This is a genomic window from Mesorhizobium sp. M0802, assembly GCF_040320115.1.
Taxonomy (GTDB): domain Bacteria; phylum Pseudomonadota; class Alphaproteobacteria; order Rhizobiales; family Rhizobiaceae; genus Mesorhizobium.
On record NZ_JAMYOY010000010.1, the window covers coordinates 168,136 to 211,760 of the forward strand.

The 43,625-nt window shown below is 63.4% G+C and carries 37 protein-coding genes and 1 pseudogene (1 of these 38 running past the window's edge); 29 read left to right on the top strand and 9 right to left on the bottom strand.

Annotated features, from left to right (window positions below):
- The 3 genes in view from fliI to NKI10_RS16365 are tightly spaced (at most 7 nt apart) and all read right to left on the bottom strand, a layout consistent with a single transcriptional unit that may run on beyond the window.
- On the bottom strand, positions 1-621 hold the 5' portion of the coding sequence (fliI, locus tag NKI10_RS16355; protein ID WP_352860939.1) for a flagellar protein export ATPase FliI. The gene continues 801 nt to the left of window position 1, outside the view; the window shows 621 of its 1,422 coding nt (coding positions 1-621); it begins with the start codon at positions 619-621; its stop codon lies off the left edge, out of view.
- A 4-nt stretch (positions 622-625) separates the two neighbouring features.
- On the bottom strand, positions 626-1,351 hold the full coding sequence (gene flgF, locus NKI10_RS16360; RefSeq protein ID WP_023671749.1) for a flagellar basal-body rod protein FlgF: 726 nt from the start codon (positions 1,349-1,351) through the stop codon (positions 626-628).
- Positions 1,352-1,358: 7 nt separating this feature from the next.
- The gene (locus NKI10_RS16365; protein WP_352860941.1) at positions 1,359-3,170 is read right to left on the bottom strand and encodes a DUF1217 domain-containing protein; all 1,812 of its coding nucleotides are present in this window, start codon (positions 3,168-3,170) and stop codon (positions 1,359-1,361) included.
- Positions 3,171-3,314: 144 nt separating this feature from the next.
- Here NKI10_RS16365 and motA point away from each other — a divergent pair, with 144 nt between their 5' ends.
- The 6 genes from motA to NKI10_RS16395 are packed head-to-tail and all read left to right on the top strand — an operon-like array spanning position 3,315 to position 8,166.
- Positions 3,315-4,190, top strand: a complete 876-nt coding sequence (gene motA, locus NKI10_RS16370) for a flagellar motor stator protein MotA (protein WP_023671751.1) — start codon at positions 3,315-3,317, stop codon at positions 4,188-4,190.
- 35 nt (positions 4,191-4,225) lie between these two features.
- Positions 4,226-5,158, top strand: a complete 933-nt coding sequence (locus NKI10_RS16375) for a FliM/FliN family flagellar motor switch protein (protein ID WP_023714015.1) — start codon at positions 4,226-4,228, stop codon at positions 5,156-5,158.
- Positions 5,159-5,191: 33 nt separating this feature from the next.
- Complete coding sequence (gene fliN, locus NKI10_RS16380; RefSeq protein ID WP_023714014.1) at positions 5,192-5,581, top strand: flagellar motor switch protein FliN; 390 nt, start codon at positions 5,192-5,194, stop codon at positions 5,579-5,581.
- 38 nt (positions 5,582-5,619) lie between these two features.
- The gene (locus tag NKI10_RS16385; protein WP_352860943.1) at positions 5,620-6,636 is read left to right on the top strand and encodes a flagellar motor switch protein FliG; all 1,017 of its coding nucleotides are present in this window, start codon (positions 5,620-5,622) and stop codon (positions 6,634-6,636) included.
- Positions 6,637-6,649: 13 nt separating this feature from the next.
- The gene (gene flhB, locus NKI10_RS16390; protein WP_023683475.1) at positions 6,650-7,732 is read left to right on the top strand and encodes a flagellar biosynthesis protein FlhB; all 1,083 of its coding nucleotides are present in this window, start codon (positions 6,650-6,652) and stop codon (positions 7,730-7,732) included.
- Entirely contained in the window at positions 7,729-8,166 is a 438-nt protein-coding gene (locus NKI10_RS16395; protein WP_352860945.1) for a BspJ family T4SS effector nucleomodulin, read from the top strand. The genes flhB and NKI10_RS16395 overlap by 4 nt, the downstream gene beginning before the upstream one ends.
- A 37-nt stretch (positions 8,167-8,203) precedes the next feature.
- Here NKI10_RS16395 and NKI10_RS16400 read toward each other — a convergent pair whose 3' ends face one another.
- Together NKI10_RS16400 and NKI10_RS16405 are read right to left on the bottom strand one after the other, a co-directional pair.
- Complete coding sequence (locus NKI10_RS16400) at positions 8,204-8,974, bottom strand: helix-turn-helix transcriptional regulator (protein WP_352860947.1); 771 nt, start codon at positions 8,972-8,974, stop codon at positions 8,204-8,206.
- A complete protein-coding gene (locus tag NKI10_RS16405) occupies positions 8,971-9,681 on the bottom strand; it encodes a helix-turn-helix transcriptional regulator (RefSeq protein WP_203278530.1) in 711 nt (236 codons plus the stop codon). Before NKI10_RS16405 ends, NKI10_RS16400 begins: the two co-directional genes overlap by 4 nt.
- A gap of 511 nt (positions 9,682-10,192) precedes the next feature.
- On the opposite strand from NKI10_RS16405, the gene NKI10_RS16410 reads away from it, so the two are divergent.
- Positions 10,193-10,321 carry a hypothetical protein gene (locus NKI10_RS16410; protein ID WP_352860949.1) on the top strand — a complete coding sequence of 43 codons (129 nt, stop codon included), beginning with the start codon at positions 10,193-10,195 and terminating at the stop codon, positions 10,319-10,321.
- A 63-nt stretch (positions 10,322-10,384) separates the two neighbouring features.
- Positions 10,385-11,578 (top strand): TMEM43 family protein, encoded by a 1,194-nt coding sequence (locus NKI10_RS16415; protein WP_352860950.1) that lies wholly within the window; start codon positions 10,385-10,387, stop codon positions 11,576-11,578.
- Between the two features lie 36 nt (positions 11,579-11,614).
- Here NKI10_RS16415 and NKI10_RS16420 read toward each other — a convergent pair whose 3' ends face one another.
- Both NKI10_RS16420 and NKI10_RS16425 read right to left on the bottom strand, forming a co-directional pair.
- On the bottom strand, positions 11,615-12,646 hold the full coding sequence (locus tag NKI10_RS16420) for a histone deacetylase family protein (RefSeq protein WP_352860951.1): 1,032 nt from the start codon (positions 12,644-12,646) through the stop codon (positions 11,615-11,617).
- Between the two features lie 23 nt (positions 12,647-12,669).
- On the bottom strand, positions 12,670-13,323 hold the full coding sequence (locus NKI10_RS16425; protein WP_352860952.1) for a TetR/AcrR family transcriptional regulator: 654 nt from the start codon (positions 13,321-13,323) through the stop codon (positions 12,670-12,672).
- Positions 13,324-13,568: 245 nt separating this feature from the next.
- Between NKI10_RS16425 and NKI10_RS16430 the strand changes: the two genes are divergently transcribed.
- The 9 genes from NKI10_RS16430 to NKI10_RS16470 all read left to right on the top strand — a co-directional run bounded on the left by NKI10_RS16430 (position 13,569) and on the right by NKI10_RS16470 (position 24,438).
- Positions 13,569-15,242 (top strand): amidohydrolase, encoded by a 1,674-nt coding sequence (locus NKI10_RS16430; RefSeq protein ID WP_352860953.1) that lies wholly within the window; start codon positions 13,569-13,571, stop codon positions 15,240-15,242.
- Positions 15,243-15,399: 157 nt separating this feature from the next.
- Entirely contained in the window at positions 15,400-16,500 is a 1,101-nt protein-coding gene (locus tag NKI10_RS16435; protein ID WP_352860954.1) for an ABC transporter ATP-binding protein, read from the top strand.
- A 2-nt stretch (positions 16,501-16,502) separates the two neighbouring features.
- Positions 16,503-17,423 carry an ABC transporter permease gene (locus NKI10_RS16440; protein ID WP_352860956.1) on the top strand — a complete coding sequence of 307 codons (921 nt, stop codon included), beginning with the start codon at positions 16,503-16,505 and terminating at the stop codon, positions 17,421-17,423.
- Complete coding sequence (locus tag NKI10_RS16445) at positions 17,416-18,216, top strand: ABC transporter permease (RefSeq protein ID WP_352860958.1); 801 nt, start codon at positions 17,416-17,418, stop codon at positions 18,214-18,216. The genes NKI10_RS16440 and NKI10_RS16445 overlap by 8 nt, the downstream gene beginning before the upstream one ends.
- Before the next feature lie 23 nt (positions 18,217-18,239).
- A complete protein-coding gene (locus NKI10_RS16450) occupies positions 18,240-19,274 on the top strand; it encodes an ABC transporter substrate-binding protein (protein WP_352860959.1) in 1,035 nt (344 codons plus the stop codon).
- 59 nt (positions 19,275-19,333) lie between these two features.
- A complete protein-coding gene (locus NKI10_RS16455) occupies positions 19,334-20,530 on the top strand; it encodes a serine hydrolase domain-containing protein (protein ID WP_352860960.1) in 1,197 nt (398 codons plus the stop codon).
- A gap of 33 nt (positions 20,531-20,563) precedes the next feature.
- Positions 20,564-21,745 (top strand): serine hydrolase domain-containing protein, encoded by a 1,182-nt coding sequence (locus tag NKI10_RS16460; RefSeq protein WP_352860961.1) that lies wholly within the window; start codon positions 20,564-20,566, stop codon positions 21,743-21,745.
- 111 nt (positions 21,746-21,856) lie between these two features.
- Positions 21,857-24,178, top strand: a complete 2,322-nt coding sequence (locus tag NKI10_RS16465) for a Tex family protein (protein WP_352860962.1) — start codon at positions 21,857-21,859, stop codon at positions 24,176-24,178.
- Between the two features lie 65 nt (positions 24,179-24,243).
- A complete protein-coding gene (locus NKI10_RS16470; protein ID WP_352860963.1) occupies positions 24,244-24,438 on the top strand; it encodes a hypothetical protein in 195 nt (64 codons plus the stop codon).
- Here the strand turns inward: NKI10_RS16470 and NKI10_RS16475 are convergent, their stop codons facing one another.
- Positions 24,439-25,350 carry a LysR family transcriptional regulator gene (locus tag NKI10_RS16475; RefSeq protein ID WP_352758624.1) on the bottom strand — a complete coding sequence of 304 codons (912 nt, stop codon included), beginning with the start codon at positions 25,348-25,350 and terminating at the stop codon, positions 24,439-24,441.
- A gap of 106 nt (positions 25,351-25,456) precedes the next feature.
- Between NKI10_RS16475 and NKI10_RS16480 the strand changes: the two genes are divergently transcribed.
- The 8 genes from NKI10_RS16480 (at position 25,457) to amaB (ending at position 38,141) form a co-directional block, all read left to right on the top strand.
- Positions 25,457-26,653 (top strand): acyl-CoA dehydrogenase, encoded by a 1,197-nt coding sequence (locus NKI10_RS16480; RefSeq protein WP_027049851.1) that lies wholly within the window; start codon positions 25,457-25,459, stop codon positions 26,651-26,653.
- Between the two features lie 248 nt (positions 26,654-26,901).
- A complete protein-coding gene (locus NKI10_RS16485) occupies positions 26,902-30,261 on the top strand; it encodes a transglutaminase family protein (protein ID WP_352860964.1) in 3,360 nt (1,119 codons plus the stop codon).
- A gap of 6 nt (positions 30,262-30,267) precedes the next feature.
- Positions 30,268-32,679, top strand: coding sequence for a circularly permuted type 2 ATP-grasp protein (locus tag NKI10_RS16490; RefSeq protein ID WP_023696879.1), 2,412 nt, complete (start codon positions 30,268-30,270; stop codon positions 32,677-32,679).
- Position 32,680: 1 nt separating this feature from the next.
- Complete coding sequence (locus NKI10_RS16495; RefSeq protein WP_023683456.1) at positions 32,681-33,565, top strand: transglutaminase family protein; 885 nt, start codon at positions 32,681-32,683, stop codon at positions 33,563-33,565.
- Between the two features lie 58 nt (positions 33,566-33,623).
- A complete protein-coding gene (locus NKI10_RS16500) occupies positions 33,624-34,724 on the top strand; it encodes a DNA topoisomerase IB (protein WP_023831514.1) in 1,101 nt (366 codons plus the stop codon).
- Between the two features lie 81 nt (positions 34,725-34,805).
- Positions 34,806-35,180, top strand: coding sequence for a YciI family protein (locus tag NKI10_RS16505; RefSeq protein ID WP_023671781.1), 375 nt, complete (start codon positions 34,806-34,808; stop codon positions 35,178-35,180).
- The gene (locus NKI10_RS16510; protein ID WP_023707663.1) at positions 35,177-36,451 is read left to right on the top strand and encodes an RNA polymerase sigma factor; all 1,275 of its coding nucleotides are present in this window, start codon (positions 35,177-35,179) and stop codon (positions 36,449-36,451) included. The genes NKI10_RS16505 and NKI10_RS16510 overlap by 4 nt, the downstream gene beginning before the upstream one ends.
- Before the next feature lie 175 nt (positions 36,452-36,626).
- A complete protein-coding gene (amaB, locus tag NKI10_RS16515) occupies positions 36,627-38,141 on the top strand; it encodes an L-piperidine-6-carboxylate dehydrogenase (RefSeq protein ID WP_352739282.1) in 1,515 nt (504 codons plus the stop codon).
- Positions 38,142-38,348: 207 nt separating this feature from the next.
- Here amaB and NKI10_RS16520 read toward each other — a convergent pair whose 3' ends face one another.
- Complete coding sequence (locus tag NKI10_RS16520) at positions 38,349-39,218, bottom strand: hypothetical protein (protein ID WP_352739280.1); 870 nt, start codon at positions 39,216-39,218, stop codon at positions 38,349-38,351.
- A gap of 298 nt (positions 39,219-39,516) precedes the next feature.
- Between NKI10_RS16520 and asnB the strand changes: the two genes are divergently transcribed.
- The 4 genes and pseudogenes from asnB to nadE all read left to right on the top strand — a co-directional run.
- Complete coding sequence (gene asnB, locus NKI10_RS16525; RefSeq protein ID WP_352860966.1) at positions 39,517-41,484, top strand: asparagine synthase (glutamine-hydrolyzing); 1,968 nt, start codon at positions 39,517-39,519, stop codon at positions 41,482-41,484.
- Entirely contained in the window at positions 41,481-41,741 is a 261-nt protein-coding gene (locus NKI10_RS16530; RefSeq protein ID WP_023696872.1) for an acyl carrier protein, read from the top strand. The genes asnB and NKI10_RS16530 overlap by 4 nt, the downstream gene beginning before the upstream one ends.
- Before the next feature lie 23 nt (positions 41,742-41,764).
- Entirely contained in the window at positions 41,765-43,312 is a 1,548-nt protein-coding gene (locus NKI10_RS16535) for a class I adenylate-forming enzyme family protein (RefSeq protein WP_023686310.1), read from the top strand.
- Positions 43,309-43,539 (top strand): annotated as a pseudogene (nadE, locus tag NKI10_RS16540) (NAD(+) synthase); the annotation flags it as partial. The gene NKI10_RS16535 and the pseudogene nadE, both read left to right, overlap by 4 nt.
- Between the last annotated feature and the right edge of the window lie 86 nt (positions 43,540-43,625).

Here is a 43,625-nt window from a genome sequence, read left to right on the forward strand (position 1 = left end):
GAAGGCGTCGGCGCCGGCCAGCATGGCGAGCAGCGTCGACTTGCCGACGCCGGAACCGGCAAAAATGCCGAGGCGCTGGCCGAGGCAGAGCGGCGTGAAGATGTCGATGACCTTGACCCCGGTCGTGAAGGCGGTGCCGACGCGCTGCCGCGCCATGGCGCCGGGCGTGGTGCCGTCGCCGCTCGCAGCCTCGCCGATCCTGATCAGCGGCGGGCCGCCATCGATGACGCGGGTCAGCGCGTCGATGGCGCGCCCGCGCCACGAGGCAAGCGGCGTTACCGTCAGCGGGCCGCGGCGAAACACGGCGTCGCCGATGCCGGCGTCGGCGCTGCGTTCGAAGGGGGCGATGACGACTTCGTCGCGGCCGATCCTGACGATCTCGCCGCGGCGCGTGCCGGCATTGCCGCGCTGTTCGACGAGGTCGCCAAGCCTGGCGACTTCAGACAGGCCGCGCACCTTGTAATGCGTTGGCGAAACCTCCGAAACACGGCCGCCGCGCCGCAGCAACGTCTCGGTGTCATCGAAGCGGCGCCAGATCCGCTCCAGCGCAGCCAGCCGGTTTTCCGGTGCTGTCTCCGGTTGCCGTTCAAGCGCGCGTATCGATGATTTGCTGCTCGACATGCTGCTACGACTTGGAGCCGAGCGTCTTGATGGCGTCGTCGGTCGAGGCATCTGTCTGGCGCATCAGCGCCGCCGTGTTCTCGAAGGCGCGCTGGACCATGATCAGGCGCGTCATCTCCAGCACCGGATTGACGTTGGATTCCTCGACATAGCCCTGCGCGACGCCGAGATCGGAACGGTCGGTGACCGGCTCCGGCGCACGCGCGGGCACGATGCCAGAATTGCCGTAGCGGACGAAATTCGGGCCGGGATCGAAATTGAACAGGCCGATGGCGCCGACGAGCTTGTCGCCCTGGCGCAGCGAGCCGTCGGCGCCCGCCTTGGGTGGGCCGTCGCGCGGGTCGAGCTGGATCGGCGCACCGCCGGCGTCGAGCACCGGATGGCCTTCGAGCGACATCAACTCGCCGTTCTCGTTCATCGAAAAACGTCCGTCGCGCGTCATCACGGTGCCGGCCGGGGTGTCGATGCCGAACCAGGCATCGCCCTGGACGGCGAAGTCGAACGGGTTGCCGGTCTGCGTCATCGCGCCATGCGCGCCGGACAAATAGGTCTTGCCGGAGGAGGCGAAGGACACCGATTTGGGGCCGCTGCCGGAGACGACATCCTCGAACTTCACGCCGGTGGCGCGAAAGCCGATGGTCGAGGCGTTGGCGACATTATCGGCGATGGTGTCGAGACGGCGCTCAAGCGCGATCTGCGAGGAAAGGGCGACGTAAAGGCTGTCCTGCATGGTGTTCTCAGAATCTCAGTTTCTGCATGGCCATCATCAGATCGGTCGAGATGCCGACGGTGGTCGGCTGCGCAAACAGCACACCGATCGATGTCTGGGCGGTCGAGGTCGGATGATTGATTTCCCAAAGGCTGGTGAAGCGGGTGAGGAATTTCTCGAGCTTGGCCGGGTCGGTGAAATCGGTGAGGTCGAGCTTTGCCTCGAAGGCCTGCGCCTGCTTGTCGATATCTGCGGCAGCGAAGGAATCGGGCAGGCCGATGGCGGTGCGTACCACGCTGGCCAGGGCCGTGTCGGCCAGCACGTCGTACCAGTTGGTGATGGTCGAGGCCTTGCGCTCGAAATAGAGCGCCAGCCGCACGCCGTCATTGGTCTTGCCGGCGTCTTCTTCCAGGGTCTGGCGCATATATTTGTCGACCACCGGCTGCTGCGACGGGCTGCGGGTCGTTGCCGCTTCGCCGTAGGCTTCGAAATTCAACGAGGTGGCGAGCCTGGCATAGGCCTTGTTGGAGAGCTTGTTGGCGACACTGGCGGGATCACGGACACCACCCTCCAGGACATCGCGCACGAGATCCTTGTTGGTGGTCGCAGGATCGAGCCCGCTGGCGAACAGAGCATAGTTATAAAGGCGGCTGTCGGCCATCAGATCGTCGACGGATTTCACCTTGGTGATGTTGGCGAGGTAGTAGCTGGTCTCGGCCTGGACAGCGTCCGCATTCGGCTTGATGAGTCCAAGGCTGGACTCGGTCGTGTACAGCTTCGGCGTCGTCTTCAGCACGGCGTCGCGCGTGGTTGCCTGGTCGCCGTACTGGGCAAAGTCGAAGGCGGTGACGAAGTTGGCGTAGCTCTTGTCGGCCAAGAGGTTGGCGGGGCTCAACGGATCGGTGACGCCGCCATTGACCATGGTGCGGATCTGCTTCGTCGTCTGGGTCGATGCATCAAGCCCATAGGCAGCCATGGCGAAGGTCAGCAGGCGCTTGTCCTTCAGCAGGTCTTCGATGGACTTCACCTTGGAGATGTTGGCTGCGTAGTAGTCGGCCTCGCCCTTGATGTATTGCGCGGTCGGCTTGACGAGCAACAGTCCGGTTCCGCCGATCACAGCCTTCGGCACCGCCTGCTGGACGGCGTCGCCCGCCGTAGCCTGGTCGCCATATTGGGCAAAGTCGAAAGCCGCGACGAAAGCCGCATAGCCCTTGTTTGTCGACGTGTTTGCGGGGCTGTTCGGGTCGGTGACGCCGCCTTCCAGCATGGCCCGCACGGTCGCAGCCGGCTCGGCGTCGGCGTCCAGGCCGAACGCGGCCATCGCATAGGTGAGCAGGCGATCGTTGCCCATCAGGTCGTCGATCGATTTTACGTTGGAAATGTTGCTCAGGTAGTACGAGGTTTCGCCCTTGTAGTAGGTGAAGCCGTTCTGCGAAGGGCCGACCGAGACCTGGAGGCCGTAATTGTTGGTCACGCCCTGCTGCGCCGAATTGTAGCTCGTGGCATTAGGGCCCAGGGCGGCGAAATTGAAGGCCGACACGAACTCGGCATAACGCTTGTCGCTCAGTTTGTTGGCGAAGCTGTCGGAATCCGACACCCCTTCCTTCAGGGCTTTGACCATGAAGGCCTTGGCGTAAGCCATGTCGCCGAGACCGAAGGCCTTCATGGCATATTTGAACAGCCGGTCGTTCTTTACGAAATCGTCTATCGATTTCACGCTGCCGATGTTGGCGAGATAGTAGTCGGTGTCGCGCTTGGCGATCGGCTCCGCCTCGATGCGGTCGATCGCCTTGGGGATGTCCCTGGCGATGAGCTGGTAGCTGGTAAAAGTGCTCAACACGACATGCCTCCGGTCGCAGCTTCAAAAGCAAGAGTATGCGGACTTGCTTGCGCGAGGCTGAATCGCCTCACCTTGCATGATTCAAGCCTCACACAAGGCACGGGGGCTATCGGTTAGGCCTGACGTGATGCGGAAGGATCTGGCGTGGGCATTCTGATCGGACTTGTGGTGACGCTCGGCTGTGTTCTCGGCGGCTTCATGGCGATGGGCGGCCATCTGCATGTGCTGATGCAGCCTTGGGAAGCGGTGGTCATCTGTGGCGCCGCACTTGGCACCTTTCTCGTCGCCAACCCGATGAAGACGGTCAAGGACACCGGCAGGGGTATCCTCGAAGCGTTCAAGCAGGCGGTACCGAAAGAACGCGACTATCTGGAGACGCTGGGCGTGCTGCACAGCCTGATGCGCGAACTGCGCTCGAAGTCGCGCAGCGAGGTCGAGGCGCACATCGACAATCCGGAGGAGTCGGCGATCTTCCAGGCGTTCCCGACCGTGCTCAAGAACCACGACCTGACGAATTTCATCTGCGACTACTGCCGCATCATCATCATCGGCAATGCCCGCTCGCATGAGATCGAGGCGCTGATGGACGAGGAAATCCAGACCATCAAGTCCGACAAGATGAAGGCCTACCACGCGCTGGTGGCGGTGGGTGACGGTCTGCCGGCGCTCGGCATCGTCGCCGCCGTGCTCGGCGTGGTCAAGGCGATGGGCGCGCTCGACCAGTCGCCCGAAATCCTCGGCGGCCTGATCGGCGCCGCCCTTGTCGGAACCTTCCTCGGCATCTTCCTGTCTTATGCGGTGGTCGGACCGGTTGCCACCAAGATCAAGACGGTGCGCGAGAAGAAGAATCGCCTCTATATCATCGTCAAGCAGACGCTGCTTGCCTATATGAACGGCGCTCTGCCGCAGGTGGCGATCGAGTTCGGCCGCAAGACCATCTCGTCCTATGAGCGGCCGACGATCGACGCCGTCGAGCAAAGCACGATGAACACAGCTTCCGCCGAGAAGAAAGCGGCTTGAGCCATGCATGACGACAGACAGGACCGCACGCCGTCATGACAAGTCCTGGCAGCCCCTCGCAAGCCCGCTCGCTGATCATTGAGCGTCTGGTCGGTGACAGCGGTGAGGCCGCTCATGTCATCGGCACCGGGCGCTCGATGGGCGAGCGCGCGCTGCCGCTGCTGCAGAAGAGCCTGGCCGGCGAACTCGGCGCACCGGTCACCGTCGACCTGCGCGCGGTCGAGATCAGCCGTGTTCCCGATGCCCGCACGAATGCCGGCGATGCCTTTGCCATGGCCATCATAGCATCGCCGACGTCTTCGGATGCGATGACGCTGGTGGCAGATGCGCCGGCCATCGCCGTGATGGTGTGCGCGCTGTTCGGCGGCGATCCGGATCAGCCGGTTTCGCCGATCGAGCGCGCTCTGTCGCAGATCGAGACCGATGTTGCGACCACGGTCTTCCAGGAAGTTGCGCAGGCGTTGAACGGATCGGGCCGGCGCTCGCTCGAGCTGCGGCTGCCGGTGCCGCGGGCGCTTTCGGGCAGCGAAGCCAAGCGCCGCGTGCTGCGCGATGGCGCGGCGGTGCGCATCGTCTTCGGCATCTCGACGCCGACCGACAGCGGAACGGTCACGGTGATGATCCCGCAGCGCATCCTGCTGGCCACACGCGGTATCGCCGATGTCCACGACAGCGAAGGCACGACCTCCGACTGGCGGGCACGTTTTTCCGAAGAAGTGATGCGCTCGACGGTGACGCTCGAAGCGACCATGCCGTTGGCACGCCTGACGCTCGGCGACCTCGCCGGCTTCGAGCCGGGCCAGATCATCGAGTTCGAGGAAACCGCGCAGTCGCAGGCCAAGCTGAGCGCGCGCGACAAGACGCTGTTTGTCTGCGAGTTCGGTAAACTCGGGCAGAACTACACCGTCCGGATCAGGCATCCTTACGATGCCGGTCAGGATTTTATCGATGGGCTCATGCCGGGCTGACGCCGGGCAAGCCCAAGCATTTGGAGACGACTGATGGCCAAGACCAAGGTGGAAGCCAATATCGACCAGCCGGACGAACAGCTCGACCGCGCCATCGAGGAATTGCGCGGTGTCCTCCAGGAGGAGGAAAAGCGCCCCGACGCCGCCTTGCGGGCTGCCACGTCCGGCGCCAATTCGAACATCATCATGAGCATCCCCGTCGATGTGCAGATCATCCTCGGCAGCACGGAAATGTCGGTGTCGGACCTGATGGCGCTGCAGAAGGGCTCGACGGTGGCGCTCAACCGGCGCATCGGCGAACCGGTCGATGTCGTGGTCAACGGCCGCAAGATCGCGCGCGGCGAAATCACCGTGCTGGAAAGCGATCCGTCGCGCTTTGGCATCAGGCTGACCGAAATTATCGCGGCGACCAAGGGCGCTTGAGCAATGAATGACATGCGGTCTCAGCAGGAGCGGATGCCATGACGACGCCGGTGACGCTCACGCGCCCGCAAAAGGCCGCCGCCATCCTGGTGGCGATGGGCAAGCCTTCGGCCAGCCGGCTGCTGAAATTCTTCAAGCAGGAAGAACTGAAGGCACTGATCGAAGGGGCGCGGCTGCTGCGCACCATTCCGCAAAGCGACCTCGAACGCATCGTTGCCGAATTCGAGGCCGAGTTCACCGAAGGTGCGGGCCTGCTCGATTCCGCCGACCGGATGGACACGATCCTCAATGAATCGCTGTCGCCCGAAGAGATGAGCGCCATCATGGGCGACAAGCGCTTCGAGGTTGCGCCGGAAGGACCACCGCCGATCTGGCCGGAGCTGGAAAAGCTCGAGCCGACGCGTCTGGGCACGTTCCTTGCCGCCGAGCATCCCCAGACCGCGGCCATGGTGCTGTCGAAGCTTGCGCCGCAAGCCGCCGCCAACATTTTGCTGACCATGGAAAAGCCGATGCGCAGCGAGATCATCAAGCGCATGGTGACGATGGCGACCATTCCGGACGCGGCCACCAGGATCATCGAGAACCAGCTGCGCGCCAGCGTGCTGGCGCAGACCGCGACCAAGGATATCTCGGCGGGACAGGCGCGCGTCGCCAGTATGCTCAACGAGATGGACAAGCCTCAGTTGGAAGAGGTCATGCAGGATCTGGAAGAGGCCGGCACGCCGGGCCTCGGCGGTGTTCGCTCCAGGTTGTTTGCCTTCGACGATCTGCCGCTTTTGACGCAGAAGGCGAGGGTACTCCTTTTCGACGGGCTGTCGACCGAACTGATCACGCTGGCGCTGCGCGGTGCGGCGCCCGCATTGACGGAATCGGTGCTGTCGGCGATCGGCGCACGGTCGCGGCGCATGATCGAGTCCGAGCTCGGCCAGGGCTCGGAAGGCATTCAGCTTGCCGACATCATGACGGCGCGCAAGAACATCGCGGTGGCGACAATCCGGCTTTCGCGCGAGGGGGCTTTCGAACTGCCCTCATCGCAGCAGAGCGAAGCGGCTTAACGCCGAGCGCTGAATGGCTGAAGCGGCGGACAAAGACTCCAAAACCGAAGACGCGACCGAAAAGAAGATCCGCGACACCGTCGAACAGGGCAAGCTGCCCCATTCGCGAGAGGCCGCACTTCTGGCGTCCTTCATCGCCATACTGGTGTTCACCGTCTTCTACGCCAAGGACGCGGTCGTTGATCTCGGCATGTTCCTGTCGATGTTCCTGGAAAAGCCCGAGGCGTGGCCGATGGACACCGAGACCGACGTCATCGCGCTCTACAAGACCGTGATGATGGAAATAGGCAACGCCGTCGTCAGCCTGCTGGTGCTGCTGGTGGTGGCCGGCATCGGCGCCTCGGTGCTGCAGAACATGCCGCAAGTCGTCGGCGAGCGGATCCGGCCGCAACTGTCGCGCATCTCGATAGCCAAAGGCTGGACCAGGATGTTCGGCATTCAGGGCTGGGTCGAGTTCCTGAAATCGCTGGGCAAGCTCGGCTTCGCCAGCATCGTGCTCTACTTCACGCTATCGCAGGACTACCGCCAGCTCCTGGCCGGCATGATCACCAACCCCGTCGCTTTCGGCCTCGTCATCAAAAGCATCACCGTCGACATATTGGTGGCGATCGTCTTCGTCATGGGGCTGATCGCGGCGGTCGACGTCGTCTGGTCGCGCTTCCACTGGAAGCAGGATCTGCGGATGACCAAGCAGGAGGTCAAGGACGAGTTCAAGCAGTCCGAGGGCGACCCGATCATCAAGTCGCGGCTGCGCTCGCTGGCGCGCGACCGGGCGCGCAAGCGGATGATGACGGCGGTGCCGCGCGCGACGCTGATCATCGCCAATCCGACGCACTTTTCCATCGCGCTCAGATATGTCCGCGACGAGGATTCAGCACCCATGGTGCTGGCCAAGGGCCAGGACCTTGTGGCGCTCAAGATTCGCGAGATTGCCAAGGAGCACAACATCCCGATCTTCGAGGACGTGGCGCTCGCCCGCTCCATGTACAAGCAAGTTTCGGTTGATAGCGTGATCCCGTCGCAATTCTACCAGGCCGTCGCCGAACTGGTGCGGATCGTCTACTCGAAAAAGGCTGAGCGGAGACAAATTTCATGAACCGCCAACCGCACGCAAAATCCCGCGAACTCATCGTCGCCAAGGCTATCGAGCAAGTGGTGGACGAGTTGCGGCTGATCGACGTCGCCGACTATATCGCCTTCATCCGGCTCGAGCATTTCGCTTGCCTGTCGGATTTGGTGGATTCGGCGGTGGAGCTTTTCTTCCTGCCGGGCACGCTCAGGCTCGGCCATGGCGGTGAAGCGCATGTCGACTGGAGCGGCAGCCCACGCATCGTGCTCGATCTCGAGCTCAGGCCGCCCGGCGTCACCGTCTATTTCCAGCTGACTCTGAGCGAGGAGAGGTCTTCGGTCGCGGTCAACTATGTGTCGTTCGAAAAGCCCGGCGAGGATCCCGAGCACAACACAGCCTTGCTGGAAACGGTGATCGAAGAAGCGCGCATCCGCAGGACCGAGCCGCTCAGCTATCGCTGATTTCTCGTCCTATCTATCTGCTGAATGCGGCCGCAGATCACTCGATCAGCCCCAGCCGCAGCGCCTTGGCCACCGCCTGGTTGCGGTTGACCGCGTTGAGCTTCTGCGTCGACTGGGTGAGATACTGGTTGGCGGTGTGGACCGACAGCTTCAACAGCCTGGCGATCTCCTCGCTGGTGTTGCCGTTGGCGGTCAGCTTCAGGCACTCCAGTTCACGCTTGGAGATCGATCGCATGCGGCTGGCATCGCTTGGGCGAATGCGGGCAACGGCGGCGAACAGCGAGAAACAGCGGGCGTGGATTTCGTAGAGCGTGTCTTCCGCCAAGGTGATCGTCGAGCCCAGGAAAACCACCAGTCCGCAATGGCCGCGATCGGCATGGACGGGAAAGGCGATGCCGTTGGTGCCCGGCGCCAATGGAGCAGTGCGCTCAGCCCAGGCGAGCTTCTGGAAGACGGCATCCGAGCCGGCGATACCGTCGTCGGCCCACCAGCGCGGCGCCGTCGAAGCGCCGCTGTGGCGCACCATCTCCTCGCCATTGGCGCCGGCGATGAACTTGGTCGCGACAGCGGTGGCGGGATAGTCGGAATCGAAGCTCGGTACCAGGCGCGCCCGCTCCGGCGAAGGGCTGACGAAGTACAGGCCGAAGGCCGAGGCGTTGATGTCGACGGCGATCCAGCGGCAGCGGCGCACCGCGTCCGGGATGGTGACGGCGTGGTGCGTCTCGGAGCCGATGGAGAAGGCGCCGAACGGATTGCGCTGCTCGTTGAAAAGGGCTTCGGCAGCCGCCTTGATATCAGCGTGTTTCAAATGATGCCGCTCCTGATCGCCGTGGCGATGGCCATCGCGCGGTTCGAGGCCGCGAATTTCTGGATGGCGTGGGTGATGTAACTGTTGACGGTGTTGGACGAGACGCCGAGGATCACCGCAACCTCATCGGTGGTCTTGCCTTCCGACACCCAGAACAGGCATTCGCGCTCGCGGTCGGACAGCGGGTCCTGCATGGCGGCGGCGGCGACCAATTGCGGAATGGTGGACAACGCATAGCAGCACTTCAGCTGCGCCTTCATCAGCGCCGGCTGGTCGATCTTGCCGGCCTCGGCCGCCGAGAACAAAGCAAACAGCCGCTGGCGCCCGACATTGAGCCGCAGCGAATAGACTTCGGCATGGCCAAGCACGTCGAGCAGGCGCGCTTCCTCGCCGGTGAGCAGTCCGCCGGCGTCGGGCGCTTCGGCGGCGACCAAGGGCTTCGGGCGGATGCCGGGTGCTACGGTCAGCGGCCCCTGGGCGAGGCCGGCGATCAGCCGCTTGCCGATGAGTTCGATGGCGTCGAAGATCCAGTTGGAGGAGACGATGCGGGCGTCGTTGCGGTCCTGGTCGTGGACGATGGCGACGAGCATGTAGCTGTCGGCGCCGATCTCGGCGGCAAGCTGCATGAAAAAGGAGGTGAGATCGCCGCGGGACGCGAGACGCGAGCCTAATGTGTCGGATTGCAGAAGCGCGGCGGAGCTGCTCATTGGATGCTTTGGTTGTATGTCATGGCCGGAATCTTTTCTTGAGCCCGGATGCTGGGTCACCAGCGGCCGAACTTGAAGACGCATCACGTTTACGAAGCACTCACACGGCGCGGGGTCGCGCAGATCACCGAATCCATTCAGGGAACGCGAAGCCGTCCGCGTCTGGTGCCGGTCATAGGCCGGAACTTGAGACTTTGGGTGGTCGCCGCGCCCCCCAGGACCGGCTGATTCGGGTCTAATCTACCCGCAGATGAATCCGACATCAAACGCGATTTGACAAAATAGATTTTTTTGGACTCGGGCGACTCAGAGGCGTACTCCGAGGCGCTTTTCCGCCTCAAGCGACCCGAAACGCCGACATGAAAAAGCCTGAGGGTGTTGCGACACTGCCGTATCGAGAGCGGATCGATTCCGATAGATTCTCGGCGATCGGCAGGGGTGGGCATCCCTTTGGTCGTAGACGGCGGATTTGGCGGCGCTTGCTTCGCGGCCATCAGCATCGGGGGCAATGATGAAGCGGGTTTTCCTGGCGTTCACGGTGGTGCTTGCGGTTTTTGCCGGTGCGGCAGCGCCCGCCAAGGCCGAGCCGATCGCCTGCGCCGGTGACAGGGATTGCGGCGCACAGATCCATGCAGACTAATCAGTTCGACGCGCGGCCGCCGGCCGCGTTGAAATCTTGGGTAACTTTGTTTCGGGGGAAACGATGAGCGATACATTTAGGGAAGTCACATCCGTCTCGTGGTTCGGGCGGATCAAGCGCGCGGTCGGCGGGGTCATCTTCGGCCTTGTCCTGATCGTGCTGATGGTGATCGGGCTGTTCTGGAACGAGGGCCGCGCCGTGCAAACGGCACGCTCGCTGGCCGAAGGGTCGGGCGCGGTCGTTTCGCTCAGTGCCGACAGCGTCGATGCAGCCAATAACGGCAAGCTGGTCCATGTCAGCGGACCGGTGACGGCCGATAGCGGCCTGTCGGATCCGGATTTCGGCATTGCGGCGCAAGGGCTGCGGCTATCGCGCAGCGTCGAAATGTACCAGTGGAAGGAAGAGTCCAAGTCGGAGACGACGAAAAAGCTCGGCGGCGGTGAAGAGACGGTGACGACCTACAGCTATTCCAGAGTGTGGGACGACAGCCAGATCGACTCGTCCGATTTCAAGAAGCCGGACGGCCATCAGAATCCGTCGATGGCGATCCACGGCCGGACCTTCCAGATTCCTGAGGGCAAGCTCGTCGCCTTCGATCTGGATAAGCCGGTGCTGGACCGCATCGAAGGCGACAAGGAGTATTCGCTGTCGGCCGATCAGTCGGCGGCGATAAAGGCCGCCTATTCCGGGACGAAACCGCTCAGCATCGTCGATGGCAAGATCTATCTCGGCAACGACAATACGACGCCCGCTTTGGGCGACTATCGCATCGGCTACGACCTGGCGCCGCTTGGCGTGGTCAGCATCGTCGCGCGCCAGGCGGGCAGCCGTTTCGAGCCATACCAGACGCAAGCGGGCGATGCGTTGCTGATGGTCGATACCGGCAACGTGCCGGCCGAAAAGATGTTCGCCGACGCGGTCAGCGCCAACACACTGATCACCTGGCTGCTGCGCGGCGCCGGCCTGCTGCTGCTGACCATCGGCTTTGCGCTGTTCCTCAGCCCGATCGGGGTGATCCTCGACGTCATACCCTTCCTCGGCAGCATGGCGCGGATGGGCGCCGGCATCATCGCCTTCGTGCTGGCGATCCTGGTAGGGGCGACGACGATCGCCATCGCATGGTTCTGGTACCGGCCAGTGCTGGCGGTCGGGATCCTTGCGGCGGGCGTGATCGCGGCGGTGATTGTCTATAGGATCGGCCGGTCGCGAAAGCCGGCCGTCCCGGTAGTCGCGCCGACCGCGGGCGCAGCCGTCTAGTTGGAACTCGGGGCGGCCAGAGCCGCCCCGTAAGCCCTACCGATCCTCGAAACCGGTGAGCACGCCGACGGCGTTGATGCCGATCTCCTCGACGGCATAACCGCCTTCCATGACAAACAGCGTCGGCAGGCCGAGCTTGGCGATGCGATGGCCGATCTTCGGATAGTCCGGGCTTTTCAGCTTGAACTGGCTGATCGGATCCTTCTCGAAGGTGTCGACGCCGAGCGAGACGATGACGATATCGGGCGCGTAGGCGGCGAGCTTGACGCAGGCATCCTCCAGTGAGGCGTTCCAGGCGTCCCAGTTGGTGCCGAAGGGCATGGGATAATTGACGTTGAAGCCTTCGCCGGCGCCGGCGCCGCGCTCATCGGCGTGGCCGAGGAAGAACGGGTATTCGACCATCGGGTCGCCATGCAGATTGAGAACCTGCACGTCGGCGCATTCATAGAAGATCTCCTGCGTGCCGTTGCCGTGGTGGTAGTCGACGTCAAGGATCGAGACGCGTTTTGCGCCCTGGTCGAGGAACCACTGCGCGGCGACTGCAGCATTGTTGATGTAGCAGTAGCCGCCCATGAAGCCAGCGCCGGCGTGATGGCCGGGTGGGCGGCAGAGTGCGAAGGCCGACCGCTCGCCGCCCTTGACCAGGGCGGCCGCCGTCAGCGCCACATCGTAGGACGATTTGATCGCGGTCCAGGTGCCTTCGACGAAGGTGGCGCCGGCATCGAAGGAATAATAGCCGAGCAGGGCATCGACGCGCTTCGGCGGCACGTCGCCGCGCAACCCTCGCGTCGGCCAGGTGAAGGGCATGGCCGTGCCAACATGGCCTTCAGCCGTCCAGCGAGGCCAGACGGTCGGCAGGAAGTCGATATAGTCTGATTTGTGGATGCGCTTGGCCGCGCTGAGATCATGTTCGACCGGTCCGATGATCGGCCCGAGCTTCTCGCTCTCGACCCGCGCCTTGATGAACTCGGCCCGCGACGGCTTTTCGAAACCCGGCACGATGGCTGATGTGACCAGTTCCATCTGGCCGGAATGGCCGGCGTGAAGCGGCGAATAGACAGTCTTCATGAATTTCCTCTCGAAGTGCGAAATCAGTCAAGGTTGAGGTAGGGGGTCACCAGAGCGAGCCACATTCTTTCCACATCGTCCTCGATGAGGTCGTAGGTCTTGCGATCCCGCTTCAACCCTACGAGCCGGCAGGCGTGCCCGACATCCATCATCAGCACGCCGAGCCGGCTGGCGATCTTGTCTTCAAGGGCCGGGTTCACATGCTGCAGCCATGCGGCGTAGAGCGCGATGATCTGCTCGTCATATTCGTCCTGGATCGGTCTGAGATCGGCATTGCCTGAGATAGCCTCGATCACCGGCATCAGGGTGGCGTTTTCGAGATATATTCTGGAGGTATCGATGAAGAGCTTGCGCACTTCCTGGCGAAACTCGTCGCGGTTGGTGGGCGGGGTCACCTTGATGCGCCTTGCGATCACCTCGGGAAACGACGACAGCCAGCGCCGGGCGAGGTCGAGAAGAATGGCTTCCTTGTTGGGGAAGTACTGGTAGACCGAACCGACCGACAGGCCAGCGCGCTGCGCAATGGCGAGCGTCGTCGGCGTCTTGGTCCCTTGCTCACGCGTCAGGGTCAGCGCCGCGTCGAGTATCCGGTCGACCACCTTGCTCGACCGTTCCTGCCGCGGCTGCTTGCGCGGTTCGAGCGCCATCCTGGTTTCGCGGCTGAGACTGCGCTTCACGGCTCGACGTCCTTGTTCCCACCCGGTCTCAACGTTGTCCACAATACATTCGAAATTCGGTACGTTGACAAACGCGAATAATTAGTCGCATTCTTTTATCCACGCTGTTTTCAGAGATCACAAGGGGAATTTCAAAACAGCGCACCGGCATCTCTTTCGTTCGATAGCGCCGCTCCAGCGGAGTGGCAGCTTGTCGGACAAGAGGATTGTCGGTCTCAGTCAGTCGTCAAAAGCGCGGAGTCGCGATGTCTGTCACGGGTGCGGGTGCTGATCTGATCGTCATCAATGGTCGCGTGCAGACCATGGACGATGACAATCCCGCCGCCGATGCCGTTGCCGTCAAGGACGGCGCCATCATCGCCATTGGCAGCCGCGCCGCCATCGAAGAGCTCAAAGGGCCAGCCACCACGGTGATCGACGCCAAGGGCGGTTCGGTGATCCCGGGCTTCATTGAAGCCCACATGCATCTGTTTTCGGGAGGGGCCGAGCTCGCGCATCTTCAACTTGGCGGTATCCACGGCTTCGAGGCGCTGCAAAGTGCTATCCGCGATTATGCGTCGACACGGCCCGAGGCGAAAATGCTGGTCGGGCAGGGCGTCGACTATACCGTGCTCGGCGACGAGCGGGTGACGCGTCACCATCTCGACGCCATCCTGCCGGGCCGCCCCTTCTGCATGGCCGCGCCTGACCACCACACGATGTGGGCCAACACCAAGGCGTTGGAATTGGCCGGCATTCTGCAGGGACGCACGCTCGGTCCGGGCAATGAGATCGTCATGGGCGAGGACGGCCTGGCCGCCGGCGAACTGCGCGAGGGCGAAGCCTTCGGCCCAGTGCTCGACCTTGCCGGCGAAAGCCGGGTGCGGCTAGGGCTGTCCACCGGCGGCGAGCCCGATCCGATGCCGTCGACCGCCGAGCGCGCCGCCGACCGCGACATCATGCGACGCGGGCTTGCCTGGTGCGCGCGCCACGGCATCACCTCGATCCAGAACATGGATGGCAATCTCTACCAGCTCGAACTGCTTTCCGAGATCGAGGCCGAGGAGGGCCTGCCCTGCCGCGTCAAGATCCCGTTCCACTACAAGAATTTCATGACGCTCGACATGCTGGAGAAGGCCTCCGTCATGGCCAAGCGCTACGACAGCGAGTGGCTGTCATCGGGCATGGTCAAGGTGTTTTACGACGGCGTGCTCGATTCCTGGACCGCCGTTATGGTCGAGCCTTATGCGGATCGTCCCGACTGGGTCGGCGAGCCGCTGTTTACGCCGCAGCAATTCATCGATCTCGCCGTGGCCATCGACAAACGCGGGCTGCAGATCGCCGTGCACTCGATCGGCGATGGCGCGGTGCGCGCGGTGCTCGACGGCTACCAGGCGGCGCAGAAGGACAATGGCAAGCGCGACAGCCGGCACAGGGTTGAGCACATCGAGGTCACCACCGCCACCGACGTGCCGCGTTTCGCCGAACTCGGCGTCATCGCGTCGATGCAGCCGTCGCATCCGCCCGGCGCCATGGATTTCCCGCTGGAGCCGACAGTGTCGCGCATCGGGCGGGACCGCTGGCCGCTGAGCTATGCCTGGCGTACCTTGAAGGAAGCCGGCGCCCATGTCGTGTTCGCCTCGGACTGGCCGGTGGCGCCGATCGACCCGATCCTGAGCATTCAGGCGGCATTGTTGCGCAAACCATGGGCAGAAGGCGATCCGGGCCAGAGTTTCTCGCTGCAGGAAGCGCTTGTCGCCTACACGGTCGAGGGCGCCTATGCCGAATTTGCCGAACATCGCAAAGGCGTGCTGAAACCCGGCTACATGGCGGATATGGTTGTCTTGTCGGCTGATATCGAGAAGACGGCGCCGGCCGATCTGCACAAAGTGCGCCCGGTGACGACGGTCTGCGGTGGCAAGGTCACCTACCAGGCCTGACAATGGCATACGGCTTGCAAAGGTTGCAGCTTGCAAGACGGACTTGACTGACTGAACTGTGATTCAATGCCGGACTTGCCAACCTACCGGCCGTGTGGTCACATCGAACAGGGGAAAAACTCCGCCGAAAAGAGCGGGGTCAACAGTGAGGCGTATCGTGCCGGACAAACCGGATCGGAATGCAATTGAAGTCGTAAACGTCAGCAAAATTTTCGGATCAGGAGAAGGGCAGGTCGCTGCCCTCGACACGGTCTCGGTATCCATCCGCGAGAACGAGTTCTTCACGCTGCTGGGACCATCCGGCTGCGGCAAGACCACGTTGCTGCGGCTGATTGCCGGCTTCGACTTTCCAACCGCGGGAGAAATCCTGCTCTACGGCCAGGACATTGCGCCGCTGCCGCCGTTCAAGCGGCCGGTCAACACCGTCTTCCAGTCCTACGCGCTGTTCCCGCACATGACCGTCGCCGACAATATCGGCTTTGGCCTGGAAATGCTGGGCAAGCCGAAGGCCGAGATCAAGGCGCGCGTCGCCGAGATGCTGAAGCTGGTGAAGATGGAGGCGCTGGCGGGTCGCCGCACCAGCCAGATCTCAGGTGGCCAGCAGCAACGCGTGGCGCTCGCCCGCGCGCTGGCGCCACAGCCCAAGGTGCTGTTGCTCGACGAACCGCTCTCGGCGCTCGACTACAAGCTGCGCAAGGAAATGCAGATCGAATTGAAGCGGCTGCAGCACGAGACCGGCATCACCTTCATCTTCGTCACCCACGACCAGGAAGAAGCGCTGACCATGTCGGACCGCATCGCGGTGATGTCGTCCGGCAAGATCCTGCAGGTCGGCTCGCCGCGCGACATCTATGACCGGCCGGCCGAACGCTTCGTCGCCGATTTCATCGGCGAGTCGAACTTCCTCAAGGCGGATGTGGTCGGCGTGACTAGTGGCCGCGCGACCGTCAAGCTTTCATCTGGCACGGAAATCCCGGCCTCGCTGCCGGAAGGTTTTAGCCCCAGCGGCAAGGTCACCATTGTCGTGCGTCCCGAGCATGCGCAGTTGGGGGCTGCCAGCCCCAGCGCTTCGCTGTCCGGCACCGTCGAGAATATCGTCTATCTCGGCACCGACACGCACTTCCATCTGCGCCTTGGCGGTGGCGAGCCGTTCATCGTGCGGCGCCAGAACAGCCGCGGCGCAGGCGACGGCATCGTGCAGGGCGGCCAAGTCGGCATCATGATCGGCAACGACGCCGCGCAAGTGCTGAAGGACTGATCATGGCGACCGCGGAAGAAGTCGCCAAGGCAGCGGAGCGGCGCGATGTGCGCGACCGCTGGCTGCTGTCAGCGCCAGCTTTGCTGGTGATTTTCCTCGCCGCGACCGGCCCCTTGCTGATCGTGCTGATCTACTCGTTCCTGACGCCCGGCTCCTATGGCGATGTGAAGTGGCAATTTTCGCCCGATGCCTGGCTGTCGGTGTTCATGGAACGCGACATTTTCGACGATACGCTTTCGCTTGCGGCGGCGCATGTCACCATTTTCTGGCGCTCGATCAAGCTTGCGGTGGTGACGACAATCGCCACTTTGGCGCTCGGGTTTCCCACCGCCTATTTCATGGCGACGCGCAGTGAGAAGACCAGGGATCTCTGGCTGTTCCTGATCACCATTCCGTTCTGGACCAACCTTCTGATCCGCACCTTCGCAGTGCTGCAGATCATCCGCAACGAAGGCATCATCAACACCATCCTGCTCAAGCTCCGGATCGTTTCGGCGCCGGTGCAGATTCTCTACACCGACACGGCGATCCTGATCGGCATGGCCTATGTCTATCTGCCGCTGATGGTGCTGCCGATCTATGCCAGCATGGAGAAGCTCGATTTCCGGCTGGTCGAGGCGGGCTACGATCTCTACGCGACACGCTTCAAGGTGCTGCGCAAGATCATCTTTCCGCTGGTCAAACCCGGCGTCATTGCCGGCTCCATCCTGGTCTTCATTCCGGCGCTCGGCGCCTATGTGACCCCGAGCGTGCTTGGCGGCGGCAAGAACATGATGCTGTCCAACCTGATCGAATTGCAGTTCGGGCAGGGCCGCAACTGGCCGCTCGGCTCTGCGCTGTCGATCACGGTCATGATCATCGTCATGGCGGCGCTGCTTGCCTATGTGCGCAATGCCGGCAAGTCGGGGGTGCGGCATGGCTAGCAACTTTTCCATCAAGCACCAGACCGGCTTCACGGCGATCGCCGCGACCTGTTTCATCGTGCTCTATCTGCCCATCATCGTGCTGGTCGCCTACGCCTTCAACGCGGCGAACTCGACGTCCGAATGGGGCGGCTTTTCGATGCGCTGGTTCCAGTCGGCGTGGCAGAATGTGCAGGTGATCGACGCAACGCTGCGCTCGTTCCAGATCGGCGCCATCGCGGCGGTGCTGTCGACCATCTTTGCCACCATGGCCGCGCTCGCCACTACGCGCACGGCACCCTATCCGGGCCTCACCTTCAAATACGCGGCGATCAACCAGCCGCTGATGGTGCCCGAGATCGTCACCGGCGTGGCGCTGCTGATCTTCTTCTCGCGTATCAAGATCTTCACCGGCTATTCCGGCATTGGCTATCTGATCGCCGCGCACACGGCGTTCTGCATCCCGTTTGCCTATCTGCCGATCCGGGCGCGGCTGGAAAACATGGACCTGACGCTGGAGCGCGCCGCAGCCGATCTCTATGCGACGCCGTGGAAGACTTTTCGGCGCATCACACTGCCGCTTTTGTGGCCCGGCATACTGGCCGGACTGATGCTTGCCTTCGTCATTTCGCTCGACGACGTCGTCATCACCGAGTTCGTCAAATCCGGTGGCCAGGACACGCTGCCCACCTACATGCTCGGCCAGATCCGCCGCGGCATCACGCCTGAGATCAACGCGATATCGACCGCCTTCCTGCTGCTTTCGGTCGCGATCGTCACGTTGTTTTTCTTCGTCAGCAGGAAAAGAGACTGAACCGACAAATGGGAGCTAAAACCATGAACTGGAAGACAACGACGGCCGCCATGGGGTTGGCGCTGCTCGCAACGACGAGCCTGGCCCGCGCCGATGGCGAGCTGAACATCTACAATTGGGGCAACTACACCAGCCCCGACGTGATCAAGAAGTTCGAAGCCAAATACAACGTCAAGGTGACCATCACCGATTACGATTCCAACGATACGGCGCTCGCCAAGGTACGCCAGGGTGGCACCGGCTTCGACATTGCCGTTCCGTCGCAAACCTACGTCCCGATCTGGATCAAGGAGGGCCTCGTCCAGGAGACCGATCCGGGCAAGATGGAGAACTTCAAGAACGTGGCACCGGAATGGGCCAATCCAGACTTCGATCCCGGCCGCAAATATTCGGTGCCGTGGGCGCTGGGCACCGTCGGCGTCGTCGTCAACACCGACGCCTACAAGGGACCAGCCGACTCGTGGGGCATCATCTTCAACACGCCGGATGAGCTCAAGGGCAAGACCAATGTCGTTCCAGAGATGAATGACGTTATCTTCGCGGCGATCAAATATGTCGGCGGCCAGCAGTGCACCGACGACAAGGCTGTGCTGAAGAAGGTGCGCGACACGCTTGTCGCGGCCAAGCCGAACTGGATCGCCATGGAATACAACACCATCGAAAAGATGGGCGCCGGCGACTTCAAGGCGACCAGCGACTGGAACGGTTCGGCGCTGCGCCAGCGGCTGGCCAATCCGGCCATCCACTACAATTATCCGAAGGAAGGCTATGGCCTGTGGAGCGATAACGTCGTCGTTCTCAAGGAAGCCAAAAATGTCGAGAACGCCAAGATGTTCCAGAACTTCATCATGGATCCGGAAAACGCGGCCGGCCTCTCGGCTTTCCACCGCTACGCCAACGCCATTACCGGCTCGGACAAGTACATGCCGGCCGATATGAAGGATGCCCCGGAAGTCGTCATTCCGGAGGCTGCGAAGGCACAGGGCGAATTCCAGAAGATGTGCGCGCCCGAGATCCAGGACATCTACACCAAGATCTGGACCGAACTGCAGAAGTAACGGCAGTCTGACAGGCCCGGCGGCATAGGCCGCCGGGCTTTTCCTTTGGAATGGCTTTCATGGACTCCTATCGCAACAGCGATCCGCGGCCACCGATCATGCAGGGCTCATCGCCGCAGATGGCGCTGCCGAAGCTCGATTGGGACCGGCCGCCCTGGAATCGCTGGGCGTTCCAGCACATCCGCGAGTTCCTGCCGACCATCGAGGTCTGGCGCGGCAACGGCCATCGCCACCGTCTCGAACGCGCCGAGACCGATCTCGACGGGCTGGCGGTGGAGGATAGTGAGGGCCGCCCGACAACGCTCGCCGGTCTGCTCGACGAGACCTATGCGGACGGCTTTCTCGTACTGAAGAGCGGCAAGGTCGCCTATGAGCGCTATTTCAACGGCATGGACGAGCGCTCGCTGCATTTGTCGCAGTCGATGGCGAAGTCGGTAACCGGCTCGGTGTTCGGTATTCTGGTCGGGCGCGGCCTGATCGATCCGGCCAAACCCGTGACCGACTATCTGCCGGAACTCAGCGAGACCGGCTGGGCCGGTGCCAGCGTGCAGCATGTGCTGGATATGACCACAGGCGTGCGCTTTTCCGAGGAATATACCGACCGTTATTCCGACATCGGCCAGGTCGATGTCGCCACCGGCTGGAAGCCGGTGCCGCCGGGCAGCGATCCGAACTTCCAATGGCCGTCGCATCTGTTCGAACTGATCCTGCGGCTGAAGGACAAGGCGCGGCCGCATGGCGCCGAATTCGAGTATCGCTCGATCGAGACCGATGTGCTTGCCTTCATCATGGAACGGGTGACCGGCAAGCGGCTGGCGCAGCTGGTGTCGGAGGAGCTGTGGCAAAAGCTCGGCGCCGATGAGAGCGCCTGCTTCACCGTCGACAGCACCGGCTATGCGCTGGCCGATGGCGGCTTCAACGCAACGCTGCGCGACTACGCCCGCTTCGGCCAGCTGATCCTCGACAAGGGCCGCGGCATCGTGCCGGCCGACTGGATCGAGGCGACGCGCAACGGCAGGCATGGGCCGGATTTCAATCCGAGCCTGCCCGAAGGCAGCTATCGCAACCAGTTCTGGATCGAGAATCCGCGCTCGCGCGCTCTGATGTGCCGGGGCGTGTTCGGGCAAATGATCCATATCGACTGGGACACCGGCATGGTCGTGGTCAAGCTCTCGACCTATCCGGATTTCAGCAATGTCGCCTATTCCGTGGCGACGCTGAAGGCGGTGCACGCCATCGCCAAGGCGCTTGGTTGACCCACAACAAATCATCCCTTTGAGGAAACGTTCATGACCGGCAAGACCGCGTTCGAGACCCGCTACGGCTTTCGCCGCAACGAGGTGCTGCTTTCCAACTGGCGCGAAAGCCCGTTCAACCGGTGGTCGTTCCAGAATCTTGGCGAACTGGTGCCGACCGCTCCCGTGGCGGCGACGCCGGGAAGCGTCGAAGCGTCGGTGCGGGACCTGAGCGGCCTGCTCGGCGAAAACGTCTCCGTCGCCGGCGCGCCGGAGACAGTGGCCGAATTCCTCACACGTTCGAGCAGCGACGCGCTGACGGTGATGAAGGGCGGCAAGATCATCGGCGACTGGTTCGCGCCCAATATGGATTTCGGCGCTCGTCACATCATCTTTTCGATCAGCAAATCGGTCACCGCCATCATCGCCGGCATATTGGAAGGTGAGGGCGTGTTCGACCCTGAGGCGCCGGTGACGGCCTACATCCCGGAAGCCGTCGGCTCGGCCTATGCCGATGCGAGTTGCCGGCATGTGCTCGACATGAGCGTCAGTCTCGATTTTGAGGAGGCCTATCTCGACCCGAAAAGCGCCTTTGCCCGCTACCGCCGCGCCACGCTGTGGAATCCGGGCGGCGGCACAGAAAGCCTGCGCGAATTCATCCTGACCTTGCAACGGCTCGCAGAACCGCATGGCGAAACCTTCCGCTACCGCTCGCCTAATTCCGACCTGCTCGGCATCCTGCTCGAGCGCGCTTCGGGCCAGCGCTTCCCCGACCTGATGCGCGAAAAACTATGGCTGCCGCTCGGCGCCGTCAGCGAGGCCTCGATCGGCGTCGACATGGAGGGCACGGCGCGCACCGCCGGCGGCATTTCGGTGACGCCGCGCGATCTGGCGCGTATCGGCGAGATGATGCGGCAAGGAGGCGTGGCCAATGGCCGCCGCATCGTGCCTGAGGCTTGGGTGCGCGACACGACGGTTACCGGTGGCAGTGCGGAAGCCTGGCAGCGCGGCACAATGGTGTCGTTGTTCCCGAAGGGCCGGTATCGCAACAAATGGTACCAGACGGGCCACGAAAATGGCGCTTATTGCGGCATCGGCATCCATGGCCAGTGGCTTTACGTCGACCCGAAGACGGAAGTTGTGATTGCAAAAATGGGGTCGCAGCCGGTGCCTGAGGACCATGCGCTCGAACGCGAGATCGTTGCCTTCTTCGAGGCGCTGAGCCGTATGGTCTGACCGGCGGAAGCACGGCGCTTTCCTGTGGACCTCTTTGCCGCTTGAGAACACTGCGGTTGGCGTGACGGATATCAGCGCCTATGGTCGCCGCTCTTTGCGACAGGGACCAGCATGGCATCGGACAACAAGCGCATCGCAGCAATCATCGCGGCCGAGATCGGCGCGCGGCCGGAACAGGCGGCGGCAGCCATCGGGCTGCTTGACGAGGGGGCGACGGTGCCGTTCGTGGCGCGTTACCGCAAGGAGGTCACCGGCGGACTCGACGACACGCAACTGCGCGACCTTGCCGAGCGGCTGGCCTATCTGCGCGAGCTCGATGCGCGGCGCGACACCATCCTCGGTTCGATCCGCGAGCAGGGAAAGCTGACCGAGGAGCTTGAAGCCAAGATCGTCGCCGCCATCACCAAGGCGCAGCTGGAAGATATCTATCTGCCCTACAAGCCCAAGCGCCGCACCAAGGCCGAGATCGCCCGTGAGCGTGGGCTTGGGCCGCTGGCTGAGACGATCCTTGGCAACCGCTCGCTGGTGCCCGCCGAGGCGGCGCTGGCTTATGTGACCGAGGAAGTGGCTGACACCAAGGCAGCGCTGGAGGGCGCGCGCGACATCCTGTCGGAGCAATTCGCCGAAAATGCCGATCTGGTCGGCAAATTGCGCAGCTACATGAAGGAGCGCGCCTTCATGCGTGCCAGTGTCGTCGACGGCAAGCAGGAGGCGGGCGCCAAATTCTCCGACTATTTCGATCATGTCGAGCGCTGGGCCAATGTGCCGAGCCATCGTGCGCTGGCCATGCTGCGCGGCCGCAACGAAGAGGTGCTGTCGCTCGACATCGAAGTCGATGCCGATGATACCTCGCCGGTGAAGCCGGTCGAGCGGATGATCGCCAACGCCTATGCCATCGGCGGCAGCCTGCCCGGCGACCGCTGGCTGATGGAGGTCGCCGGCTGGACCTGGCGGATAAAATTGTCGCTGCACCTGACGCTCGATCTGATGCGCGACCTGCGCGAGCGGGCGGAGGAAGAGGCGATCCACGTCTTTGCTCGCAACCTCAAGGATTTGCTGCTGGCGGCTCCCGCCGGCTCGCGGCCGACCATGGGGCTCGATCCCGGAATCCGCACCGGCGTCAAGGTCGCGGTGGTCGATGGCACTGGCAAGGTCCTGACAACGACCACCGTCTATCCATTCCCGCCAAGGAACGATGTGCGTGGTACGCAGGTTGAACTCGCAGCGCTTATCCGCCAGCACAAGGTCGAGCTGATCTCGATCGGCAATGGCACCGGCAGCCGCGAGACCGAGAAGCTGGTCGCCGACATGCTGTCCGATATGCCGGCCGGTTCAGCCCCGAAGCCGCTCAAGGTGATCGTCAGCGAAGCCGGCGCCTCGGTCTATTCCGCTTCGGCGACTGCGGCAGCGGAGTTTCCCGGGCTCGACGTGTCGCTGCGCGGTGCGGTGTCGATCGCGCGGCGCTTGCAGGATCCGCTGGCCGAACTGGTCAAGATCGAGCCGAAATCGATCGGCGTCGGCCAGTACCAGCACGATGTCGACCAGTACCGACTCGGCCGCTCGCTGGAGGCGGTGGTCGAGGACGCGGTCAATGCTGTCGGCGTCGACCTCAACACCGCCTCGGCGCCGCTTTTGGCCCGCGTGTCAGGCCTTGGCGCATCGCTGGCCGATGCCATCGTCGCGCATCGCGATGCGACCGGGCCGTTCGCCAGCCGCAAGGAGCTGCTCAAGGTAGCGCGGCTCGGACCGCGCGCGTTCGAACAATCCGCCGGCTTCCTGCGCATTGCCAATGGCAGCGAGCCGCTCGACGCCTCGTCGGTCCATCCGGAAGCCTATGGCGTGGCCAAGAAGATCGTCGCCGCCTGCGGCCGCGATGTGCGCTCGCTGATGGGAGACAGTGCCGCGCTCAAGGCGCTCGATCCGCGCGTCTTCGTTGACGAACGGTTCGGCCTGCCGACGGTGCGCGACATCATTGCCGAGCTGGAAAAGCCCGGCCGCGACCCGCGCCCCGGCTTCAAGACCGCAACCTTTGCCGATGGCATCGACGACATCAAGGATCTGAAGCCCGGCATGCTTCTGGAAGGCACCGTCACCAATGTCGCTGCCTTCGGCGCCTTCGTCGATATCGGCGTGCACCAGGACGGGCTGGTGCATGTCTCGCAACTGGCCGATCGTTTCATCAAGGACGCGCATGAGGTGGTGAAGGCCGGCGACGTGGTGAAGGTGCGGGTCGTCGATGTCGACATCAAGCGCAAGCGCATCGCGCTGTCCATGCGCAAGGACGGCGGCGAGGGCGGGACGCCGAAGGGGCCGCGCGACAATGGCGACGGCAAGCCGGCGCAACCTTCGCCGATGCCGCAGCGTCAGCCGGAACGACCGGCACAGCAAGGCGCGTTTGGCGCAGCACTGGCCGATGCCTTGAAGCGGAAGTAGCCTCGAATGGTTCCTTGCAATCGCTAGAGCGTTATCTACCATCCTTGTGTGGAGATACGCGCGATATGGCAAGTTTCGAGAAAGTGAGTGTCCAAGAGTTGGGGCGTCTTTGGGACGAGGGCATGGCGAGTGGCAGTTCGGTCGATGGAGACCAGGCTTTCGCCCGGATCAAAAGCAAGCTCGATGCGAAAGTTGCCGAACGACAAGTCGCAAAAACGCTGCGCTTCCAGCCGGAAACCGAGTCGATGAAGCGGAAGTAGCTACCAGGCCAGAACGGCCGGTTCCTTCTCAACCTGGCCCAGCAGCCAGTCGCGAAAGCTGACGACGGGCGGGTGGCCGCGCTTGTCGTTCGGGACGACGAGGTAGTAGGCGCTGCGGCTTTGCATCGGCTGTCCCGGCGCCGGCACGAGCTGACCGCGCTGCAATTCGCCGGCGATAAGAACTTGCGGCAGGAGCGCGACGCCAAGCCCCGCCATGCAGGCTTGGGCAACGGTGCCGAATTGCTCGAACTGCATGCCGGGTCCGATCGGTGCGCTCAAGCCCTGTTCCTCGAACCATTCGCCCCAGGCCCCGGGACGCGTCGCCATGTGCAGCAGCGGCAGGCGGCTGATGTCGGCCGCCGTGGTGATATCGCGGCTGGCAAGGAAGTCTGGCGAGACCACCGGCATTACGGTCTCGCGCATCAGAAGCGTGGAGTCGGCGTCCGGCCAGTCGGGCTGGCCATGATGGATGGCGGCGTCGAGCCGCTCGCGGGCGAAGTCGAAGCGGCCGATGCGGGTGACAAAGTTGATGGTGATGTCAGGGTTTTCTGCGACGAAATCCGGGATCAGCGGCATCAGCCAGCGCGTGCCGAAGGTCGGCAGTATGGCGAGGTTCAGCATGCCGCTATGCCGATTGCTCATCAATCCGAGCGCCGCGTCGCGCAATTGCCCGAGTGCCGCCCGCACGGCTTCGGCATAGATTTCGCCCGCCGTGGACAGCCGAACATTGCGGCTGTCGCGCTCGAACAGCCGGCGGCCGAACTGTTCCTCCAGAAGGGCTATCTGGCGGCTGACGGCCCCTTGGGTCAAATCGAGTTCCTGGGCGGCAGCGGTGAAGGAGCCAAGGCGGGCCACGGACTCGAAGGCGGCAAGGGCGCTGGTGCTGGGCAAAAGCCGGCGTTGGACGTTCATGATCCATTACTAAACCTCATTGATCGGTGATGCAATTTTGTTTGATTTTTCCGAAGCGAAGGCGGATAAGCCCGAGCACTTCAAGATTTTGGGAGAGAGCGAAGCCATGGCCGCCGACAAGAACGCGTTCGTTTGGGAAGACCCCTTCCTGATCGAGAACCAGCTTTCCGAGGATGAGCGCATGGTGCGCGATGGCGCGGCCGCCTTTGCCGCCGACAAGCTCGCGCCGCGCATCGAGGAGGCCTATCTCGAGGAAAAGACCGATGCCGGCATCTTTCGCGAGATGGGCGAGGCCGGCCTGCTCGGCATCACCATCCCTGAGGAATATGGCGGGCTCGGCGCCAATTACGTCACCTACGGGTTGGTGGCGCGCGAGGTCGAGCGGGTCGATTCCGGCTACCGCTCGATGATGTCGGTGCAATCGTCGCTGGTGATGTACCCCATCCATGCCTATGGCACGGAAGAGCAGCGCAAGAGATACCTGCCGAAGCTGGCTTCGGGCGAATGGATCGGCTGTTTTGGCCTGACCGAGCCGGATGCCGGTTCCGATCCGGGCGGCATGAAGACGCGGGCCGAGAAGACGGCGAACGGCTACAAGATTTCCGGCTCGAAAATGTGGATATCCAACGCGCCGATCGCCGACGTGTTCGTGGTCTGGGCGAAGCTGAAGGGCGACAACGGCAAGGACGAAATCCGCGGTTTCGTGCTGGAGAAGGGCATGAAGGGGCTGTCGGCGCCGAAGATCGGCGGCAAGCTCAGCCTTAGGGCCTCGATCACCGGCGAGGTGGTGATGGAAGGCGTCGAGGTTGGCGAAGACGCGCTGCTGCCCAACGCCAGGGGCCTCGGCGGCCCATTCGGCTGCCTCAACCGGGCCCGCTACGGCATTTCCTGGGGCGCGATGGGCGCCGCCGAGGATTGCTGGCACCGGGCCCGGCAGTATGGACTCGACCGCAAGCAGTTCGGCAAGCCGCTCGCCGGCACGCAGCTGTTCCAGAAAAAGCTCGCCGACATGCAGACCGAGATCGCGCTGGGCCTGCAGGGCTCGCTGCGCGTCGGGCGGCTGATGGATGAAGGCAAGATGGCCCCGGAAATGATCTCGATCGTCAAGCGCAACAATTGCGGCAAGGCGCTCGACATCGCGCGCCAGGCCCGCGACATGCATGGCGGCAACGGCATCCAGATCGGCTACCACGTCATGCGCCATGCGCAGAATTTGGAGACGGTCAACACCTATGAAGGCACGCATGACGTGCATGCGCTGATTTTGGGACGGGCGCAGACGGGGATACAGGCGTTTTTCTAAGCTGTGCCGAATTCAAGTGAGGCCGGCCTGCAAATGGCCGATACCTGCGCTTCCGGTGCTCGCGTGCCAAAAGTACGCTCTGCTCCGGTTCTCGGTATCAGCCATTTTCGATTCGGCCTGACCTGAATCTCGACACAGCGTAGCCGGCTTCGGCTGCTTAATTTAGGTGCAGCGCAACATCTCTGCTTGGAGAATGGCCAATAGATGTGTCAGGGTTCGGCTGAAGAAACGCCGATCTCCGGGGCCCCATGGCAATACTGGCAGCCGTCTACCACCTGACCCATTACAAATATGACCGGCCGGTGGTTCTCGGGCCCCAGGTCATCAGGCTGCAGCCGGCACCGCATTCCCGCACCAAGGTGCTCAGCCATTCGCTGAAGGTCGGGCCGGCGAACCACTTCGTCAATCTGCAGCAGGACCCCTACGGCAATTTCCTGGCCCGCTTCGTCTTCCCGGAACCAGTGACGGAATTGAAGATCGAGGTCGATCTCGTCGCCGACATGACGGTCTACAATCCGTTTGATTTCTTCGTCGAGCCATCGGCCGAGACCTTCCCGTTCGAGTACCCCGAAGACATCAGGGACGATCTCGCCATCTACCGCACGCCGGAGCCGGCGGGGCCGCTGCTGTCGGCTTTCCTCGCAACCATCGACCGTAGCGCCACCAACACCGTCAATTTCGTCGTCGACCTCAATGCGCGGCTGCAGCGGGAGATCGCCTATATCGTGCGGATGGAAACCGGCGTGTTCTCGCCGGAGGAAACGCTGGCCGCGAAAAAGGGATCGTGCCGGGATTCGAGCTGGCTGCTGGTGCAAATTCTCAGGAATCTCGGCCTCGCCGCGCGTTTCGTCTCAGGCTATCTGATCCAGCTGAAGCCCGATCTGGTCGCGCTCGATGGCCCAGCCGGAACCGCCGTCGACTTCACCGACCTGCACGCCTGGTGCGAGGCCTATCTGCCGGGCGCCGGCTGGATCGGCTTCGATCCGACGTCCGGCCTGCTCACCGGCGAAAGCCATGTGCCGCTGGCGGCCACGCCGCATTTCCGCAACGCCGCACCCATTTCCGGCATGGCGAGCTTCGCCAATGTCGAATTCGGCTTCGACATGCGTGTCGACCGCATCGCCGAACATCCGCGCATCACCAAGCCATTCTCGGACGAAAGCTGGCAGGCGCTGGATGGGCTGGGCAACAAGGTCGACGCCGCACTTCAAGCGGGCGACGTCAGGCTGACCATGGGCGGCGAACCGACCTTTGTCTCCATCGACGATTTCGAGTCCGCCGAGTGGAACACCGCCGCCGTCGGCCCGACCAAGCGCGAAAAGGCCGATGCGCTGATCCGTAAATTGCGCGAACGCTTCGCGCCGGGCGGCTTCCTCCACTACGGCCAGGGCAAATGGTATCCGGGCGAGAGCCTGCCGCGTTGGACCTTCTCGCTGTATTGGCGCACCGACGGCCAGCCGGTGTGGAGCGATCCGTCGCTGATCGCACACGAAAAGAGCGATGCGGAGGTCGGGCCGCAGCAAGCCGAAAGCTTGCTGACGGCAATCGCCGGCGAACTCGGCATCGACAAGGCGATGGTCAGCGAGGCCTATGAGGACCCGGCCGAATGGCTGCTGAAGGAAGGCAAGCTGCCCGACAATGTCGATCCGTCCAACTCCAAGCTGGAAGACCCGGAAGAGCGCAGCCGCATGGCGAAAGTGTTCGAGCGCGGGCTGACCAAGCCGTCCGGCTACGTGCTGCCGGTGCAGCGCTGGAACAGCCAGGCTTCGGACCCGCGCTGGCGCTCGGAGAAGTGGAAGACACGGCGCGGGCGGCTGTTCCTGGTGCCGGGCGATTCCCCTGTCGGTTACCGCCTGCCGCTGGGCACGCTGCCCTATGTGCCGCCGGCGCAGTTCCCCTATATCGTGCCGGTCGATCCGTCGCTGCCGCGTGGACCGCTGCCGGCGCGGGAAGCCATACTGCCAGAACCGGCTCCGGCCGAACTGGAAGGCGCCGACGAGATGGCGCGGCGCCAGCAGGCGGTATCGTTCACTGCGACGACCGGTCAGCAAGACCGGGTCGAGCAGGAGATCACCGAGATCGGCGGCGCGGTGCGTACAGCACTTTCGGTCGAGCCGCGCGACGGCAGGCTGTGCGTCTTCATGCCGCCGGTCGAGGCGCTGGAAGACTATCTGGAGCTCGTCGCAGCCGCAGAAAACGCGGCCAAGGCGATCGGCCTTCCCGTGCATATCGAAGGCTATGGACCGCCGCACGATCCGCGCCTCAACGTCATCAGGGTGGCACCCGATCCCGGCGTCATCGAGGTCAACATCCATCCGGCTGCCAACTGGCAGGACTGCGTGGCGACGACGACGGCGATCTACGAGGAAGCACGGCAGACGCGGCTTGGCGCCGACAAGTTCATGATCGACGGCCGCCACACCGGTACCGGCGGGGGCAACCATGTCGTCGTCGGCGGCGCGACGCCCAATGACAGCCCGTTCCTGCGCCGGCCCGATCTGTTGAAGAGCCTGGTGCTGCAATGGCAGCGGCGCCCGTCGCTGTCCTATCTATTCTCCGGCCTGTTCATCGGCCCGACCAGCCAGGCGCCGCGCTTCGACGAGGCGCGGCACGATTCGCTTTACGAACTCGAGATCGCGATGGCGCAGGTGCCGCATCCGGGCCAGGGCAACCCACCGCTGCCTTGGCTGGTCGACCGACTGTTCCGAAATCTGTTGACTGACGTCACCGGTAATACGCACCGCTCGGAAATCTGCATCGACAAGCTGTTTTCGCCCGATGGCCCGACTGGCCGGCTTGGGCTTGTTGAGTTCCGCGGTTTCGAGATGCCGCCCAATGCGCGCATGTCGCTGGCGCAGCAATTGCTGGTACGCGCCATCATCGCCCGTGCGTGGAACAACCCGCTTGATGGCCGCTTCGTGCGCTGGGGCACCTCGCTCCATGACCGTTTCATGCTGCCGCATTATGTCTGGGCGGATTTCCTCGACATGCTCGACGACCTCAAGCTCAACGGTTTCGAATTCCGGCCGGAATGGTTCGATGCCCAGCTGGAGTTCCGCTTTCCGTTCTGCGGCGAAGTCCAGCATGCCGGCATCAAGCTGGAACTGCGGCAGGCGCTGGAGCCGTGGCATGTCATGGGCGAGCAAGGCGCAATCGGCGGCACTGTGCGTTTCGTCGACTCCTCGGTCGAACGGCTGCAGGTCAGGACCGAAGGCCTCAACCCGGAACGTCATGCCATTGTCTGCAATGGCCGAATCGTGCCGATGAAGGTCACCGACAATCGCGAGGTCGCGGTGGCCGGTGTGCGCTTCAAGGCCTGGCAGCCTTCGTCGGGCCTGCATCCGGCGCTGCCGGTCAACACGCCTTTGGTCTTCGACATTTACGACCGTTGGTCGGGGCGGGCGGTGGGCGGCTGCGTCTACCATGTCGCGCATCCAGGTGGGCGCAGCTACGACACTTTCCCGGTCAACGTCAATGAGGCCGAGGCGAGGCGTCTCGCCCGCTTCGAGCCGCGCGGCCATACGCCGTCGGCCTATGTGCTGCGCAATGAAGAAGCCTCTGAAGACTTCCCCATGACCCTTGACCTCAGGCGGCCAGCAAGACTCTGATCAGCGATGGCAAAGGGGAATCAGAAAAAGGTCCGCGGCAAGCCGCTGAGGCACAGTCTGCTGGAGCACTACCAGCCGATTGACGGCGTCGTCGACGAGATGGTCGATGCTTCGGGCCATCCGCGTCCGGCCTGGGCGCCCTTCATCGAGGCGCTGGAGGAGCTGGGTCCCGAAAAGCTGGGCCAGCGCTTTGCCCGCGCCGACCAGTATCTGCGCGACGCCGGCGTTTATTATCGCGTCTACGACAAGGCCGGCGCCAACGAGCGCGAATGGCCACTGGCGCATATCCCGCTGCTGATCGAAGACAAGGAATGGGCCGGGATCAGCGCCGGTCTCGTCCAGCGCGCCGAGCTTTTCGAGGAGATAGTCGCTGATATTTACGGGCCGAACCGGCTGATCGAGAAGGGAATCCTGCCGGCAGGCCTGATTGCGGCGAGCCCCGAATATTTGCGCCCCGTCGTCGGCACCATGCCGGCCAGCGGTCATTTCCTGCATTTTTGCGCCTTCGAGCTCGGCCGTGGACCGGATGGAAGCTGGTGGGTGCTGGGCGACCGCACGCAGGCACCGTCGGGCGCCGGCTTTGCGCTGGAAAACCGCGTCGCCACGACGCGGGCTTTGTCCGACATCTATGGCGAGATGCATGTGCATCGCCTGGCCGGTTTCTTCCGTCGCTTTCGCGATGCTCTGATCGGCATGGCGAAGGAGAATGACGGCCGCGTCGCCATTCTGACGCCGGGGCCACTCAACGAGACCTATTATGAGCACGCCTATATCGCCCGCTATCTCGGCATCATGCTGCTCGAGGGCGAGGATCTGACCGTCGCCGGCGGCAAGCTGATGGTGCGCACGGTTTCGGGGCTGATGCCGATCAGCGTGCTGTGGCGGCGGCTCGATGCCGCCTTCGCCGATCCGCTGGAACTGCGGCCAGACTCGCATATCGGCACCCCGGGGCTGGTCGAGGCGATCCGCCGCGGCACGGTTTCGACGGTCAATGCGCTGGGTTCGGGCTTGATGGAAACCCGGGCGCTGCTCGCTTTCCTGCCGAAGATTTCGCGCGCATTGCGCGGCGAAGAACTTCTGTTGCCAAGCGTGGCGACCTGGTGGTGCGGGCAAGCAACCGAACGGGCCCATGTGCTTGCCAATATCGATCGCATGGTGATCGGTCCGGCGCTGTCGACGCGGCTGGCCTTTGAGGATGACGGCCAGACCAGGCTCGGTTCGGCACTGACGCCGGAGGAACGCATCGCGCTGATCGCGCGCATCGAGAGCGATGGCAGCGGTTTCGTCGGCCAGGAAGCGGTGACGCTGTCGACGACGCCGGTCTATGTCGGCGGCTGGCTGGAGCCACGGCCGGCAAGCCTGCGCGTTTATCTCGCGCGCACGCCCGATGGCTGGACGGTAATGCCCGGCGGTTTCGCCCGTGTCGGCCTTTCGCTCGACCCGACGGCCATCGCCATGCAGCGCGGCGGCCAGGCGGCCGACGTCTGGGTGGTCAGCGACCGGTCGGTCGAGCGCGAGACGCTGCTGCCGCAGGAGCATGACAGCTTCGTCCGCACCATGCCGGGCAGCCTGCCCAGCCGCGCGGCGGAAAACCTGACCTGGCTCGGCCGCTATATCGAGCGTTCGGAAGATACGGTGCGTATCCTGCGCGCCTATCATGTGCGGCTGGCCGAGACGTCCGATCCTGACATGCTGCTGCTCGCCGATATCAGGGACTATCTCGAACCCTTCGGCATCGATCTCGAAGCGGCCATTCCGCCCGGATTGATCGGCACGCTGGACAGCGCCGTCTACAGCGCCGGACAGATCCGCGACCGCTTTTCGCCCGATGGCTGGCTGGCGCTGAAGGACCTGTCGAAGACCATTCATCAGTTCGCCACCACGGTGGCGCCGGGTGACGACGCGACACGGGCGATGACGGTCATGCTGCGCAAGCTCGCCGGTTTCTCCGGCCTGTTGCACGAGAATATGTACCGTTTCACCGGCTGGCGTTTCCTCGAGATCGGCCGGCGGATCGAGCGCGGCATCCAGATCGCCCGTACGCTAGCCCGACTGACAAGGTCCGGTGCGCCGGACGGCTCGCTCGACATGATGCTGGAGATCGGCGACAGCGTCATGACCCACCGCCGGCAATATCCGGTGCGGGCCGGACGGCGCACGGTGATCGACCTCTTGGCGCTCGACCCACTCAACCCGCGCTCGATCCTGTTCCAGCTCGAACGGCTGAAGGCGGAGATCGGCCTGTTGCCATCGGTTGGGCCGGAGGGGCATATGTCGGTCGCGGCCAAGGAAATCCTGCAGCTCAACACGGCAATTGCCGTCATGGAGCCATCGGAGATGTCGGCGGAGGTGCTGGACGATCTCGCAACTGAGATCGGCAACCTCTATAGCAGCCTGGCTAAAGCGTATTTCGGTTAACATGCTGTACGATATCAGGCTTCATCTCAGCTACGATTATGACGCCGCGGCCGGTGGCAGCCGGCATCAGGTGCGTGTATTGCCGCCGACCATTGCCGGCGTGCAGCGCGTGATCGCGGCCTCGCTTTCGTTTGTGCCGACCCCATCGGAGCGCACGGATTTTGCCGATTTCTTCGGCAACAATGTCACCGCGATCGCCTTTCGCGACGTCCATGACGGGCTCGACATCAGAATGAGCGCGCGCGTGTCGGTGTCACGGCCGGAGCCTGGGCTCGACGTGTCGCCCGATCTGCAGCGCCTGCGGGAAGAACTCGGCGCCGTACGGTCACTGGCGCCGGATGCACCGCATCACTTTCTCGCCGCCAGCGATCATGCCGGCATCGATGCGGCGATCACCGCCTATGCCCGCGACAGCGCCGGCGGCTCGACGGTCGGCATGGCCATCGATCTGTGCAACCGCATCCACCGCGACTTCACCTATGACGGGGAAGCGACCACGGTGCGTACCGGGGCCAGCGATGCCTTCCGTTTGAAGCGGGGCGTGTGCCAGGACTTCTCCCACATCATGATCGCCGGCCTGCGCGGGCTAGGTATTCCTGCGGGTTATGTCAGCGGCTTCCTGCGCACCATTCCCCCGAAAGGGAAGCCGCGGCTCGAAGGCGCCGATGCCATGCATGCCTGGGTCAAGGTGTGGTGTGGGCGCGATGCCGGCTGGCAGGAATTCGACCCGACCAATGGCATGCGGGCCAGCAACGACCACATCACCGTTGGCTATGGCCGCGACTATTCCGACGTGGCTCCGATCGTCGGCGTGCTGAAAACCACCGGCGGCCAGGTCGGCGACCAGGCCGTCGACGTCATTCCGGTTGCGCTGGAAAAAGCTTGAGCGCGGAACCAGCAGTCGGCTTGGCGCTTATCTACGAGAAAAATCTCGTGGAGCGGGCATGCTGGACAAATCTGGGACGCCATCCGGCCGGTCGGCTGCCGGACAGGGGGACGATGGAGCGCCGAAGAACGGCGCGCAGACCGCTGCCGAACAGGCCTCGCTCACCTATATCAGCGACAGCGAGCCGGGGATCCGGCGCCTGAAGGCGGGCGAAGGCTTTTCCTACAAGGGCGCGAAAGGACAGGCCGTCGGCGCGGCAGCCATTGCCCGCATCAAGGCGCTGGCCATTCCGCCGGCATGGACGGATGTGTGGATCTCGCCCGATCCCGCCGGCCACATCCAGGCGACCGGCCGCGACCAGCGCGGGCGCAAACAGTACCGCTACCATCCGCTGTGGGCCGCCGAGCGCGACGGCGCCAAATACTCCAGCCTTGTCGCCTTTGCCGAAAGCCTGCCGGAGCTGCGCCGCCGGATCGATGCCGATCTGCGCCGCCGTGGCCTGCCGGCCGAGCGCGTCGTGGCGGCAATTGTCTGGCTGCTCGACAACACGATGATCCGGGTCGGCAATGCCGCCTATGCCCGCGACAACAAGAGCTTTGGGCTGACGACGCTACGCGACCGCCACGTCGACATCAAGGGATCGAGCCTGCGCTTTGCCTTCAAGGGCAAGTCCGGCAAGGAATGGAAGTTGAAGCTGGTCGACCGCCGCATCGCCCGGGTCGTGCGCGGCGCGCAGGATATTCCGGGGCAGCAACTGTTCCAATATCTCGACGAGGACGGCGAGAGGCATGGAGTGCGCTCCGACGATGTCAACCGCTATATCCGCGACGCGATCGGCGCCAATTTCAGCTCCAAGCATTTCCGCACCTGGGGCGGCACCATCCATGCCGCGTCGCTGTTTGCGCGGACGGAGCTTCCCCAAAGCCAGGCGCAGACCAAGCGTGTGATGAACGCGGTCATCGACAAGGTGGCCGAGCGGCTCGGCAACACACGCGCCGTCTGCCGCAAATGCTACATCCATCCACAGGTTTTCGAAGCCTGGGTGGAAGGGCGGCTGCTTAGCGAAATGACCGAGGCCAACAAGCGCAAGCGATCGATAGACGGTCTCGATGATGAAGAGGCTCTTGTGCTGAGATGGTTGAAGGCAAGCGAAGGCTGACAAAATGGCGTAACTTTTTTGTCGACGCCATGTCGGCATAGGCCCTACTGTTTCGTCCTTTGAGACAGAAAAGGACCTCCCATGCTCTACGCTATCCTCTGCTATGCCTCCGAAGATGTCGTCTCCTCCTGGAGCAAGGCACAGGATGACGAGGTCATGGCAAAGCTCATGCATGTGCAGGAAAAATACGCTCAAGCCGGCCGGCTTGGGCCGGTGGCGCGGCTTTTGCCCACCACCGCCGCGACGACGCTGCGCAAGGTCAAGGGCGAATCGGTCGTCATCGACGGCCCGTTTGCCGAGACCAAGGAACAGTTCCTCGGCTTCTACACGCTGGAATGCGCCGATCTCGACGAAGCCGTCGACTTCGCGCGCGAGCTTTCCGAGGTCAATCCCAGCGGCGGATCCTATGAGATCCGACCGGTTTCCGTCTTCAACCCAACCAGAGTAGCCACATGACAGACCTCGCCTGGATAAGCTCGGCGATCAGCGCTGCCCGCCCGCAGGCTATGGGTGCGCTGCTGCGCTATTTCCGCAATCTCGATACGGCGGAGGAAGCTTTCCAGGACGCGTGCCTGAGGGCACTCAAGAACTGGCCGCAGAACGGGCCGCCGCGCGATCCTGCGGCCTGGCTGATCTTTGTCGGCCGCAACACCGGCATCGACGCGGTGCGCAAGCGCGCCAAGCAGGCGCCGATGCCGGAAGAGGACCAGATCTCGGACCTGGAAGATGCCGAGAGCGATATCGCCGAACGGCTGGACGGCGCGCACTACCGCGATGACATATTGCGGCTCTTGTTCATCTGCTGCCATCCGGATCTGCCGCCTACGCAGCAGATCGCGGTGGCGCTGCGCATCGTCTCCGGTCTCACCGTCAAGCAGATCGCGCGTGCGTTCCTGGTCGGCGAAAGCGCCATGGAACAGCGCATCACGCGCGCCAAGGCGCGCATTGCCGATGCCGGCGTGCCGTTCGAGACGCCCGGCGCGGTCGAGCGCTCGGAGCGGCTCGCCGCCGTTGCCGCCATGGTCTATCTGATCTTCAACGAAGGTTATTCCACCAACAGCGGCGAGGCGCCGGCACGTGCGCCGCTTTGCGAGGAGGCGATCCGGCTGGCGCGCCTGTTGCTGCGGCTGTTCCAGACCGAGCCGGAGATCATGGGCCTGACGGCATTGCTTTTGCTGCAGCATGCGCGCGCGCCGGCCCGCTTCGACGAGAATGGCGAGATCGTGCTGCTCGACGACCAGGACCGCTCGCTGTGGAGCCGCAAGATGATCGACGAAGGCCTGGCGCTGGTCGACAAGGCCCTGCGCCACCAGAAGCCCGGACCCTACCAGGTGCAGGCGGCGATCGCCGCCCTTCATGCGCGGGCGGCAACCCCCGAGGAGACCGACTGGACAGAGATCGACCTGCTCTACAGCCTGCTGGAGGCGATGCAACCTTCGCCGGTGGTGACGCTGAACCGTGCCGTTGCGGTCGCCAAGGTGCGCGGGCCGGAAGCTGCCCTTGCCATGATCGAGCCGCTTGGCGAGAGGCTGTCCGGCTATTTCCACTTCTTCGGCCTCAAGGGCGGTCTGTTGATGCAGCTCGGCCGTGGCGAAGAGGCGCGTGTCGCCTTCGATCGCGCCATTGCGTTGGCCAACACGGCAGCGGAAGCCGCCCATATCCGCATGCATATCGACCGGCTGATGCGGGACGGAGCCGTGAAGGCGCCGGCGAAGACAGCGCACTAAGCCTGTTCCTCCTCTGGCTCAATCGTGCAATCCCGGCTTGGACCATGCCGGGGTGGCGATTTTCCCCTGAAACGAGTAATGGCACGCCATGACAGCGCCCGCGGCATGCGGGCGACAATGGCGCCAAGGCTCGACCGCCGCCCTATGATGGCGAGCGGATCTGAAAGGGACAAAAATGACGATAGCGAAGGAAACGGCAGAACTTCTGGCGAAACTGGGTGTGGCCAAGGACGCGCTGACCGGCGGCGACCTCGTCGTGCGCAGTCCGGTGACGGGTGAACAGATCGCGGCGCTGAAGACGATTTCGCCGGCCGATGCGGCCAAGACCATCGATGCCGCGCACACGGCGTTCCAGGTTTGGCGGATGGTGCCGGGTCCCCGGCGCGGCGAACTGGTGCGGCTGCTCGGCGAGGAGTTGCGCGCGCACAAAACCGAGCTCGGCCGGCTGGTTTCGATCGAGGTCGGCAAGATCCCGTCGGAAGGCCTCGGCGAAGTCCAGGAAATGATCGACATCTGCGATTTCGCCGTCGGCCTTTCCCGCCAGCTCTACGGTCTGACCATCGCCACCGAGCGTCCGGGACATCGCATGATGGAGACCTGGCATCCGCTCGGCGTCGTCGGCGTCATTTCGGCCTTCAACTTCCCGGTCGCGGTGTGGTCGTGGAACGCGGCGCTCGCGCTGGTCTGCGGCGACGCCGTGGTGTGGAAGCCCTCGGAAAAGACGCCGCTGACGGCGCTCGCCTGCGAGGCGATTTTTGCCGGCGCGGTCAAGCGCTTCGGCGCGGATGCGCCGCAGGGCCTGGCACCGGTGCTGATTGGCGACCGCTCCGTCGGCGAGATCCTGGTCGACCACCCGAAGGTGGCGCTGGTTTCTGCCACCGGCTCGACCCGCATGGGCCGGGATGTCGGCCCCCGGCTGGCCAAGCGCTTTGCCCGCGCCGTGCTCGAGCTCGGCGGCAACAATGCCGGCATCGTCTGCCCGACCGCCGATCTCGACATGGCGCTGCGCGCCATCGCCTTTGGCGCCATGGGCACCGCGGGCCAGCGCTGCACGACGCTGCGGCGCCTGTTCGTGCATGACAGCGTCTATGACACGCTGCTGCCGCGGCTGAAGAAGGCCTATGAGAGCGTCTCGGTCGGCAATCCGCTGGAGACGTCTTCGCTCGTCGGGCCGCTGATCGACAAGGCGGCCTTCGACGCCATGCAGAAGGCGCTCAAGGAAGCCACCGCTCACGGCGGCAAGCTGACCGGCGGTTCGCGGGTCGAGAATGGCCATCCCGATGCCTATTACGTGCATCCGGCGCTGGTCGAAATGCCGAAGCAGGTGGCTCCCGTCACCGAAGAAACCTTCGCGCCGATCCTCTACGTGATGAAATATTCCGATTTCGATGCAGTGCTTGACGAGCACAATGCGGTCGGCGCCGGACTGTCGTCGTCGATCTTCACCCGCGACCTGCAGGAATCCGAGCGCTTCCTCGGCGTCGATGGTTCGGATTGCGGCATCGCCAACGTCAACATCGGCACGTCGGGCGCCGAGATCGGCGGCGCCTTCGGCGGCGAGAAGGAAACCGGCGGCGGCCGCGAGAGCGGCTCCGATGCCTGGAAGGCCTATATGCGCCGCGCCACCAACACGGTGAACTATTCCAAGGCGCTGCCGCTGGCGCAGGGCGTGTCATTCGACATCGATTGAGATGCTGCGCCCGGCTTTTGACCAGTTGATCCACCCGAACCCGTCGGGCGGATCGCTGCCGCTCGCGCGGAGCGTTCCGCTTTCAGGCTTCGCCCCCGCTGTCCAGATGTCCGTATCCCGACGGCGGAAAGGCCACCTCGGCCATGCGCCCGGACGGGTCCTCGCGGTCGGCACGATCGGCTGCGCAACAGCGTCTGCGCCGAACGTTCAGCCAGCGTGCGGCGACGCCGGTCGGCAGGCTTCGAACGCGGCATCGATAACGGCAAGCTTGGCGGCCTGGACGGTCATGTATTCCTGGTAGAAGCTGTTCGACACCCACATCACCGAATGCCCGCGCTGGCCCAGCCAGCCGACGCTGCCGAGCTTTTCGGCGTCCCGCAATTTGCGCGCAAGATGGGTGCGCGAGAGTTTTAGCCAACTGGCGAATTCGCCGATCGAAACCACGCTGGTCGGGATCCGGTCGAGGGCGGCATTGTCGGGATCGATGCCGGACATCAGCCAATCCATGACGATGCCGCCATTGTTGAGCCAGATGAACAGCGAAAACGTCTGCTTGGGCTCACGCACAGGGTTGGAGGAGAGCAGGCCTTCCGCCACCATCGGCTGCAGCCTGGCAATCATGCCGTGCTGCTCGAGAAACGCGGCGAGGCGGTTGCCGCTGTCGAGACCGTCGAGCGTGCGCAGATGCGCAACCACCCAGCCGTCGAATTCCTTCAGCGTCGCTGCCGTCACCTGAAAGGGATGGGCTCGTCCATCACCGGTGTGCGGCAGGTATTCGATGATGTGATAGTGCAGCATCTCCTTGATGAAGGCTTCAGCCGTGTTGCGGCTGGCGACGGAATAGTGAAGCACTGCATCGATGAAGCGGGCCAGTGTCAGTTCCGTGCGGGGATCGCGCGGGTCGCGGGCGAAATGCAGGGCTAGGCCGGTGTGAGCCAGCAGCCAGCGCTGTTGCGTGGCGAATACGGCGGCCAGGCGTGGGCTCGTTTCATAGATATGCAGCAGCGCCTTCGACTGCGCCTCGACATGACGGTGCAGCGCCGGATGGCCGGCAATATATTCGAAATTCAGCGCCATCCTCCTCGTCCTCCGGCCAGCCCCCCGGCAGCGAAGACGTGCAATCACATTTCCAGCCTTAGCCGCCCGCGTCCAGCCATGCCAACCCGGACAAAAGGCCTAGAGCGAGCCTGGGCTATCGTTCCGGCTATTACGGCCGCAACCGCGAGGTGATGGAGAGCCATCGCGTCCTAGCCACGAACACCACATCGTGGCAAACTTCTTGTTAACCACATGCTCGGTGAAAATATCGGATTAACCTCAGATGCCACTATCGAGGTTATGTTCCGTACCTTAGCGTTCAATATGAGTTCAAGGGATGTGTGGATTCGGGGGTTATTTCGGGTCAATCCGGGATGCGGAAGCTTTGCTCACGCACATGGTAGCCGCAATTGCCCATCGTGGGCCGGATGAGCAAGGGAAATTCGTAGCACCCGATGCCGGGCTCGGGCATGCGCGGCTGTCGGTGATCGGCATCGGCGATGGCCAGCAACCGATGTCCGACGAGGCCGGCAATTTGACGATTGCGTTCAACGGCGAGATTTTCAACTACATAGAACTGCGCGAAGGGCTGATCGCCAAGGGCCGGCACTTTCGGACGTCGAGCGACACAGAGGTCATCCTTCAGCTCTATGAGGAGATGGGCGAAGACTGCTTGTCTCTCCTGAACGGTGATTTCGCCTTGGCGATATGGGACAATCGGCAGCGACGAATGGTGCTTGCACGAGACCGGATGGGTGTCCGGCCGCTGTTCTACACAAGTAAGGACGGGGTGCTTTACTTTGCCTCGGAGATCAAAGCCCTGCTGAAGGTCCCGGGCGTCTCCGCTGAAATTGATCCGATTGCGCTGGATCAGATCTTTACGCTGTGGGCGCCGATCGCTCCGCGCACGGCGTTCCGCAATATCCACGAGTTGGAACCGGCAAGTGTGATGATCGCGACGCAGGGGCAGGTCACGGTCAAACGGTACTGGCACCTGGACTATCCGCATCGTGATGAGCCGTCGAAGATCACGAACGAGGACCACGCGGCAGAGGAATTGCAAGCCCTTCTGACCGATGCGGTGAGGCTTCGCATGCGGGCCGACGTGCCGGTCGGCTCCTATCTTTCCGGAGGGCTCGATTCCTCGCTTGTTTCGGCGCTTGCCGCCGGCATGACTCCTCGGAGACTGGAGACATTTTCCGTAACCTTCGACAGCGCCGAGCATGACGAAAGCGCCTTTCAGATCGAAATGGCCTCGGCGCTCGGCACGCGCCACCACGCCATAGAATGCGGCGCCCGCGATATCGCCGGGGTCTTTCCTGAGGTCGTCCGCTTTGCCGAGCGGCCGATCATCCGCACGGCGCCAGCGCCACTCTACAAATTATCCGCCCTGGTTCGCCAGGCCGGCCTGAAGGTGGTGCTGACGGGTGAAGGCGCCGACGAGGTCTTCGCCGGCTACGACGTCTTCAAGGAGGCGCGTGTCCGCCGGTTCTGCGGGCGGCAGCCCACATCGCGCATAAGGCCGCAGCTGTTCCGCCGGCTTTACCCGTATCTGCCAGGCCTGCAACAGCAATCGGTGGAGTATCTGGCTGCCTTCTTCGGCACCAACAACGCTGCCCTCGACGATCCGCTGTTCTCGCATCGGCCACGCTTCAAGACCACGGCGGCGGCGAAAATCTTCTTTTCCGGCGATCTGCGTGCGACGTTGAAGGGTTATGACGCGGCTGAAGAGCTGACCAGCCGCCTGCCCGAGGCGTTTTCCCTATGGCATCCGTTGCATCAGGCGCAATATCTCGAAACCCGCTTCCTCCTGCCCGGCTACATCCTCTCCAGCCAAGGCGATCGGATGGCCATGGCGCACGGCATCGAAGGGCGGTTTCCTTTCCTGGATCATCGCGTGGTAGAGTTCGCGGCAAGACTTCCGCCGGAGATGAAACTGAAAGGCTTGATGGAGAAGCACATATTGCGCAAGGTGGCCAGGCACCACCTTCCGGCGGCGATCGGTAAACGCACCAAGCAACCTTACCGGGCCCCGGAGGCCCGCTCCTTCGTCGGGGCGGAGGAACTAGACTATGTTCGTGACTGCCTGGGCGAGGCGAGCATTACCGCCGGCGGCCTGTTCAACGCCAAGGCGGTGGCCAAGCTCCACGAGAAATGCCGCATGGAGACCGCGACCGGATTTCGCGACAACGCCGCCTTCGTCGGCATTCTGTCGACGCAGCTGTGGCAGAAGAATTTCGCCGGCCAAAGCGGTCGGCGCGGCAAGAGCGGCCTGAGACGGCGAGGAAAAGGAAAGACACGATGACGGCAATCAAGGACAGGGTCAGAAGCTTTATCGTCGACAACTTCCTGTTCGGCGACACCTCCTACAAACTGTCGGATTCAGCCTCGCTGATCGAGAACGACATTATCGACTCGACTGCGGTGCTTGAGCTGGTGGCCTTCATCGAGGACAATTTCGGCATCGCGATGGTGGATGCCGACATCGTTCCGGCCAACCTGGACTCGCTTGACCGCATCTCGTCCTTCATCGAGGCGAGAGCACAAACGCTGGCAGCGTAAGCGCCAACGGCGAGGAACGTCCCGTGCGGATCGAGCATTTTCTGGTGGCGAAGGCTGCTGCCCACCCGGCCAAGACGGCATTGGTCACTAGGGGCAAAAGGCTGAGCTACGAAGAACTCGACGACCTTTCGAGCCGGCTGGCCACCGCTCTCTTCATGAATGGGATCAGGCGCGACGACCGCGTTCTGATCTTCATGGACAATTGCTGGGAGGCCGCCGTATCGATCTTTGCCGCACTCAAGGCAGGTGCGACCTTCAGTCCGATCAACCCCTCCACAAAGGCCGACAAGCTCGGTTACGTCATCGCCGATTGCGACGCCAGGGCGGTCCTGACGCAGGCGAAGCTGGTGCCCGTGGTCACCGAAGCCTGCGCATCGCAAGGCAAGACCGGCATCTTCGTGGCTTCCACCCCTGGGGCCGATGGGCAATGCCCGGCAGGGGCCGCGTCCCTGACTGACTGCCTGACGTTCGATGGCGCGGAGGTGAACCATCGCGGCATCGACGTCGACCTTGCGATGCTGATCTACACGTCAGGTTCGACCGGCCGGCCCAAGGGTGTGATGATGACGCATCGCAATTGCGACGCTGCCGCGGGGTCGATCGCCACCTATCTGCGCAACGCGCCGGATGACATCATCCTGAACGTCCTCCCGCTTGCCTTCGACTATGGCCTCTATCAGTTGCTGATGGCAGTCAGGCTCGGGGCCACGCTGGTGCTCGAGAAGTCCTTCGCCTTCCCGCACGAGATCTTCGAACGCATCCGCAAAGAGGGCGTCACCGGCCTTCCGCTGGTGCCTACCATGGCGGCGATGATCCTGCAGATGCGTGATCTGGCGCCGGGTTTCCTGCCCAGCCTCCGCTATATTTCCAACACCGCGGCCGCCTTGCCGCCAGCCCACATAGAACGCCTGCGCTCGCTGCTGCCCGGCGTCCGGATCTATTCGATGTATGGGCTGACCGAATGCAAGCGCTGCACCTATTTGCCACCCGAGGAACTTGACCGCCGGCCAGGGTCGGTCGGCATAGCCATCCCCAACACGGAAGCCTTTGTCGTCGACGACCTTGGACAACGCGTGCCGGCGGGCGTGGCAGGTGAGCTCGTTATCCGCGGTCCGCACGTCATGCAGGGCTATTGGCGCAACCAGGCCGCGACGGAACGAGCGCTCCGGCCGGGGCCTAACCCTTGGGAAAAGGTGCTCTATACGGGCGACCTGTTCCAGACCGACGAGGACGGCTTTCTCTATTTTGTCGGGCGTAAGGACGATATCATCAAGACGCGTGGCGAGAAGGTCGCCCCCAAGGAAGTGGAGGCAGTGCTCCACGCCCATCCAGGTATCGCGGAAGCGGTGGTCGTCGGCGTGCCGGATCCGGTGCTGGGGCATGCGATTGGCGCGCTCGTCGTGCGGTCCGATCCGGCGCTTGGCGGAAAGGACATCATTCGTCACTGCGCGCGGCACCTGGAGGATTTCATGGTCCCCAAAATCATAGAGTTCCGCAGCGAATTACCGAAGACGGAGTCGGGCAAGGTCAGCCGCCGGCTCGCGGCTGAGATGATGGAGGCCGAGCAATGAACATCGGCTCAACCCAGGATGCGCCGGCCTTCACGCAAGCCCTGGTCATCGATCCCGCCGCCGAAACGGACAGGATCGTGGCGGCCCTGCGCGAGCAGTTGCGCGGCATTCGCAAGCGCGGCCTCGTGCTCGGTCTTTCGGGCGGTATAGATTCCAGCGTTTCGGCTGCATTGGCCGCGCGTGCCGTCGGCCACCAGAATGTGCTGTGCGTCCTCATGCCGGAAAGCGTGTAGCGCGCAAAATCGGTTGGCACCTCCGCGCAACTTCATTTGGCACCAACTTTTGGTCCTAAAACGGTCTTAAAACGGGGCTT

What these genes read in the sequence shown, in the direction of transcription:
- flgF (WP_023671749.1), bottom strand. Translation starts at nt 1,351, where the DNA reads ATGCAGGACAGCCTTTACGTCGCCCTTTCCTCGCAGATCGCGCTTGAG.
- NKI10_RS16375 (WP_023714015.1), top strand. Translation starts at nt 4,226, where the DNA reads ATGACAAGTCCTGGCAGCCCCTCGCAAGCCCGCTCGCTGATCATTGAG.
- fliN (WP_023714014.1), top strand. Translation starts at nt 5,192, where the DNA reads ATGGCCAAGACCAAGGTGGAAGCCAATATCGACCAGCCGGACGAACAG.
- NKI10_RS16385 (WP_352860943.1), top strand. Translation starts at nt 5,620, where the DNA reads ATGACGACGCCGGTGACGCTCACGCGCCCGCAAAAGGCCGCCGCCATC.
- flhB (WP_023683475.1), top strand. Translation starts at nt 6,650, where the DNA reads ATGGCTGAAGCGGCGGACAAAGACTCCAAAACCGAAGACGCGACCGAA.
- NKI10_RS16395 (WP_352860945.1), top strand. Translation starts at nt 7,729, where the DNA reads ATGAACCGCCAACCGCACGCAAAATCCCGCGAACTCATCGTCGCCAAG.
- NKI10_RS16405 (WP_203278530.1), bottom strand. Translation starts at nt 9,681, where the DNA reads ATGAGCAGCTCCGCCGCGCTTCTGCAATCCGACACATTAGGCTCGCGT.
- NKI10_RS16410 (WP_352860949.1), top strand. Translation starts at nt 10,193, where the DNA reads ATGAAGCGGGTTTTCCTGGCGTTCACGGTGGTGCTTGCGGTTTTTGCC.
- NKI10_RS16415 (WP_352860950.1), top strand. Translation starts at nt 10,385, where the DNA reads ATGAGCGATACATTTAGGGAAGTCACATCCGTCTCGTGGTTCGGGCGG.
- NKI10_RS16420 (WP_352860951.1), bottom strand. Translation starts at nt 12,646, where the DNA reads ATGAAGACTGTCTATTCGCCGCTTCACGCCGGCCATTCCGGCCAGATG.
- NKI10_RS16430 (WP_352860953.1), top strand. Translation starts at nt 13,569, where the DNA reads ATGTCTGTCACGGGTGCGGGTGCTGATCTGATCGTCATCAATGGTCGC.
- NKI10_RS16440 (WP_352860956.1), top strand. Translation starts at nt 16,503, where the DNA reads ATGGCGACCGCGGAAGAAGTCGCCAAGGCAGCGGAGCGGCGCGATGTG.
- NKI10_RS16445 (WP_352860958.1), top strand. Translation starts at nt 17,416, where the DNA reads ATGGCTAGCAACTTTTCCATCAAGCACCAGACCGGCTTCACGGCGATC.
- NKI10_RS16450 (WP_352860959.1), top strand. Translation starts at nt 18,240, where the DNA reads ATGAACTGGAAGACAACGACGGCCGCCATGGGGTTGGCGCTGCTCGCA.
- NKI10_RS16455 (WP_352860960.1), top strand. Translation starts at nt 19,334, where the DNA reads ATGGACTCCTATCGCAACAGCGATCCGCGGCCACCGATCATGCAGGGC.
- NKI10_RS16460 (WP_352860961.1), top strand. Translation starts at nt 20,564, where the DNA reads ATGACCGGCAAGACCGCGTTCGAGACCCGCTACGGCTTTCGCCGCAAC.
- NKI10_RS16465 (WP_352860962.1), top strand. Translation starts at nt 21,857, where the DNA reads ATGGCATCGGACAACAAGCGCATCGCAGCAATCATCGCGGCCGAGATC.
- NKI10_RS16470 (WP_352860963.1), top strand. Translation starts at nt 24,244, where the DNA reads ATGGCAAGTTTCGAGAAAGTGAGTGTCCAAGAGTTGGGGCGTCTTTGG.
- NKI10_RS16475 (WP_352758624.1), bottom strand. Translation starts at nt 25,350, where the DNA reads ATGAACGTCCAACGCCGGCTTTTGCCCAGCACCAGCGCCCTTGCCGCC.
- NKI10_RS16480 (WP_027049851.1), top strand. Translation starts at nt 25,457, where the DNA reads ATGGCCGCCGACAAGAACGCGTTCGTTTGGGAAGACCCCTTCCTGATC.
- NKI10_RS16485 (WP_352860964.1), top strand. Translation starts at nt 26,902, where the DNA reads ATGGCAATACTGGCAGCCGTCTACCACCTGACCCATTACAAATATGAC.
- NKI10_RS16490 (WP_023696879.1), top strand. Translation starts at nt 30,268, where the DNA reads ATGGCAAAGGGGAATCAGAAAAAGGTCCGCGGCAAGCCGCTGAGGCAC.
- NKI10_RS16495 (WP_023683456.1), top strand. Translation starts at nt 32,681, where the DNA reads ATGCTGTACGATATCAGGCTTCATCTCAGCTACGATTATGACGCCGCG.
- NKI10_RS16500 (WP_023831514.1), top strand. Translation starts at nt 33,624, where the DNA reads ATGCTGGACAAATCTGGGACGCCATCCGGCCGGTCGGCTGCCGGACAG.
- NKI10_RS16505 (WP_023671781.1), top strand. Translation starts at nt 34,806, where the DNA reads ATGCTCTACGCTATCCTCTGCTATGCCTCCGAAGATGTCGTCTCCTCC.
- NKI10_RS16510 (WP_023707663.1), top strand. Translation starts at nt 35,177, where the DNA reads ATGACAGACCTCGCCTGGATAAGCTCGGCGATCAGCGCTGCCCGCCCG.
- amaB (WP_352739282.1), top strand. Translation starts at nt 36,627, where the DNA reads ATGACGATAGCGAAGGAAACGGCAGAACTTCTGGCGAAACTGGGTGTG.
- NKI10_RS16520 (WP_352739280.1), bottom strand. Translation starts at nt 39,218, where the DNA reads ATGGCGCTGAATTTCGAATATATTGCCGGCCATCCGGCGCTGCACCGT.
- asnB (WP_352860966.1), top strand. Translation starts at nt 39,517, where the DNA reads ATGTGTGGATTCGGGGGTTATTTCGGGTCAATCCGGGATGCGGAAGCT.
- NKI10_RS16530 (WP_023696872.1), top strand. Translation starts at nt 41,481, where the DNA reads ATGACGGCAATCAAGGACAGGGTCAGAAGCTTTATCGTCGACAACTTC.